The organism is Pseudorhodobacter sp. (genome assembly GCF_034675685.1).
Classification (GTDB): Bacteria; Pseudomonadota; Alphaproteobacteria; order Rhodobacterales; family Rhodobacteraceae; genus Pseudorhodobacter.
Genome location: NZ_JAUCDA010000003.1, coordinates 1 through 57,070 on the forward strand (window position 1 = coordinate 1; position 57,070 = coordinate 57,070).

Below are 57,070 nucleotides of genomic sequence, written 5' to 3' on the forward strand. Positions count from 1 at the left end.
TGTCATGGTGGCAACCATGGCCGGTGCCGTGGCGCATGGGATCGGCATCGGCGCGCATCCCGGCTTTGCCGATTTGCAGGGATTTGGTCGGCGTCGTCTTGTGCTTGCACATACCGAGTTGCGCCACCTTGTTGCCTATCAGCTTGGGGCGGCGCGCGCGATGGCGATGCTGGCGGGGGGCCAGGTGCGGCATCTTAAACTGCACGGGGCCCTTGCCAATATGGCCGCCGAAGATGTCCTTATGGCGCAGGCCTGTTATCAAGGCGCATTGGCCGTGGACCCTGATATCATCATCATGGTTCTGGCGGCCACCGCACAGCAACAGGCGGTGCAAGGGCTTGGCTGTAGATGGGCGGCCGAGATTTTCGCGGACCGCGCCTATAATGACGATGCCACGCTGCTTGATCGCAAGCAGCCCGGCGCTGTGATCCATGATGCAGACCTTGCCGCCAGACGTATGGTTGCAATGATCAAAGCCGGGGCGATCATCACCGCCAGTGGCAAATATATTCCCACGCCGATAGACACGATCTGCCTGCATGGTGATACCCCCCAAGCGGTTGGTATCGCCAAATCCATTCGCGCAGCCCTGCAGGCGGCGGGCATCAGCCTTGCGCAATTCAAAGGGCGCCGTTAGCGCAATTGCCAACACTTTGCGCGGTCAAAACGCTGCAGGTGGAATCTTGCAAAGCCCCCAAAGGCTGCGGTCTATCGCAGGCCCCATTTCGACTCGCGGGCCTCGATCGCGGCAATCCGTTCGGCGGTTTTGGGATGAGAGCGCAGCCATTGCGGCACCTCTTGCCCCGAGGCCCCGGTCAGGCGGTCCAGCTTTTGAAACAGGCTCTTTTGTGGCTTGACCCCAATTCCGGCCTTGACCAGCAAGGCGCTGGCATAGGCATCGGCCTCATTCTCATCCTTGCGCGACAGGCCAGCCCCCAAAGCCCTGGTGACATAAGAGGCGATGAAAAACCCGATGATCGGGATGAACCGGCCCAAAAGTGAGGCGATCAGCATGAAGGCCGCGTTTTGTCCGGTAACATCAATCATCCGGCGTTTGGTATGGCCAAGCGCCACATGCCCCAGCTCATGCGCCACGACTGCAGCGATTTCTTCGGCAGTGACAATGCCCTGGCGATAGCGGTCGATAAAGCCGCGGGTCAGGAATATGCGGCCATCGGGGGCAGCCAGCCCGTTCACCGGCTCTACATCATAGACATGCACCGCGATTTTCGGCACCTCAAGGGCAACAGCCATCCGCGCCATCACCCGCTCCAACTCGGGGTCGCGCAGGGGCTTGGAGGTTGCATCCAGATGCTTGCCGGTTTGCCACGCCGAAAAGCGGTACATCACATAGGCCATCACAAGGGGCAAAATCAGGGGGGCTAATAGCGTCATGGCGCTAATATGGGGCCAAAACCCCTGCTCGCAAAGGCCTGCGCGTAAAATCGGTTCATTTCGACGCTTTATGTTTGCGCCACAGCGCGCGCCCCAACAGCACGGTCACCACCCCGGCCGTCAATGCGCCGATGACCGAGCCGAGCATGTCCGACAGCTCCTCGATCTGGTTGCCAAAGGCATAGCCAAGACTTACATAGACCGCGACCCAGCTCATCGCGCCCAGCATATCTGCAATGACAAAGCGTGGCCACGCCATCGCCGTTGCCCCGGCAATCAGGTTCACATAGGGGCCCAAAGGCGCAAACAGCCAGCGGGTCAGATACACCGCCCAGCCACCATGCCGGGCAAGCAGATCCTCGGCCTGCGCCAAAAGCCCGACAGCCCCTTTGCGTTGCCGCAACCAGCGCCAAACCCGTGCGCCGCCGTGGTGACGCGAGATGTAATAGCTTATCTCGGCGCCGCTGAAGGCGCCGGCAAAGGCACCTACGCATAGCTGCCACAGTTCCAGATCGCCCGAGGCGGCAAAAGCACCGCCCGCCAGCATCATCAAGGATGAGGGCAGGGGCAGCGCAAAGCACGACAGCAATGTGGTCACTGAAATCACCAGCACCCCGTAATCCGAAACCCATAACAGCAGCAGATCAATCATTTTGTGCCGCGCTCGGCGATAACAGCCTCAAGTTCCGCGATCAGACCTTCCAGCGGGACGCCATGCGCCTCGGCCAGTTTTTTCAGGGGCATGCGGGGCGTTTCTTCGGGGCCCAGCTTCAAGATCCGCTGCAAATCAGCGCGTGGAATGTCATAGGTGTGCGCGATATAGCGCGGTGTCATCCAAGGCTCGACCGGGTGCAGCCCGCGTTCCGGGTCCATCCAGAACAGGGCAAACATCACTGCGCGCACCAGAAAAAACGCGGTCAAAACCGCCGCAACGGCAAAGCCTGCCAGCATGAGCTTGCGTTTCATCGGCTTAATCCTTTGGTGCCGCGTGAAATGCCATCCAGCGTCATCGGTACCATTTTAGCGCCAAAAACATCCCGGATCAGGCGGATCGAATGGCTGTGGGGCCAGAACCGTTCGGGGGTTGGATTGATCCACAGATGCGCGGGCCATTGCTGGCACAGCCGTTCCAGCCAAACCTGCCCCGATTCCGCGTTCCAATGTTCATTCGCGCCGCCGGGGTGCAGCACCTCATAGGGGCTCATGCTGGCATCGCCGACAAAGATGCATTTCCAATCCGGTCCGTAGGTGCGCAAAATATCCCAGGTCGGGGTTTGTGCATCCCAGCGGCGGCGGTTGTCGCGCCAAACGCCCTCATAGATGCAGTTGTGGAAATAGAAATGTTCAAGATGCCGAAATTCGGACCGCGCGGCGCTGAACAACTCCTCGACCACCTTGACATATGGGTCCATCGAGCCGCCAACATCGAGGAACAACAGCACCTTCACCGCATTGCGCCGCTCTGGCCGTGTTTGCACGTCAAGATAGCCATGCTCGGCGGTGGCGCGGATGGTGCCGTCAAGGTCCAATTCCTCGGCTGCGCCATCGCGGGCCCATTTGCGCAGGCGTTTCAAGGCTACCTTGATGTTGCGGGTGCCAAGTTCGACCGTATCGTCAAGGTTCTTGAACTCGCGCTTGTCCCAGACCTTGACGGCGCGGCCATGGCGGCCCTCTTTTTGGCCGATGCGCACCCCTTCGGGGTTATAGCCGTAAGCCCCAAAGGGCGAGGTGCCAGCGGTGCCAACCCATTTATTGCCGCCCTGATGCCGGCCCTTCTGTTCCTCCAGCCGCTGTTTCAGCGTCTCCATCAATTTGTCGAACCCACCCAGCGCCTCTACCGCCGCGCGTTCTTCTGCCGTCATGTGCTTTTCGGCCAGCTTGCGCAGCCAATCATCGGGCAGGTCCAGCGCGTCAATCACGGCTTCGGGCGTAACCGTTTCCAACCCTTTGAAACTGGCGGCAAAAGCCTGGTCAAAACGGTCCAGATGGCGCTCATCCTTGACCATGGTCAGGCGGGCCAGATAGTAAAACCCATCAACATCATAGGTTACCAACCCGGCAACCACCCCTTCCAGAAAGGACAGGTATTCGCGTAAACTGACGGGCACGCCATGTCGCCGCAAAGTGTCGAAGAAGGGCAGAAACATCGGCGCTACGCCATGCGCGCGACGATGATCGTCACAAACAGACCCAAAAGGCCACAGGCGATGGCAAACGCCGCCGCATATTGCAAGATATCCAACAGTTTGCCACCGCGTTTGCGCGCAAGGCTGGCCCCGAAGATGGCCCCTAACAACAATCCACCCAATACGATCATTCAATTGCCCCCGTCACGGCAGCGCGCAAGGCTTGACCGTCAAGTTTTGTTACTGCGCCACGCATGGGCCGAGATTTCGGCGGCCCGTGCCGTGATCCGCGCTTCTGAGCCAAAGCCATAACGCGACCAGCGGCGACTGTCTATCCGCAGCGCTGCGGCCACTTGCCTGCCCGCTTTGCCCGCCGCCCTGGTTGCGGGTTGCCCTCAGCGCTTGCCCCGCGCCATGAAGGCCAGCCGTTCAAACAAATGCACGTCTTGTTCATTCTTCAACAATGCCCCATGCAACCGCGGCAACGAAACCTGGTCCCGCGCCAGATCTTCTGGCCCCAGATCTTCGGCCAGCAGCAGCTTCAGCCAATCCAGAACCTCACTGGTAGAGGGTTTTTTCTTTAGCCCCGGCATGTCGCGCAATTCATAAAACTGGGTCAGGGCGGTGGTCAGCAACCCGTCTTTGATCCCTGGAAAATGCACCTCGACAATGCGGCGCAGGGTTTCCATTTCGGGGAATTGGATGAAGTGAAAGAAACAGCGGCGCAAGAAGGCATCGGGCAATTCCTTTTCATTATTGGATGTAATAATCACAATCGGCCGCTGCCGCGCCTTGATGACCTCGCCCGTCTCATAGACAAAGAATTCCATCCGGTCCAATTCCTGCAGCAGATCATTGGGGAATTCAATATCGGCCTTGTCGATTTCATCAATCAGCAAAACCACCCGTTCTTCGGCCTCGAACGCCTGCCACAGCTTGCCTTTGCGGATGTAATTCTTGACGTCATGCACCCGTTCTTCGCCCAACTGGCTGTCACGCAAACGACTGACCGCATCATATTCATACAGACCCTGTTGCGCTTTGGTGGTCGATTTAACATGCCATTCCAGCAAGGGCATTCCCAAGGCCTGTGCAACCTGGCGGGCAAGCTCGGTTTTGCCTGTTCCCGGCTCTCCCTTTACCAAAAGCGGGCGCTGCAAGACCACGGCGGCATTCACGGCGACGGTCAGATCTTCGGTGGCTATGTAGCTGTCTGTAGAAGCAAATTTCATTTTGTGCATGCGGCCCTGTTTTATGTTCCGCGCAGACCCTATCTGCGCCATGAAATTGTCGCAACCGCTAGTGACAATCGGATCAGCTTCCGCTAAGTGACCGCCTACAGGAGCGTGCGATAAATATAAGGCCCCCCGTGATGCCCAAAGCCCCCGTGTCGACCAAGTCCGACAAAATGGAGATTGATGAGATGAAGGTCCAAACCTTTGTTCCCGACGATTACCGCCCGGCTGAGAGTGAGCCGTTCATGAATGAACGGCAAGTGGAGTATTTTCGTCGCAAGCTATTGACGTGGAAGCAAGATATGCTGGAGCAATCGGCGGAAACCATCGAAGGCCTGCAGGGGTCGGCCCGTGCAGTGCCCGATATTGCCGACCGTGCTTCGGAAGAAACCGACCGCGCGCTGGAGTTGCGCACACGAGATCGGCAGCGCAAGCTTGTCGCCAAGATTGACGCCGCGCTGCGCCGTCTTGACAACAATGAGTTTGGCTATTGCGAAGCCTCTGGCGAGCCGATTTCCCTGAAGCGTCTTGATGCACGCCCCATCGCCACCATGACCCTGGAAGCCCAGGAAAAGCACGAACGCCGCGAACGGGTACACCGCGAGGATTGATCGACCGCTTGGAATAGGTGATTATCAAAGAAGCCGGGCCTGACAAAGGACCCGGCTTCGCGCTTTTGGAAGGCCAAAAGATGACTTTGAAGAATGTTGAATTTACGGTTTTGGGCGCGGGGGTTGCCGGGCTTGCCGTCAGCACGGCCCTGGCCCTGCGCGGCGCAAAGGTGACAGTGCTGGAGCAGGCCGATGCGATCCGCGAAGTTGGCGCCGGGCTGCAGATCAGCCCCAATGGGGCCGGGGTTTTGCAAGCCCTTGGGCTGGGCGCCGGGCTTGCACAATCTGCGATGCGCACCCAGGCTGTGCATCTGTTTGATGGCTATAGCGGTGCTTCGGTCTTGCGGCTGGATGTGGCCAAACTGCGCCCGCATCAGGCCTTTCATCTGATGCATCGCGCCGACCTGATTGCGCTGTTGAAACAGGGGGCCGAGGCGGCCGGGGTTGAGTTGCAGCTTTTGCAACGCATTGACGCGGTCAACCTGTCGGGCGGGCAACCCTGTCTGGTTTCCGCCCAGGGTGCCGCGCGCAACATCGGCTTTTTGATTGGCGCCGATGGCTTGCACTCGCGGGTGCGGGCGGCCTTGAATGGCGCGGTCGCGCCGTTTTTCACGCATCAGATTGCATGGCGCGCGCTTATTCCTGCCACCCCTGGCGATTCTGCGGTGGCCGAGGTGCATATGGGGGCCGGCCGGCATTTGGTCAGCTATCCGCTGCGCAACGGCACATTGCGCAATATCGTAGCGGTGGAGGAGCGGCGGCAATGGGTGGAGGAGGGGTGGAACCTGCGCGACGATCCGCTGGAAATGCGGTTGGCGTTCGAGCGATTCTCGCCCCGCGTGCAGGGCTGGCTGGAGTCGGTCGATGATGTCTGGCTTTGGGGGCTGTTTCGCCATCCGGTTGCCAAGCATTGGTATGGCAAGAATACAGCCATCCTGGGCGATGCCGCGCATCCTACGCTACCATTTTTGGCCCAGGGCGCGAATATGGCGTTGGAGGATGCATGGGTGTTGGCCGATTGCCTTGCGCGTTTCGGCCTGAGCGATGGCCTGCCCGCCTATCAGGCCGCGCGAAAACAACGCTGCGCCAAAATCGTGCAGGCCGCCAACAACAACGCCCGCGCCTATCATCTGCGCGCGCCTTTGCGCACGCTTGCGCATCTTGGGCTGAGGCTGGGCGGGGCGGTGGCACCGGGCATGGCGTTGCGCAAGTTTGACTGGATTTATGGCCATGATGTCACGGCCCCCCAGAGCGTTTCGCCTTTGCCTTGAAATAAGCCCTGTCGCATAACGCGTTGAAATCCTTTATTTCATGCAGCGATAAGTGAGGAAGGCTTCAAGGCAACCCGCCTTGGCATCGGCATGCAACGCGTTGTAGGGGGCGGACGGGGCGGCAAAACGACCGTCCAAAGGCCGGGCCATAAGCTGTCGGGGCCCGCGTTTGGTTGACGCCGGGTTCAGGCCGCCAGTTCAACCCAAACCGGCACATGGTCGGATGGCCTTTCCTCGGCCCGCACCTCGCGGTCTATCCGGCAGTCGCGCAGCAGGTCGGCGGCTTGCGGCGACAGCAGCAGATGATCAATCCGGATCCCGTTGTTCTTTTCCCAGGCACCCGCCTGATAATCCCAGAAACTATACTGGCCAGGGGCCTGATTGCGGGCGCGAAAGGCGTCGGTCAGGCCAAGGTTCACGATCCGGCGAAACGCGGCGCGGGTGGCGGGCAAAAACAGCGCATCCTCGGCCCAGGCCATTGGATTCGCAGCATCTTCAGGCTGAGGGATAACATTGTAATCGCCGGCAATCACCACTGGGTCTTCGGTTCTCAACAGCGCGGCAACCCGCGCCTCCATCCGTGCCATCCATGCCAGCTTGTAGTCATATTTTGGCCCCGGCACCGGGTTGCCGTTGGGTAAATACAGCCCGCACAGCCGCACGGGCCGCGCGCCCATCACCGTCGCCTCGATCCAGCGGGCCTGTTCGTCGCTATCGTCGCCCGGCAGGCCGCGCGTGATGTCTTCCAGCGGCAAGCGCGAGAGGATGGCAACGCCATTGAACCCCTTTTGCCCATGTGTTTCAACGCGGTACCCCATATCTTCAAAGATCTCGCGCGGGAAGGTTTCATCTACCGACTTGATCTCTTGCAGGGCCACAGCATCGGGTTTGGCCGCTTCCAACCAGCGCGGCAAGGCCTCAATCCGGGCCTTGATACCGTTGATATTGAATGTTGCCAGCTTCATGATCTGCCCCTGTCATTGCCTTGCGTCACGCCTGTTCTACGGGCGGGGGGGCAACAGGGCAAGCTTACATGGAAAAGGAAGTGCCGCAGCCGCAAGAGCTGCTTGCATTCGGGTTCTCAACCACAAAGCGCGCGCCGATCAATTCGTCCGAAAAGTCGATAACGGCATTGGCCAAAAACGGCAAAGACACGGTATCGACCAGCACTTTCATGCCGTCTTTTTCAAGAATCGTATCATCCTCGGCGGGGTCATCCAACCGGATATCATATTGAAAGCCTGAACATCCTCCGCCCTCGACCGATACGCGCAACGCCTTGGCATCGCCCGATGCTTCGGCAATTTCGGCCAGGCGCGCAAAGGCGCGGTCGGTCACACGGGGGGGCAGGGTCAGGTTCATTTCATGGCGCCTTTAACTGGAGGACACCTGTAATATAGGCGCGAAAGGGCGGTTGAACAAGACATGCGCGCAATGGGTGCCATCCGTCAAAGAATCACTTATAGATAAGGGTGATAGCCATGGCCCCCATGGCGCAAAAGGTCTGAATGATGTTTGCACCCTATGCCTGCCAGCCCGATGCCTCGCGTGGTCGTCTGCACGAGGAACGGATGTCGTCTTTCCGCTCACCCTTTCAACGCGACAGGGACCGGATCATTCATTCCAGCGCCTTTCGGCGCCTGAAGCACAAGACACAAGTGTTTGTGGAACATGAGGGCGATTATTACCGCACCCGCCTGACCCATTCCATAGAGGTGGCGCAGGTGGCGCGCACCATTTCTGGTGTTTTGGGCCTGAATACCGATCTGGCCGAGGCGATTGCGCTGGCCCATGACCTGGGGCACACGCCCTTTGGCCATACCGGCGAAGATGTATTGGCCGAGTTGATGGCCCCTTATGGCGGCTTTGACCACAACGCGCAGGCGCTGCGGATCGTAACCCGGCTGGAACGGCATTACGCCGATTTTGACGGCTTGAACCTGACCTGGGAAGCACTTGAAGGCATTGCAAAACATAACGGCCCCGTGGTCGCGGGGCCGGGCCAGACGCTGCCCTATGCGTTGACCGAGGCCAATGCCGAATGGGATCTGGAATTGCACAGTTTCGCCAGCGCCGAGGCGCAGGTGGCCGCGATTGCCGATGACATCGCCTATTCGCACCATGATTTGCATGACGGCTTGCGCTCGGGCCTGTTTGATGAGGCCGATTTGATGGATTTGCCCGTAACCGGTCCGGCCTTTGCCGAGGTGGATGCGCTTCATCCCGGGCTTGACCCGATGCGCCGGCGGCATGAGGCGCTGCGCCGGGTGTTTGGTCGGATGGTTGAAGATGTGATCAATGTCGCCAACATTCGGCTGGAGGCGGCAAAGCCGCAATCTGTTAGCGAAATCAGGGCGCTGAAGGCCACAGTTATCCGATTCTCCAAGCCGCTTTACCAAGAGCTGAAGGTGATCCGGTCCTTTCTGTTTACCCGCATGTACCGCGCACCCAGCGTGATGGAAGAGCGCGCGCGGGTCAGCGCGGTTGTTCGTGATCTGTTTCCCTTGTTCATGGACCAGCCCGCGTATTTGCCCGCCGAGTGGCGTGACGACGTGGCGCGCGCCGATACGCAGGTCTTGTTGGCCCGCATCGTGGCGGATTATGTAGCAGGCATGACCGATCGTTTCGCCTTGCAAGAGCATGCGCGCCTGTTTCAAACATCGCCAACACAACCGGAGTAGACCCAGATGACGACAGCAGGCCTTAGCCCCGTCGAAGCTTTTGCCCTTGTCGGGGTTATCGGCGTGGGCGCGCAATGGGTGGCGTGGCGGCTTCAGATGCCCGCAATTGTCCTGATGTTGTTGGCGGGGCTGATCATCGGCCCGCTGACCGGGGTCTTCATTCCCGCGCGCGATATCGGTGATCTTGTCGGGCCGATGATCTCGGTCGCGGTGGCGGTGATCTTGTTTGAAGGGGGCCTGACGTTAAGCCTGCATGCGCTGCAAGATGCGGCCAAGGGGGTGCGGCGTTTGGTGGTGATTGGTGCGCCGCTGGGCTGGCTTACCTCGGCGCTGGCGGTGTATTACGGTGCGGGGTTGGGCTGGGAAGCCTCGGCGGTGTTCGGAGGCATCATGATCGTGACCGGCCCGACGGTCATTGCCCCTTTGCTGCGTCAGGCGCGGCTGTCGCGCAGGCCCGCAGCGCTGCTGCAATGGGAAGCGATTGTGAACGACCCGGTGGGGGCGCTGGCGGCGGTGCTGGCCTTTGGGGCGGTGCAGGTGTTGGCGACCAGTGCGGATAAATCCGATGCGGCCACGCATTTCTTTATCGGCATTTTCTTTGCTACGCTGGTAGGGTTGCTGGCCGGCTATGGTATTTCCTATGCGTTTCGTCGCGCGGTGGTGCCGGAATACATGAAGATTCCGGTGCTGTTTGCCGTGCTTTTGGCGGCCTTTGCGCTGTCCGATCGCTTGTTGCATGAAAGCGGATTGCTGGCGGTAACGGTGATGGGGATTGTTATCGCCAATGCGCAATTGCCCAGTTACGAGGAATTGCGCCGTTTCAAGGAACATGCGACGACTTTGCTGGTGTCCGGGGTGTTCATTCTGCTGGCGGCAGGGTTGGATATGGACGCGCTTTTGGGGCTGGACCTGCGGGCGCTGCTGTTTGTGGCGCTGGTTGTGCTGGTAGCGCGGCCCTTGACGGTGATGGTGGCGTTGCTTGGCACCGATTTGCCGGTGCGAGAGCGGATTTTGGTGGCCTTTACCGGGCCGCGTGGCGTGGTGCTGATGGCGGTTGCGGGGCTGTTTGGCGAACGGCTGCTGTCGCTGGGAATTGCGGATGGCGCGACCATCGGCCCGCTGGCCTTTGCGCTGGTGGCCGCTACGGTTGTCATCAACGGCTTTGGCCTTACACCGCTGGCAAGCGTGCTGGGCCTGCGCGCGGCCGAAGTGCCGGGGGTGCTGCTGGTTGGCGGTACGCGGCTGACCACAGGGCTGGGTGCCGCGCTGCAAAAAGCCGAGATTCCGGTGTTGATCACGGATATGAACCTTGGCCACCTGCGCCACGCCCGCACGGCTGGTTTGCCGGTGTTTTATGGCGATATCCTGTCTGAAGCTGCCGAAACCAAGGTTGAGTTCATTGGTTTTTCAACCATTCTGGCGGCGACTGACAATGACAGCTATAATACGCTGGTTGCAACCGATCTGGCCCCCGAATTCGGCCGTGACAAGGTGTGGCAATTGCCGCGCGACAAAAGTGAAAGCCAACGCCACAGCTTGCCGGTCACGCTTGGTGGCCGTCGTCTTGGCGACGGGCGCACCTATTACGCCTATGAGGAGCTGATGGCCGAGGGCTGGACGGTACGCACGACCAAGCTGACCGAGGAATATGGCTTTGACGACTGGCGCAAGGACCGGCCAAACTCGGTCTTGCTTTGTGTTATTCCAGCCAAGGGCAATCTGCGCTTTGTGGCCATCGACAGCAAGAAAGTGCCAGAGGCGGGCGCAAAGCTGATTGCACTGTCGCCCCCCAAGGGGGATGTGATCTAATACCTGTTGCGCCCCGTTCACAGCGCGGGTTCAGCCGGTGCCCCAAAGCCGCGTTCGCGATGGTGGCTGACTGCGATTATGCGCCACCCGCTTCAGGTGCGCCTGGCTGCGGCCAACCACAAAATGACAAGCGCGACTGAAAGAATGCCATTCCAGGATGCCATCGACAGGCTGAACATTTCCCACGGGATCGCGTCGCAGCGCACAGGGGCGGCAATATTGGCACTGGGGTCCAGCAACTCGGCCATGCTGAGGCCCTTGATCGAGCCACCGCTGCAAGAGGCAAGCCCGTCCCACCAGCCACGCTCGACCCCGGTGTGAAACAACGCAACCCCGGCACTGGCCGCCGCCGCCAGCGCGCCCAGATAGGGCCAGAAACGCCCGCCAATCAGCAGCGCCGCCGCGCCGATCAGCGCCGCAGCCCCATGCGGCCAACGCTGCCAGATGCACAGCGTGCACGGGGCCATGCCACCGATATATTGAAAGGCAAAGGCCCCCAACAGCAGCGCAGCCGACCCCGCTGCAGCCAAGAAGATCAAAGAGTTACGCGTCATCATAGATACCTTACCGCAATAAATCCGCCGATCAGCAGCGCGACCGCCAGGGTGAACATAAGCCCAAGGCGGCGCTCGATGAAATCACGTATTGGTGCACCGAACTTCCACAAAAGGGCCGCGATCAGAAAGAAGCGCAAGGCGCGGGCCACCAGGCTTGCAGCCATGAACACCGGCAAGGAAAGGCCGGTCGCACCCGATAAAATCGTGATGACCTTGTAGGGGAAAGGCGTGACGCCTGCGATCAACACCGCCCAAGCGCCATATTCGTTATAGCGCTGTTGGAACCCGGCAAACTCGCCGGTCTTGCCATAGAATTCCAGCACCGGCAGGCCGATGCTTTCGTAAAACGCAGAGCCAATGAAATACCCGAACGCCCCACCGGAAACCGAGGCGAGTGTTGCCACCAAGGCGATCCAGAAGGCCTTGCGCGGGGCGGCGATGATCATCGGGATCATCAAGATATCGGGCGGAATCGGAAAAACCGAGCTTTCGATGAAGGCGACAAAGGCCAGCGCCCATATCGCGCGCGGCGATTGTGCCAACCCAAGCGTCCAATTGTACAATGCACGGATCATCACAGTCTCCTACAGGGCGTTGTGCCTTGCATCATGCAGGGCAGGGGGCGTCAAGGGGACAAAAGGGCTTCGTGATTTTGCGGTGCCGCGCTAAACTGGGGGCTTAGGGTCAAAGGGGCATCGGGATGAAGTGGCGGGGGCGGCGCGAAAGCCGAAACATCGAAGATCGCCGTGGGCGGTCGAAAACCCGTGCTGCGGGGGGTATTGGCGGGGTTGGTTTGGTTGCCGTGCTGGTGGTGGCCTATTTCCTGGGCATTGATGTGACGCCGCTGTTGCAAGATCAGGGCGACGGGCGGAATATGGCACCCGCACAGATGACGCAGGCCGACAAGGACGCCGGGCAGTTTGTGTCGGTCACGCTTGCCGATACCGAAGAGGTTTGGGCGCATGTGTTTCAAGACCAGCTTGGGCGGCCGTATTCGCCTGCGACCCTTGTTTTGTTCAAAGCTGCGACCAACTCGCCCTGCGGCGGTGCCTCGGGGGCGTCGGGGCCGTTTTACTGCCCTGCCGACAAAAAGGCCTATCTGGATACGGATTTCTTTGTAACGCTGGAACGGCACTTGGGGGCCAAAGGGGATTTTGCGGCTGCCTATGTCGTGGCGCACGAAATCGCGCATCATGTCCAAAATGAACTGGGCATATTGGCGCGGGCAAATGAAGTGCGCGCCCAGGTGTCACAGGCCGACAGCAATGCCGTGTCGGTGCGAGTCGAACTTCAGGCCGATTGTTTCGCGGGCATCTGGGCCGGCGCTGCGCAAGAAAAATTTGGGACGATCGAACGTGGTGATCTGGAAGAGGCGATAAACGCTGCCCGCAAAATCGGGGATGACACGTTGCAACGCAACGCAGGCCAGCGCCCCAATCCACACAGCTTTACCCATGGCACATCAGCCCAGCGGGCGCGCTGGTTTGTGACGGGATATCAATCGGGTTCGCTGGGATCTTGCGATACATTCTCGACAAATGATCTTTAAGCAAAAAAGCGCATGGGGGGTGATTGACGCGCCGCGCAAGGCGGGTTAAATCGCTGTCACTGGGCCCGAGTGGCGGAATGGTAGACGCAGGGGATTCAAAATCCCCCGCTTCACGGCGTGGGAGTTCGAGTCTCCCCTCGGGCACCAGTATTTTATTAACCTTTCCGTTACAGTTTCATGCAACATCTCTGCCCGATGTGATTCGTTTGATCTCGGTCAATTGTTTTCAATTTAGGCAATTTTGCTGCCAGACGGGCGCATTGACCCTGTTTCAGGAACGCGGCTGCGACAATAAAGACGTAGACAACCCAAATCAAATGGACGCAGTTGCCAAGCGAATCGTTTTCGGGATTGTTTCCACTTTCTTGATGTCTGGATTTGTTTTTGCATATTTTGTCACGTTTCCTATCAAAATTCGAACCAAACCTGTCTGTCTAGGCAAGTTGACGGATGGAATTTGGAAACAATGCTGGCGGCAGGCTGCAGCATTGCGCGCAGAAAGGGCTGTTCTTTCAGGAAAATTTGGGCCGCCATCGCGGTGGCTGGCGCGGATTTTACTTTCAAGCAGGCGTTAGCCGATGTATCTATTGGGGGTCCTTGTTGGAAAGGACTGGCCGTGGGGGCGGTCGATTTGAGTGATGCTTGTGCGGCGGTTCGCGGCACAGGAATTATGCTTGATGCTGCAAAGGTGGGGTTTGGCCTGCACTTGCAAATTGGCGTGTTGGTGCAGCTTTTCCCGACTGGCCTTTACGTCTTGCATTATCGCTCCGTCGGACTGGCTTCGTAGTGGCGTAGAGACCGGCATACCCGGTTCGCGTTGATCTTGTGGCGTTCTGCGCTGCGTTTGATGGGGCGTCCTTGGGTAATCCTTGGGTCTCTGCTGAAGTTAGGAACCTGGAAAATGCCGATATTTGCACTGTATAACTTTAACGACACGAATTTGGTGGCCGCGGATTCTGCTGTGGGTAACGGTGCCCAGAATGGCGCGTATTTTGACGGGGCGTTTCCGGTTGGGGGCCGCGTTGCTTTGGATGGTGTTGACGACAAGGTCAAAATTTACAGCAGCCCGGAATTTCAACTGCCGCGCGGCACGCTGGAGATCCAATTTTCGCAGACCGAGCATGTGGGCAGTCAGCCAAACACTGTGCTGTCGCGCGACTCGCGCGATGAAACACCGGGCGGTTACCGGATTGAGGTGATGCCCGACGGTTCTGTGCTTATTTCGCATGAATCGGCAGGCGATACTGCGACATTTCAGACCGACCCCGGTTTTGTGAATCCGGGCGATGAGGTGAATGTCGTGTATTCATGGGATGTCAGCAGCGGCGGATCGGTGCAGATCAGCAACCTGACGACAGATGCCAGTTTTGCCGATACGGTTCCGCCGGGCCTGACCATGGACCAAGGCCCGATGAGCCAGCCCTGGATGATCGGTGCGGGGCAATCCTTGTCTGATCCGGCGATCCTGAACAATCTGAACAATTATTTCGAGGGTTCGGTCGAGATGTTCTCGCTTTCGGACAGCGTTGACAATGCCTCCGCTGATCCGACCGCCAACCCCGACACAGCCGAAACGGATGAGGACACGTCGATTGATGTGATTCCGGTTCTGGTGAATGACACCGACCCAGATACCGACCCGTCCTTGCTGACCATCACCGGCACACCAAGCGCCGAGAATGGTACTGTTGGGGTGAATGCGGATGGTACGCTGAATTATACGCCGAACCCGGATTTCAACGGGACGGATACGATCACCTATACGATCACCGACCCCGAGGGGAACGAATCCACCAGCACCGTTACCGTTACGGTAAACCCGGTAAATGATGCGCCGGTTGCGGTGGATGATGCCGTGACAGGCCCTTACAACGCGCCTGTTGTGATTGATTTGATTGGCAATGATACGGATGTTGACAACCTGAATACGGATTTGCTGATCTTTGGCACGCCGACTTCGGCTGATGGATTGGTTGTGGTAAATGCCGATGGCCGTTCGGTTACCTTTACGCCGAATGATGGCTTTATCGGTACTGCCACGATCAATTATACCGTGACTGACCCCGATGGGCTGACAGCGGATGGTGTTGCAACGGTGGCAATCGACGATGATCCGGTCTCGCCTGGGCGTGACGGCGTTGTGCGTGGCACGGATGATGCCAACCTGATTGATGAAAATTATATCGACCCGTTTGATGCCGACCGGGTCGATGCCGGCGACGCTATTCTGGGCGATGATGGGCCGAATGATGACCGCATCCGGGCCGAAGGGGGCGACGATACCGTCTTTGCCGGGCTTGGCGATGATACGGTCTTTGCCGGAACCGGCGATGATTTGGTTTATGGCGGCGTTGGCAATGATGATCTGCGCGGCAATGAAGGCAATGACACGCTTTTTGGCGGTGATGGCCGCGATACGGTTTACGGTCAGGAAGGTGATGATCTGATTGATACATCTGGCTCGCGCCCGATGCCGGATATCAACTATCCCGGTTTTTACGGGGCCGATACCGACCCGGAAAATGACCGTGATCTGGTTTATGGTGGTCTGGGCAATGATACGATCCGGACTGGCGATGATGCCGATACGATTTATGGCGACGGCGGCAATGACCTGATTTTCTCGGGCATTGATGCGGATCTGGTTTATGGCGGCAACGGTGATGATACCATCGTGGGCAGCGAAGGGGCCGATACCATTTATGGTGAGCAGGGCAACGACCTGATCTATGGCGGGCTTGATGGCCTTATCGGCGATGCGCTTGATTTGCCGGACAGTCTTGATCTGCGCCCGTTGAACAACCGCGACATGCTCTATGGCGGGGCGGGCAATGACACGATCTATGGCCGGGATGACAATGACATCCTGGAGGGCGGCGACGGCGACGATTTGTTGTACGGCGGTGTCGATAATGACCTGCTGCGCGGTGATGCCGGCAATGACACGCTCTATGGTGAGCAGGGCAGTGACACGCTTCAGGGCGGTGACGGCGATGACCTGCTATATGGGGGCACCGGCAATGATTTGCTGCAAGGCGATGCGGGCAATGACACGCTGAACGGCGATCAGGGCAATGACACGCTTCAGGGTGGCGATGGCGATGACCTGTTGAACGGCGGCACCGGCAATGATTTGTTGCAAGGTGGTGCTGGCGATGACACGCTGAATGGCGATCAGGGCAATGATATTCTTCAGGGGGGCGACGGCAACGACCTGTTGAACGGCGGTCGGGGCAATGACTTCCTGCAGGGGGGGGCCGGGAATGACACGCTGAACGGTGATGAGGGTAATGACATCATCGAAGGCGGTGCTGGCAATGATCAAATCTCGGGCGGTGCTGGCGCTGATACGCTTTACGGCGGTGCGGATCGTGATGATTTTATCATCGGGGTAGGCGAGGGCGCTGGTGACCGGATATTCGGCGGTTCAGAGGGGGATGATTGGGATCGTCTGATTATCGAGGGGCCAAGATCAGGATACCGCATTGTCGATACCGTAACGGATAGTGACGGCAATGGCCTTGATGGCACGGTAGAGTTTCTTGATACGAACGGCAACGTCACCAGCTCGTTGCGGTTCGAAAATATCGAGAGCATTCCATGCTTTACCCCCGGCACCCTGATTGCCACCCCAAAGGGTGAAGTTCCGGTGGAAAGCCTGAAGGCGGGTGATCGGGTGATTACGCGTGACAACGGTATTCAGGAACTACGCTGGAGCGGGCAACGCAAGTTTGATTGGGCGCATTTGGCCGCCAATCCACACCTGCGCCCGATCATGTTGCGCCGTGGCAGTCTGGGCAATGGCCTGCCAGAACGGGACATGATGCTTAGCCCGAACCATCGTGTTCTGGTATCCAACGATCGCACGTCGCTGTATTTTGACGAGCATGAGGTTCTTGTCTCTGCCAAGCATTTGATCGGCGGCAAGGGGATATTTGAGGTTCAAAGCATCGGCACAGCCTATATTCACCTGTTGTTCGACCAGCACGAAGTTGTGCTGTCGGATGGGACATGGACAGAAAGCTTTCAGCCCGGAGACTACACGTTGAACGGCATGGGCAATGCACAACGCACTGAAATCTTTGAGATTTTTCCAGACTTGAAAACCAAGGAAGGCATTGAGGATTACACCGCAGCGCGCCGCACTTTGAAAAAGCATGAAGCCAGTCTTTTGATCCGCTGAAAGGCAATGTGCGAATGGCATGGGGCGGCAGTATTAAGGAAGGGGGCGTTTTGTCCTCTTCACCATTCCTATTGGCTTTGAAGTGGTTTTGAGACAATCAGGGCCGGTGGTATTGCAAGCCAAGCCCCGTTGATTTTGTGTTTGGGCTGTTGCGTCGGATAAAATGCAAAACGTTTTGGCGACTTTGGCCTGATCTATTACACGGCTTGGTCAGATGTTCTGGCTATTCTTGGCCCACATTGATCTGGCTGCACCGTTGAATGGTCACGCCCTTGCCTAATCTTTGCCGTGGTTCAAAGCCATAGCCATAACAAGAGCCAAGGTTTGAGTGGTTCAGATTTTTTGAGGCTGCGGAAAGTTTTTAGTGAGGGTGATATGTCATTTAACCTGATTTGGATGAATGCTGGCACCAACGGAACCTATACGCTTGCCGATGGGTCCGACAGTCTGGGTTTGACGATTGCGACAACCTCCAACGCCAGCGGCGCAACGGCAACAGCGGCGTCATCGGGGACGCCTTCGGCCTCGGGTCTTTGGGTCAGCGGCATTTCAGAACCAATCACCAGTACATTGACATTCACCGCGCCCGTTTCGAATTTCAGTTTTGAAATCTATGACATCGATTCCGATGCAGGGGTTTGGGATGATCGGCTGACGGTACTGGTCACCGATGCCCAAGGCACTGTAAAGGCGGTGAGTTATGGTGATTTGCTGGGCGATCCCTATCACAGCTCTACGGGCAACACCCTGAATGGCGATGGCTTTTTCAGCAGTGGCGTGGAAACCACGGGGGCCGCAGACAGCGTTGCGGTGACTATTGCCGGGCCAGTCTCCAAAATTCAATTCGTGTTCGACCATGGCGAGTCTGCGGTGCGCAGCGGCATGTTCGGCGTCGGCAATCTGACGTTTGAGCGGGCGACACTTGACCATATCGTTGATGGCACCGCCGATGATGACCTGATTGATGATGCCTATGCGCTGGACCCCGAGGGCGACCGTGTGAACGCAAATGATGCAGCGAACGGGTCGGATGATGATGCCATTCATGCCGGTGCGGGCAATGATACGGTTGTTGCGGGCGCAGGCAATGACAGTGTGGATGCGGGTCTGGGGGCCGATTCTGTGCTGGGCGGCGCGGGCAATGACACGCTGAACGGCGAAGATGGCGATGACAGCCTGGTTGGTGATTATGACTTCGATTCGCATTTCTCGGTGCGTGGCAATCCAATTGCGGGGCCGGGCGGCGATGATCTGTTGTATGGTGGTGCAGGCAATGACAGCCTTTATGGCGGCTCGGGGAATGACAGCCTGTACGGCGGCGATGGCGATGACAGCCTGTTGGGCGGCCATGGTGACGACTGGCTGGAAGGTGGCGCCGGCAATGATGAGATCGAAGGTCTGTACGGCGATGACACGATCTATGGTGGTGACGGCAATGACCATATTTTTGGCCGCGACGGCGCCGATCTGATCTATGGCGGTGATGGTGATGACAGCCTGATCGGGTCCATCGGGATTGATACGCTTTATGGCGGTGCAGGCAATGATCTTCTGGCAGGCAGTCAGGGCAGCGACCTGATCTATGGCGGCGATGGCAATGATCTGGTTTATATCGGCGCCCCTGCGCCGGGCGATATTGCCTATGACAGCGAAGGCACGATCTATCTGGACGCGGGCAATGACTATCTTGATGCCGGCGATGCCACGCTGAAGTTTGACGCCTATGGCGGCGATGGCAATGACACCATGAACGCCGGTCTTGGCGATGACACGCTGTTTGGCGGTGCTGATAATGACAAGATTTATGGCGGTGCGGGCAATGACATGCTGTCGGGCGATCAGGGCGATGATGCCTTGTTCGGCGGTAAGGGTGACGATGTTCTGTACGGCGGCAGGGGCGCCGACACGCTGACCGGCGGCGACGGCGCGGATCAGATGTTTGGCGGCGCTGACCGTGACCTGTTTTATGGCGGCATTGGCGATGTGATCGACGGTGGCAGCGGCGGCGATGATTTTGACACGCTCGATCTGTCCAACCTTGGCGGCGCGTCGATGACCAATGTCATCTATGGCGGCGGCGACAACACGGCGGGCCGGGTCGATGTGCTGGATGTCAGCGGCGGCGTGGTTGGCAGTTTTACCTTTTCAAATATCGAAAGCGTCATCCCCTGTTTTACGCCCGGCACCCTGATACTGACCAATCAGGGCGAAAAACCGGTTGAGGCGTTGTGCGTCGGTGACAAGATACTGACGCGCGACAATGGCTTTCAAACGCTGCGCTGGGCCGGGGCGCGGGTTTTGTCCAAGCGTGACCTGATCGTCCAGCCCAATTTCAACCCGATACGCATCCGGGCGGGCGCGCTGGGCACAGGTTTGCCCGAACGCGATATGACCGTTTCGCCGCAACACCGCATGCTGATCGTGGACCCGCGTGCCGAAATGTTGTTTGGCGAGGCCGAGGTTTTGGTTGCGGCAACCCATTTGATCAATGATCACAGCATTTTGCGCACCTGGCCGCAATCGGTCACCTATATTCACCTGCTGTTTGACCAGCATGAGATCATTTGCGGCGATGGTGCCTGGACAGAAAGTTTTCAGCCGGGCGACCAGAGCTTGAAGGGCATGCAAAGCCCGCAACGGGATGAATTGCTGGCGCTGTTTCCTGCGCTTGATCTGGCAGAGGCCTATCCGGCGGCCCGCCTGACCCTGAAACCCCATGAGGCAAGGGTGTTGATGGAACTGTAAAACCCAGCCATGCGAACGGGTTCGCTGTGTTTGGTTGTATCGCGCGGCGCTGGAACAGGTTTCGGGCAGGGGTGGCCTTGTTTTGTAGGCGGCACCAAGCGGCCCGATCTTTGGGTGTATCAAAATCGGTTGACGTATGGGTGGCCCAGCACTTGGACTCTGCTGCTTGCATGCGCCTGTTGGCATCCCGCCCAGCGACCGGCACCCCTTGCTTAATACGCATTCGTTGCAAATTTCCCATTGTCTTTCAAGGCGTCCTGCCATTATGTTCGGATAACGTGGGTCTGTCTTTCAAATTGGCAGCCCCGCGCGACAAATTCACGCCACAGCACCGTGGGCGGACCAGATGTTCGCAACGGCATGCCATCGGTGGATCACCGGCCGCAAGGTCTCTTTTCTGCCCGTCAAGTCTTTGACAATACGGGCCTTTCATATGGACGCAGCAATGCGTTCGGGATAAACCGCGATGCGCCGCGCAGAAAATTTTATCGAAGCTGACGGGGGGCCTTTGCGGCCGATCCCGCCGCTTTTGGTGCGCAGCCTCGCCCAGACAAGTCACCACTTCAGCGCAAATCGTTCGCCCGGACAGTCTCCGGCGCGATGGGCGCGGCTGGGTGCTATGGAACAAAATGGCCAAGAAAATGCTAATCGACGCCACACATGCCGAGGAAACTCGGGTTGTCGTGGTAGATGGGAACAAAGTTGAGGAATTTGATTTTGAAACCATCAACAAACGCCAGCTTGCTGGTAACATTTACCTCGCAAAAGTAACGCGGGTCGAACCTTCGCTTCAGGCGGCTTTCGTGGATTATGGCGGGAATCGCCATGGTTTTCTTGCCTTTGCGGAAATCCACCCCGATTATTACCAAATTCCGATGGCCGACCGCAAAGCGCTGCTAGAGGAAGAGCGGGCCTTGGCGCAAGCCGAGGATGAGGATGAGAAGGAAAAAGACCGGGATGGTGGCAAGGGCCGCCGTCGCCGCGCGCCGCGTGCGCAATCGGCCAGTTCCAATGATGCGGTGAAAACCGATGATATTGGCTCTATGGATGTTGTCGATCTTGATGATGGCGCGGATGAAGAGGATGCAGCCACACAGCTTGGCGCGCCCAAGGCCCCGCGCACCGCAGATCACAAGGCCGAGCAGCCCGGAACGGGGCTGCCCGATGCTGCGACCCACGGCGATGATAACGGCGATGACCATCATCACCATGGCGATGATGACAGCCACGAAGAACCCTTCCGCGCCGTCAACACCGCTTCAGAGACCGATTCCGATATTGAATCCATCGCGGATGAGGATGTAACCGAAGAAATCCGGGCGCCGCGCCGCCCGCGTGGACGCCGCTACAAAATCCAGGAAGTTGTCAAAGTCCGTCAGATCATGCTGATTCAGGTGGTCAAGGAAGAGCGTGGCAATAAAGGCGCGGCCCTTACCACTTACCTGTCGCTTGCAGGCCGCTACTGTGTGCTGATGCCGAATACTGCCCGCGGTGGTGGTATTTCACGCAAGATCACCCAAGCCAACGACCGCAAGAAGCTGAAAGAAATCGCGTCAGAAATCAAGGTGCCAGAAGGTGCGGGCCTGATTATTCGCACCGCAGGGGCCAAGCGCACCAAGCCAGAGATCCGGCGCGACTATGAATATCTGATGCGCCTGTGGGAACAAATCCGCGAATTGACGCTGAAATCCATTGCGCCCGCTGCGATCTATGAAGAAGGCAACCTGATCAAACGCTCGATCCGTGACCTTTACAGCCGCGAGATTGACGAAGTGCTGGTCGAGGGGGCCGAAGGCTACCGCGTCGCCAAGGACTTCATGCGCATGATCATGCCGTCGCATGCCAAGGCCGTGCAGCCCTATAACGACCAGACACCGCTGTTTGCCCGCTTTCAGGTTGAAAGCTATCTGGCCGGGATGTTCAACCCGACGGTGCAGCTGAAATCCGGCGGCTATATCGTGATCGGCATAACCGAGGCGCTGGTGGCGATCGACGTCAACTCTGGTCGCGCGACCAAGGAAGGCTCGATCGAGGATACCGCGACCAAGACCAACCTGGAGGCCGCCGATGAAGTGGCCCGCCAGTTGCGCCTGCGCGATCTGGCCGGGCTGATCGTGATCGACTTTATCGACATGGAAGATCGGCGTAACAATGCCGCGGTTGAGAAGCGGTTGAAAGACAAGCTGAAAACGGACCGCGCGCGGATTCAGGTAGGCCGGATTTCCGGCTTTGGCCTGCTGGAAATGAGCCGCCAGCGCCTGCGCCCCGGTATGCTGGAAAGCACAACCCAACCTTGCGCACATTGCCACGGAACCGGGTTGATCCGTTCGGATGACAGCATGGCGCTGACCATTCTGCGCTCGTTAGAGGAAGAAGGCACCCGTAAGCGGTCGCGCGAAGTGTTGCTGCGTGCGCCGATTGCCGTCGTCAACTTTTTGATGAACCAAAAGCGTGAACATGTCGCGATGATTGAGGCTCGCTACGGCATGTCGGTGCGCATCGAATGTGATCCGGTCATGATCAGCCCCGATTACACGATTGAGAAATTCAAGACGGCAACGCGTGTGGTGGCCGAGGTTTCTTCGGCGATATCGGGCAATTCCTCGCTTATGGGGGTTGCGGTCGCGGATGATATCACCGACCCGGACATTCCGACCGAAGAAGAGGAAAACGCCGAAGTTGCGGTGGCGGCAGCGCCCAATGAGGAAGAACCGAAGGATGGAAACGGTCGCAAAAAGCGCCGTCGCCGTCGTCGTCGTCGCGGCAATGGCGGATCGGATGACAACGGATCAGACAATACGGATCAAGACGGTTCCGATGATGATGATGAGTCCGACGATGGTGATACGGGCGATGGTGATACGGGCGAGTCTGATACAGGCGAGTCTGGCGCGGTCGTAGCACCGGCCGCCGAGAGCGAAGCGGCTGTCGATGGCGCGGCTGACTCTGGTTCAGAGGCTGCCGAGACCGGCGATGAGGCACCGAAAAAGCGCAGCCGTGCCCGCACACGCAAGCCGAAAGTGGTTTCTGAAGGTGGCGTTGATACGGGTGCTGCCAAAAAGACAAAAGCCGCAGCAAAGCCCAAGGCCGAGACGGCAGCAGATGACGGGACTGAAAAGCCAAAACCCCGCCGCACGCGCAAGCCCAAGGCCAAGCCAGAGTCGGAAGTCGAGACCAGTGCAGACCCTGCGCCCGAAGCAGTGGCCGCGGCCGAGGCGGTGGCACTTCAACCACAGCCTGCACCGGTAGCAGATTCTGCACCTGTGGCAGAGCCGGTGCCAGAGCGTGCGTCTGAACCTGCCGAAACGGTTGCAGAGACGGCAATTGATACCCCCAAAGCGGATGTGGCCGAGACCGAAGCTGTCGAGTCTGACAGCGAGGAAACCAAGCCAAAGCGGCGCGGCTGGTGGAACCTCGGGCGTTAATTGTACCGATAAGACAGTGTAAAGGGCGCAGGGGCACTGCCTGCGCCCTTTTGCATGGGCGGGCCTTGCCCTGAACGGGTGCGACGGGCCTTACCAAGCCACGCGAAAGTGACAAGATGTCGTCGTGACAACCGCGCCGGGAACGCGGTAAGACTGACAAGTGCAAGTAAAGGAACCAAAATGGTCGGAATTGATCTTATTGACGCGGCCCTGTTTCCGGCGATGTTTGTCGCCTTGGTCGCAGGTGTGTTGTCGTTCCTGTCGCCCTGCGTTCTGCCGATTGTGCCGCCCTATCTGGCCTATATGGGCGGTATCAGCATGGGCGAGATGCAGGGTGGAAAAGCCCGTCGTCGGGTCCTGCTTCCTGCGGTTTTCTTTGTTCTTGGCCTGTCTACGGTCTTCCTTCTGCTAGGCTTCACCGCGTCTGTTTTTGGTACGTTTTTCCTTCAATATCAGGATGTTTTATCAAAGGTTTCCGGTATCGTCGTGATCGTTTTTGGTTTGCACTTTCTGGGTGTTTACCGGATTGCCATCCTGGACCGTGAGGCGCGGCTGGATGCGGGCGACAGGGGCGGATCGGCCTTTGGCGCGTATTTGCTGGGCCTTGCTTTTGCCTTTGGCTGGACGCCTTGTATCGGCCCGCAACTTGGCGCGATCTTGTCGCTTGCGGCGTCAGAGGCAAGCCTGACACGCGGTACAGCCTTGCTGGGCGTCTACGCCTTGGGGTTGGGCGTGCCTTTCATTCTGGCGGCGATCTTCATCGAGCGCGCTGTTGGCGTCATGGCCCGCCTGAAACGCCACATGAAAACCATCGAACGCGCGATGGGCGTCTTGCTGATCGTTGTCGGTGTTGCCTTGCTGACGGGCGCGTTTTCGGCCTTTTCTTTCTGGTTGCTCGAAACCTTCCCCATTCTCAGCGTATTGGGATGATGCTGTGACCTGTCCCCATAGTTTTGCCCAATTCTACCGGCATATCATGAAGGGATTGTAAGGGACGCACCAATGCCAGATCACGCCATGAGACAAAAGCAAAAGGCGGCGGTGACGCGCCGCCGGGTGTTTTATATTCCGGGCTATGATCCGTTCCATCCCCGCCGCTACCGCGAATTGTATCGTAAAGAGGCGGCTGCGCAGGCGGCAATTTCTGGCTACAGCATTGGCATTTCAGCAAAAACAGCAGGCGGCAGCTATGGCTGGGATGTGGCCGCAACAATTGATGGGGCCGCAGTTCAGGCGCAGGTTGAGGTGTTGGTCTGGTCTGACATTGTAAAAAACTCGATGGAAACCGGCATTCTTGCTACCTATCTGCAAATGCTGCGCACCGCCTGGATCTATATCGGCTCGGGTGCCTTGTGGCGGTTGATGCGACTGCGCAAGGGGCCGGTGATCGCGGCGCTTTACCCGGTGGTGTTTTTACTGGTGCAGGCCGCGTTGGCGCTTTTGCTTGCGGGCGTGGTCGCTGTCGGCGCGGATTTCTTGCTGGCACCGCTGATCGGGCCTTGGGGCCTGGCGCTAGGATTGGCGGCGGGGCTTGGTTTGGGGGGGCTGTTGCTGCGCTGGTTCAGGCGGGTCGACAACAAGACCTTCGCCTATTACCTGATGCATGATTACGCCTATTCCGCCCAGTTCAACGGGGCCAACCCACCGCAGCTTGAGGCGCGAATGCTGGCGTTCTGTGATGCCATCGCGGCAGCCTTGACCGAGGACGTGGACGAGGTTTTGGTTGTCGGCCATTCTTCGGGGGCACATCTGGCGGTATCGGTGCTTAGTGATCTGATCCGGGCGGGGCGCGTGCCTGCCTCTGGGCCTGCGTTGTCGCTTCTTACCTTGGGGCAGGTGGTGCCGATGGTCTCATTTTTGCCCGCAGCCCAGCGTTTGCGGGCAGATCTGGCGTTTCTTTCGGCCAGCAACACGCTGGTCTGGGTTGATGTGACCGCCCCCGGCGATGGCTGCGCCTTTGCGCTTTGTGATCCGGTCTCTGTGTCTGGCGTTGCTCCACAGGGCAAACGCTGGCCTTTGGTTTTCTCGGCGGCATTCACACAAACGCTGTCTGATGAACGCTGGAAGGCATTGCGCTGGCGGTTTTTCAGGCTGCATTTTCAGTATATCTGTGCGTTTGATCGCCCGCGCGACTATGATTATTTTCAGATCACCGCCGGGCCAAAGACGCTGGGCGCGCGCTATCAGGGGCGGCCTGCCTCGCAGTCGCGGATAGAGGCGGCCGTCAATAAATTTACCTCGGTGGGCCCATGACCCCGCCAAAACCGCCTGCAAGGCCGGATAAGGTTTCGCTTTGGCGGTATCTGCGGCTTTTCCGGGAAGATATTCTGTCGGCCCAGCCTGCGCGGTTGTATCGGGCGTGGATGGCCGAATTTCGTACACCGTTCTTTCGCAGCTATCTTTGCAATGACCCGACCCTGGTGCGGCTGGTGTTGAATGAGCGCCCGGATGATTTCCCGAAATCCGACCGGATCCGTGAAGGGTTGCGCCCCTTGCTCGGGCATTCGGTTTTTGTGACCAATGGCGCGGCCTGGAAGCGCCAGCGCCGCATCATAGACCCCGCGTTTGAGGGGGGGGCGGCTTCGCGAGACATTTCCCTCGATGGTTGCGGCGGCGCAGGCGGCTGTGGCGCGGATGACGCCGGGGGTGCAAGAGATAGAGCCGGCCATGAGCCATGCGGCGGCGGATGTGATTTTCCGCACGCTGTTTTCCATCCCGATTGAGCATGCGATTGCGGCAGAGGTCTTTGATCAGTTCCGCGCCTATCAGCGGGAACAGCCGATTCTGAACCTTGCGGCGTTCCTGCCTTTGCCAGGCTGGTTTCCCCGGTTTCATTCCCGGCAAACCAAACAGACAGCGGCCCGCATCCGGGGGCTGATACGGCAGTTGACCGAGACGCGGGCGCGCGAGATTGAGGCGGGGGGGGCGCCGGATGATCTGGCAACCAAGATCATGCAGACGGCAGATCCGGTGACCGGACAGCGGTTTGAGCCAGACGAGATGGTCGATCAGGTCGCGATCTTTTTCTTGGCGGGGCATGAAACCAGCGCTTCGGCGCTGGGATGGGCGCTTTATCTGTTGGCGATGTATCCGCAGGTGCAGGACCGGGTCGCGGCAGAGGCGGTGGCGCTGGGGGAAAGCCCGGAATTTGCGGCGATGGGGCGGTTGAAATTCACGCGTGACGTGTTTCGAGAGACTTTGCGCCTCTATCCGCCGGTTCCGATGATGGTGCGCGAAAATAGCTGCCCAGAGAATTTTCGCGGACGCAAGGTGGCGCAAGGGGCGCAGGTGGTCTTGAGCCCATGGCATTTGCACCGGCACGAACGAATTTGGGAACGGCCGGATGCGTTTGACCCGGATCGCTGGCAGACAGAGGCCGGTCGGGCCTGTGCGCGCGAGGCGTTTATTCCCTTCTCATCAGGGCCGCGGGTTTGTACGGGGGCCGGGTTTGCGATGATCGAGGGGCCGCTTTTATTGGCGATGCTGGTCCGAAAGTTCCGGTTTGATATTCTGCCCGGAAAAGAGCCGATTCCGGTGGCTCATCTGACGGTTCGGGCCAAGGATGGTCTTTGGTTGAAAGTTAGCCTCAGGTAGGCGGCTTGCACGCGAAACCCGTTGCACGCAGCCCCATTCGGCCAATGGCATGGCCTGAACCCGCGCATCTGACGGGGCATGAAACGCCTTAGCCAGATGTCTTGCGGTAGTGATTGAGCACAAACACACGGATTGCAGAGGCGAGACCCGAATCTGCGCTGCGAGCGTTGTCAATTTCTATGGCAAGGGCGTTGATGGTTTTACCGTTGGTTTCGGCGATCTGGCGGAAGGCTTGCCAAAACTCGGCCTCCAATGACACTGACGTGCGGTGGCCGCGCAGCGTAAGAGAGTGTTTGACGGGGCGGGCCGTCATTCGTCTGGCCCGTTTGTGGCTGTGTCGTCGCGTTTATGCCCGTCAAGTGTTTGACTGGCCTTGTCGGCGCGGGCCGTTTCCACAGCCCGCTCTGCCTTGCTGCGGCCAAATCTGGCGGCGTTGGCATCGCCCTGCGCACGCAAGGCGGCCCGGATCCGGGCTTTCTTGACGCTGCGCAGGTTGATGATTTCAGCCATGTTTCAAATGATCCCGTTGCTCAGCCTTTCGGCCCGATCATATCTTCGGGGCGGACCACGCGATCAAAGGTTTCGCCATCGACAAGGCCGAGGGCAATCGCTTCCTCTCGCAAGGTCGTGCCGTTCTTATGGGCGGTTTTGGCAACTTTCGTAGCATTGTCATAGCCGATGGTGGGCGCCAAAGCCGTGACCAGCATCAGCGATTCCTTCATCAGCTTGTCAATGCGGGCCACGTTGGCCTGTGTGCCGACAACCATGTTATCAGTGAAACTGCCCGCTGCATCACCCAAAAGCTGCATGCTTTGCAACAGGTTATAGGACATCATCGGGTTGTAGACGTTCAGTTCGAAGTGGCCCTGACTGCCGGCAAAGCCAATTGCTGCGTCATTGCCCATTACATGCGCGCAAACCATGGTCAGCGCTTCGGCCTGGGTCGGGTTCACCTTGCCCGGCATGATCGAGGAGCCGGGTTCATTTTCCGGCAAGATCAACTCGCCAAGACCAGAGCGCGGGCCAGAGCCAAGCAGACGCAGGTCGTTGGCAATTTTGAACAGTGACCCGGCCACGGTTTTCAGCGCGCCCGACATCATTACCATGGCGTCATGCGCGGCCAGCGCCTCAAACTTGTTGGGGGCGGTAACGAAGGGCAAATTCGTGATGGCGGCGATTTCAGCGGCAACGCGCTTATCCCAGCCGACGCGCGTATTCAGGCCGGTGCCAACCGCGGTGCCGCCTTGGGCAAGTTCATAAATATCGGGCAGGCAGGATTTTACACGCTCGATCCCTTTGGCGACCTGATGGGCGTAGCCGGAAAACTCCTGCCCCAGGGTCAGGGGGGTGGCATCCTGGGTGTGGGTGCGGCCGATCTTGATGATGTCTTTGAATTCATTTTGCTTTGCGACCAGTGCCGCGTGCAGTTTCTCCAAACCCGGCAGCAAGACATCGCGGGCCATCATGCCGGTGGCAACATGCATCGCTGTGGGAAATGTGTCATTCGAGGATTGGCCCATATTGACATGATCGTTCGGATGGACCGGCTTTTTGCTGCCCATGACACCGCCCATCATCTCAATCGCACGGTTTGAGATCACCTCATTCGCGTTCATGTTGGATTGGGTGCCAGAGCCGGTCTGCCAGACGACCAGCGGAAAGTTATCGTCAAACTTGCCGTCAATCACCTCTTGCGCCGCTTCGGCGATGGTCTTGCCCAAATCGGCGGGCATATCACCCTGGATGACATTCACATTGGCGCAGGCTTTCTTGATGACACCCAAAGCGCGGATGATGGCAACCGGCTGGCGTTCCCAGCCGATGGGAAAGTTTTGAATGGAGCGTTGTGTCTGTGCGCCCCAGTATTTATCGGCGGGAACGTTTAGCGGGCCAAAGCTGTCAGTTTCGATACGGGTTGCGGACATCATGCTCTCCTGCAAAAATTTTGCCTTTCATAGGGCGGCAGGGGGCAGAAATCAATCGGTATACGGCGGCATACCGCAGCGGGGGCACTAGATTTGTGCGCGTTTCACAACATAGACCTGCGCCGGGGGGAAATTGCCCCAAACCTTTTTGGCCTTGCTGGCCTGCAGGCCCAATGTTGCCAGCCCTTCATCCGAGAGTGGAACCGTCTGGCCATAGGTGAATTGGATGAAAATACCGTCTGGGCGCATGACCTTGAAGGCAGCGCTGACGATTTCGCGCCGCAACGCGCGCGGCATCGACAGCAGGGGCAAGCCCGAGACAACTGCGCCAACGGTGGCTGGCATGAGGGTCGGCGCGTTCTGGGCGCCGGTGACATGCAGCGTCACGCCGGGAAAACGCGCGGCAAGGGCCCCCGCAAAGGCTGTGTTCATTTCAAACAGGGTCAGATTTTCGGGGGCAACGCCCTGTGCAAGAATCGCTTCGGTGATGATGCCGGTGCCGGGGCCAAATTCAACCACCTGCCCGGTCTGCGGCCCGACATGGGCGGCCATCGCATTCGCCAAAGCGCGTGAAGATGGCACCAGTGATGAGGTTTGCTTGGGTTGCAGAACGGCTTGTTTCAAGAAAAGCGCGAGATCAGAAAGCATGGATTGTCCCGGCTTGTGTGCCATCATTTGCGGAATTTATCGAGCGAGACGACCTCTGCCTCATGATGTGGTTTGTCGGGGGCCTCGGCGTTGTCCTCCTTACCCTCGGGCGCGTCTTCGTCGTCGTCGTCGTCCTCCTCCTCCTCATGGGTTTCGAAGCGAAGGCCAAACTCAACCGAGGGGTCAACAAACGTGCGCAGGGCATCGAAGGGAATGACCATCGGTTCGGGATTATTGCCGAAATTGAGCGTGATGGAAAACCCGGTATCGGTGACATCGAGGTTCTCGAACCAATTCTGAATGACGATGGTCATTTCGGTCGGATAGCGGTCGCGTAGCCAGTCGGCTATGGCAACATCGGGATGCGTGGTGTCAAAGGTGATGAAAAAATGGTGGTTTCCGGGCAATCCGCGCTGCGAAACATCGGTCAGCACAGACTGGATAAGCCCGCGCATCGCATTGTGCATGAGGTTGCCGTAGTCGATGCTGCGCGCCATGCGAGTGTCCTTTTTGCGATTCCGGCCAGCATAGGGGATTTGAGGTTGAAAGAAAGGGGGCGCGGGGGTGAAATCATGCATGCTGCCAAAGAATGTGGCGGCAACCCCGGCCTGCACCAAGCCAAACACAAAGCGGGCAAGCATGAGGGGACGCAAGGCGGTTTCATGCGGTTGTCGTAACAGTTCCAGATTGGAGATTGCGAGGATGACACGCAAACGCGCCCCTGACCGGAGCCCCCGAGATCAGTTAACCGCGCCCGGCCGCCCCAAAACCGCGCACCGAACCCAGCGGGTCTGGCTCTGGCAATGGATTGAGCAGGGCATTACCAGTGATGAGGCCGCAGTTCGGGTTGCTGCGTCTGCCCCTGTTTGCACTCTGGTATCGAGAGGCGAAAGGCATGATTTGCGTTTGATCTGATGCAACAGATCAAACGCAGTCATGCCCCCCGCTTTTTGTGACGGCACACAGGCTGGCTCAGGGTAGGGTGACCTCTGCCCGTTCGCCGGCGATCACCGTTGCTGACGCCTCTTTCATGGCGCCGTCAACCTCTGCCTCGATGATGTAGTCGCCCGCAAGGATCGTGGCTTGTGTGGTTTCGCCATAGTCATAACGCACGGATTTGCGGTCGCCCTGAATGCTCTTTTTGGCGTGAAATATCTGAATACCGCGCGCGCCGGGGGCCGAAACCGCCAAGACGCCGGCGTTCAAGACGATTGGCACGGCGATGCGTTCATTGGCTTTGACGGTAAAGGCAACCTCGGCTTCGGCCTCTTCCTTGTCACCGACGGCGATATAATCACCGGGGGGCAAGAGATATTCCTGCGCGGCCCCATAACCGCCGGCAACGCTTTTGCGGCTGCCGTCCAGCGCGGCCTTTGCTTCATAGATCGCGATGGATTGGCCCAGGTCTTCCATGATCATGTCGGCGGTGTAATAGGTGTCGATCACGGCAAGGCCGGTCGCAACAATGACATCAACCGTTGTGCTTTGCCCCGCCTCAACCACAGCCACAGCTTTGGCCGCGGCCTTGCCGATGGTCACTTCCGCCTCATATTCGCCGCTTGGCAAAAGCACCTTCTGTTCTCCGTAGTGATGGGCTTCAACGCCGCCTGCACCGCGCAAGGAGACTGCACTGTTTGCTTGGGGCTCGCCGTTTTGCGTGATCAAGGGGCGGATGGTCAGAAAGCCGGCATCCAGAATGATTTCGGGGGTGTTAAGGGTATCGGCTGCCACCTCTACCTCTTGCGTGATGGCGGCCTGATCTTTTTGAACGCTGACACTATAGCGGCCTGCTGGCAACATGATCGCTTCTGCGCCATAGCTGTGATGGACCCGCTCCCCCATGCTGCCGGAGCCTGTGAGCGCAAAAATTTCAACCGACGGCGAGATGTCATCACCAAGTTCGGGGCCATTCGGCGCCAGCCGCAAAATGGGCCGGAAATTCTCGGTCAAGGCGACTGGTTTTTCGGGCTCAGGCGCGGGTTCGGGTTCGGGCTCGGCTACCGGGGCGGGGGCCACCTCGGGTGCTGCGGCCACGGTCGCTTGCAGGGCAGAGGTCAGACTGCCCGCGTCCTTGGCCTCAATATATTGCCCGCCGGTGTTTTGGGCAAGGCAGGCGACTTTCTGGCCGTCTTCGGCGCTCAGGCCAAAACCTACAACATGGGCGGTAAAGTCGATGCCAGAGGCTTCAAGCTCGGCCCCCAAGGCGCAGGGGTCGGCCTCGCAGGTTTCAATGCCATCGGTGATCAGGATAACCGTTGCCTTTTCCTCGGTCGAGCGCAGCTCGGCCGCAGCGCGGCGCACGGCCTCGGTCAGCGGGGTTTTTCCCAGAAACTGCATCGCATTCGCGGCAGCGGCAATGGCGGGGCCACTGCCCGCAGCCGGGGCGACCATCAGTTCGATATCGCCGCAATTGCCCTTTTCGCGATGACCATAGGCCATCAGGCCCAGCTCGGTTTCCGGCGCCAGCCCGGACAGCACATTTGCCAGGGCTTCGCGTGCGATTTCCAGCTTTGCTCGCCCCTCTATCTGGCCCCACATAGAGCCGGAACCATCCAAGACAATGATGGATTTACCTTCTGCCGCAACAAGGCTGGCCGAACAAATCAATGCAACAGAAACCAAAGCTTTTAATTCACGCATTCTGTCGTCCTTTCAAAAGATATCGCTAAACATCAGAAATGCTAGAGCGCCGACCTTCAGGCTGCAAGCAAACAAATAAGAAAGCGGGGTTCCTTCAGCCAGACGCAGAGTGCCAGCAATGCGAGACAAGGCAGGTGACTACAGCGTTTCGTCTTTGACTTGAAACAAGGCCTATCACATAACGCGTTGAAATCTTTGACTTCAGGCAGCGATATGTGCGGAAGGCTTCATGGCGAACCGCTTTATCTGGATAGGATGCGCGTTGCGGCTGTATCATCCGCAACGCAAGATGCGTCAGCCCCCCCGGAATTTGCGCCGGGGGGGCTTTGGGTTCAGCGCACACAAAAAACATCACGGGTTACTTGCTGAACCCGATGGGGTGGGCGAGGGAAAGAGGCCCACCTCAACAGGGTTTACATGGCGGGCAGCATCACGGTGTCAATCACATGGATCACGCCGTTGGATTGCACCACATCGGCCACAGTCACCGTTGCAACATTGCCGTTCTCATCCGTCAGTTTCACCATATCGCCTTCATAGCTGGCCTGCAAAATGCAACCGCCCAGCGTCGGCACGGGGTGCTTGCCGCCATCATCGGCAATCATCTTGTTCAACGCCTCAGCCATCACGGCTTTGCCAACCACATGGCAGGTCAGGATCTTGGTCAGCTGATCCTTGTTTTCCGGCTTCAGCAGGGTTTCAACTGTGCCCTCGGGCAGCTTTGCAAAGGCATCATTGGTGGGGGCGAATACGGTGAACGGGCCGGCCCCTTGCAGGGTTTCAACCAGGCCAGCAGCGGTGACCGCAGCCACCAGTGTCGTGTGGTCGGCAGAGTTCACGGCATTTTCGACAATGTTCTTGGTTTCGAACATGGCCGCGCCGCCAACCATCGGATTTTCAGCCAGCGCCATACCCGAGGTCAGGGCCAAAGCTGCGGTAAAGGACGCGATACGTTTGATCAACATGGTGGTTCTCCGTTTCATCCAAGGGCCAATCCCTTTGGTATGCTTGGAGTTACGGAGGCAATTGTAAGAAAGTTTCAGGCGTATCGAAAAAACTTCAAAGTTTTTCGATAACGCCTGTCACAAGCACCGGGCCGGTGGGTGCGCCGGTCGGTGAGCCGCCCGTTGGCTCCAGGCTGATGGCAAGCACCATGCCGGGCGCCAGCCCGGTTGTGGCCAGTGTTGTCTCTTGCCCGGTGATCAGGCCCAGCGAGATCGGGGCCGCATTGCCCACGATCAGCCATAGTTCATGCACATGCGCGGCGTCAGCACCGGCGCCAGCGATATGGGCAATCCGCAAATCATCGCCACGCAGCCCCACCTCATAGCGCAGGTCTGAATTTTCGGCGGCCAGCGTTGTCAGCGGGCGAAAGGGTTGCGGTGTGGTCGGCAAATAAGCCAGCACCGCCAGCCCAAGCGCTGCGGCAACAGCAGCCCCACCAAACCAGCCCTTCCAGAATGCAGGCTTTCTGGATTGCCTTTGGGGGCCGCGCCAAACAGACGCGCCTCTATCTTTGGCAGCAGGTCTGGGGCTGGCACATCTTCATATCCCGCGTTCAGGGGGGCCAGGCGGTGTTCCCAGCGCGCCACGGCAAGCGCAAAATGCGCGTCGCGGCGTATCCGGGTTGCGGCGGCCTCGCGCGCCTCCAGCGGCAAGGTGCCAAGCACAAATTCCGCCGCAAGAATATCGGCGGCCTCATGGTCTGGAATATCGCGATCAGGGGGGGTCATTGATCCAAACACTCCCGCAGTTTCAACAGGCTTCGGCGCAGCCATGTCCGCATGGTGTTGATTGGCACCCCGAAACGCGCGGCCAGATCTTCATAGGAAAGCCCATCCAGATAGGCACCCTGCACAGCCGCGGATTTATTCGCCTCCAGCTCTCCAAAGCATTTCACGGCGCGGCGGGCCTCGCCTTTGGCGACCAGCCCGGCAAGAACCCCGCGCCCGCTATCGGCCACCTGTGCCAATGTCTCGCCGTCATCATTGTTGGACTGCACATTGCGGCTGCGCAAGCGGTCAATGGCATGGTTGCGGGCGATGGCAATCAGCCAGGTCATTCCCCGACCTTTCTCCGCATCAAAGCGGGCAGCGCGCAGCCAAACGCGGGTAAAAACTTCTTGCAACGCATCCTCCGCTTCTGCCCGGTTTCCCAAGATACGCAAAAGCACACCCAGTAGTTTCGAAGAGGCCGCAGAATATATCTCGCGAAACGCCGCACGATCTTGCGCGGCGATGCGCAGCAAAAGCGCTGCAATCGGGTCATCACCCATTATCGGCATGGCAAAGCACTGTCATGCGACAGGCGTAGCAGGCCAGGGGCTGCCGTCAAGCTTTCCGCCACAGCGTCATCCGCGTTTGCGCCGTCTGCTGCCCTCGGCATCGCCGCCACCGGTATTGAAGTTGATATCGGGCAGGGTGAGGATGGAAAACAGATTGGGAAAGCCCTCGACGGCGTTGGGGATATTGGAGGCATTGACGAAATGCTCTTGAAAGCGCGGTTCAATTGCGGTTTCAATCTTGTGGATCTGGTTGACGGTATGTTCCACCTCGGCCCGCGCCTTGCGGTTCAGCAGCGCAATGCGCGCCCCTGTGCCAGCTGCGTTGCCTGCCGATGTCACTTTTTCCAGCGGCACATCCGGGATCATGCCCAGAACCATTGCATGTTTCGGGCTGATATGCGCGCCAAAGGCCCCGGCCAAAACGATGCGGTCCACGGTATCCACCCCGAACTTGTCCATCAGCAACCGCGCACCAGAATAGAGCGCAGCCTTGGCCATCTGAATCTCGCGGATATCGCGGTTGGTGACGGTGATGCGCGGGCCACCGTCCTCGCTGCCATCGAACACCAGATAGGAATGGGTGCGGCCATCAAGGAAAACCCGGTCACTGCCGGTTTGCGCGGGCGAACCGATCAGCCCCGGCCCGTCCACAATCCCCGCCATCCGCATTTCCGCCACCATCTCGATGATGCCAGATCCGCAAATCCCGGTGATGCCGGTGGTCGCGACCTCAGCGTCAAAGCCCGGCTCATCCGACCACAGGTCCGACCCGATCACCTTGAAACGCGGTATTTTGGTAGCGGGGTCAATCTCTACCCGCTCAATCGCGCCGGGGGCGGCCCGCTGGCCTGAACTGATCTGCGCGCCTTCAAAGGCGGGGCCGGTTGGTGATGAACAGGCCAGAACCTTTTCCGTATTGCCCAGAAAAATCTCGGCATTGGTGCCGACATCGACGATCAGCACCAAGTCCTTGGATTTTTCCGGCGCTTCCGACAGGGCCACCGCTGCGGCATCTGCCCCCACATGCCCCGCGATACAGGGCAAAAGATAAACGCGCGCCGCCGGATGCAGTTGCAAATCCAACTCTCGTGCGGTCAGCCGCAAACTGCCTGATGTTGCCAACGCAAAGGGGGCCTGGCCCAGCTCATACGGGTCGATCCCAAGGAACAGATGGTGCATGACCGGGTTGCAGACAAACACCGCATCCATGATCAGCCCCTTGTCGATCCCCGCCTCATCACTGACCTGGGTAAACAAGGTGTTCATGCCCGCGCGCACAGCGGCGGTCATTTCGGCCGCCCCGGTCGGGTTCATCATCGAATAGCTGACCCGGCTCATCAAATCCTCACCAAAGCGGATTTGCGGATTCATCAACCCGGATGAGGCCAAAACCTCGCCCGAGCGCAGGTCGCACAAATGCCCCGCGATGGTGGTCGAACCAAGATCGACGGCCAGCCCGTACACAGTTCCCTCATAAAGCCCCGGCCACAGATGCATGATCTGCGGCACATCGCCGTCGCGTTCGTGGTGCAGCGCCACTGTCACCTTCCACGCGCCTTTGCGTAAAACTGTTTGCAGCCGGGTCAGAACCGAAAGATCGGCCTGCACGGTTTCAATCTGCCACTGGTCGCGCAGGGCCATTGAAACACGTTCAAAATCGCCCGAGGGGTCGTGCATGTCAGGTTCGGCCACCTCGATGTAATGCAGCGTCACCGATGGGTCGAGGGTGATCTGCCGGGCCTCGGCGCGTTTGCGGATCACTTGCTTGTGCAACTGGCTTTCGGGCGGCACGTCAATGACCACATCGCCCTGCACCTTGGCCTGGCAGCCCAGCCGCCGCCCGTCGATCAGCCCGCGCTTGGATTTATAGCGCTCCTCAACCGAATTCCACTCTGACAGCGCGCCTTCGGAAACGGTCACGCCATGCTTGGCAAATTCACCATAGCCGGGGGTGATCTGGCATTTGGAACAGATACCCCGCCCACCGCACACAGAGTCAAGATCAACGCCCAGCGACCGGGCCGCCGATAAAACCGGGGTGCCAAGCGCAAAACGGCCACGCTTGCCCGAAGGGGTGAAAATTACCAGTGCCTCCTCAACTGTTTCAGCAGATGGGGCGGTTTCAGCAGATGCAGCGGTTTCAGCAGACATGGCCAATCCTTAATCTAGTTGTCACCGTTTTAGGCCGTGGCAAAGCAGTTGCAATGCCATAAAGCGGCAATTCGGGTGTTGGTTTCGCCGCAATGTGGTGCAAAGACCGTATTCCCCCACCTGTTGCGATTCCAGTGGCCGCAGGCGCGGATTTTTCGTAGAAAAATCGAGGCTGGGGCGTGGTTAAAGCGGGCGGATTTTCATCGTGGCGATGCGGTTTTCCTTGCGCGATACCACCTCGAAGCGGAAGCCGTGAAAGCTGAATACCTGGCCTTCATTCGGGATCAGTTGCGCCTCGTGGATCACCAGCCCTGCCACCGTATTCGCCTCATCATCGGGCAGCCCCCAATCGGTGATCCGGTTCAGGTCGCGGATCGTCATCGCGCCTTCGATCACATAATCCCCGGTCTCGGTGCGCGCCAGCGCCGTGTCTTTTTCGATTACATCAAACTCATCGCGAATTTCGCCGACGATTTCTTCCAGAATATCCTCCAGCGTGATCAGCCCGCGTAATGCCCCATATTCATCGACCACCAATGCAAAATGCGTGCGTCGTTTCAAAAACTGCCGCATCTGTTCATCCAGTGGCGTGGTTTCGGGCACAAAATAAGGTTTCATCGCGACTTTGAGGATATCGAGATCGGTCAGCTTGGCGATCCGGCCTGACCCCATGCGCAGCAGTTTTTCCACCTCGCGTAGCAGGTCTTTGGCATGTACGACGCCCAGAATATTCTCATCATCGCCGCGGTAAACGGGCAGGCGCGTGTGCGGCGAGGCAAGAACCTGGCTTAAAATATCGCCCGGCGACTTTTCGGCGTCGATCATCTCGATTTCCCGGCGGTGGCGCATGATCTCTTCTACCGTGCGGTCATTCAGGTCGAGCGCGCCCAGCAGGCGGTCGCGATCTTCCTTTTCCACTGCGCCCTCGGAATGGCCAAGCGCGATGGCACCGGCAATTTCTTCGCGCAGCGCCAGAAATTTGCTGTTGGGGTCGGTGCGGACACCGAACAAATACAGGATTCCGCGCACCAAAGCCCGTACCAGATTCACCAGCGGCGAAAAGATCGGGATGATCACCGCGATAAACGGGGCCACGCGCACCGCTGCGGATTCGGCATTGGTGATCGCATAGGTTTTGGGCAGTACCTCGGCGAAAATCAGCACAAGCGCGGTCATCACCAGGGTCGCAATCGCAACACCGCTTTCGCCAAACAGCCGCGTCATCAGGGCGGTTGCCAAAGACGCCGACAGAATATTCACCACGTTATTGCCCAAAAGCAGCGCCCCGATCAGCTTTTCACTGTCATCGGTCACCTCAAGCGCCTTGTTCGCACCTTTGGAGCCGCGATCGGCCTGCCCGCGCAACTTTCCCCGTGACGCCGCCGTCAAAGCGGTTTCCGACCCTGAGAAAAACGCCGACATTATCAGCAAGGCCAGAATCGCGCCTGCGGTCAGCCAAAGCCCGGTGTCAAAAATCGTATCGCTCACGTCAAACCCTCATGCGTTCGTCTTGTTTCATATCACAGCCCGGCACAGATTTTTCTATGCCTTACGCGCCAGCGGATGATGGTTCAGCACCAGCGCCTTCAGATGCTCATCCAGCACATGTGTGTAAATCTCGGTCGAGGACAGGTCGGCATGGCCCAGCAAGGTCTGGATCACCCGCAAATCGGCCCCGCCCGCCAATAAATGCGTGGCAAAGGCATGGCGCAGCGTGTGGGGCGTGACCTGTGCCGGGTCAAGCCCCGCGTGCAGTGCAAAGGATTTGAGCAGCACAAAAAACTGTTGCCGCGTCATATGCCCCGCAGCGCCGCGCCCCGGAAACAAGAACCGCGACGGTTTTTTGCCCGCCGCCTGCGCCGCCTCATCGGCGGCGTCGCGCAGCACCAGCCAATCGGCCAGCGCCGCTCTGGCCGGAGAGGATAGTGGCACCATCCGTTCCTTGCCGCCTTTGCCGCGGACCAAAATCATTGCGGGCGCGCCCCGCGCGGCAGTCGCCGGCAGCTCTACCAATTCAGAAACCCGCATGCCGGTGGCATAGATCAGCTCTATCAGGCAGCGGTTGCGGGTGGTATCGGCGGGGCTGCGGCCACTTTCCCTGGCGGCGGCGATCAGCGCCTCGATCTGCGGCAGGTCCAGCGTTTTTGGCAGCTTGGCACTGCGCCCCGGCCCCTTGATCCGCATGCCGGGATTGTCCTTGCGCCAGCCTTCCTCAAACGCGAAACGATAGAGTTGACGGATGGCAGACAGCCTGCGGGCGCGGGTGGCCTTGGACAGCCCCTGCGCCTCGCAATAGATCAGATATTGTTCAACATCGCCCCGCTCCGCAAGGGCGAAGGATTTGCCCGCCCGCCCCAGCCATCCGCCAAAATCAACCAGATCGCGCCCGTAAGCCAGCCGGGTATTGCGTGCGGCCCCCAGTTCGGCGGCTTGCGCCTCAAGGAAGGTGGAAATCCAGCGATCCTGTTCGGCGCTCATCCGCGGCGCTCCAACAGCACCAGTTCAAGCGAGGTGCGCCGCGCAAGGTCTTCCAGCCCGACATGGCGAAACAGCGCCAAACCCTCGGTAACGCCGCGCAAATCGCCCTGCAGGCCGCGCTCGATCCGGTCAACTGCGTGCAAGATCGCCTCACCCAAGCGGTTCTCGGCCAAAAGCGCCATCAGGTCTGCGGGCGGGGTGGGGCGCACAAACGCCGGGGCAATGGCGCGAGACAGGCTGTCGGGCGGGGTAACCCCCTGAAGATTGCCGCGCGCCAGCCCAATCAGAAACGACTCGTTCATATCCGCAGGCGTGCGGGCATTCGCCGCCCTTTCATAGTGCTGCGACAACAAGGCGACCCTGAACGCCATAGCCCCGGCGGTTTCGGTCAAAGGCAGGCGCAGCAAAGGTTCGGCAAACAATTCGGAAAAAGGCACTTCCAGGCCCGCCGATGCCATCATTGCCCAGGCCCCCGGCAAGGCCGAGGCCACAGCACCGGGGTCAACCGCCGTCAGGGCGGTATCGAAATGTTGAAACGCCTCTACCCGGTCCCAAACCCCGCCCGAGGCCGCAGGCAGGCGCTCGGTGTAAATCCCAAGCAAGACATTGGGGTCCAGGACCGAGGCCCGGCTCAGCCGTTCCGCCGCCTCTATCTGCGCCTTCCAGCCTGCCGTTTCGCGCAATTCGGCATGCGAAAACGCAAGCGGCAGATGTGCGGTGGGCAGGCCTTCACCTATCGCCTCCAGCATCCGCCAGGCCAGCGGGGTCACGGGCGAGGGCGGAACCAGCGGGGGTTCACCCTCATAAAGATCAGGGTCGAGAAACCGCGACAGCAAGGCATCATCTGATGCATCCACATAGCCCAGGGCCTGTGCCATGCGCAGCGTCAAGGCGCCACCAGCCCAGTCGCCCGAGCGCGCAAGGCAAAAGATCCGCGCCGGATAGGTCGGGGCCAGATCGGGCGTCTGGCGCATATAGGCACAGGCGTCATCTTCTTTGCCGGTCAGCATGGCAATGTCGAAATACCGGCGAAACACCTCGGTCGTCATCTTGCCCGAGGTCATGATCAGCGCGTTCGCCTGTTCCAGCGCCCCCATTTCCAGCAGCTTGTCGATCCGCGCCCTCAGCAAAATTCCGCGCCCGCCCGCATCTGCCGGGGCTGCGGATTGGGCCAGCATGACGGTCATCAACACCCGCTGCAACGAGGGCAGGGAATCATCGCGCTTTTGCGAAATCAGTGCGGCGATCTTTTCGGTTTCGCCCAGGCCCCAAAGATCATTTGGCAAGCCCGTCACCCGCGATGGCAAAACCCCGGCGGAATCAGGCGACGGCCCGCCCAGAACCGACACAATCACATCTTGCGGCAGCGCCCCGCCAATATCTGCCACACCCGCCTCTGGCTTGGGCAAGGGGTTGGCTGGCGTGGAAACCGAACTTGACAGCCAATCAATCGCCGACATCGGCGCCTCTGCCCGTGCGGCGGCGGGGTTGAACCCGACCCCGAACGTCAAAGCGCACAGCGCAGCGACCCCAAGCCTGCGCTTATTGCCCATCCAGAACCACGGGTTTTGTTATCACTGTCTGCTGTGGCGACAAATCGCCAAGATAGGCGAACCCTACCAAGCCAATCCCGGCCAAGACCAGTAATATAGCCATACCCTTAACGATCAATTTCATGCCATTGCTCTCTTGCCCAAACCTCATCCGCCGAGTGTCCCGCCTTGGATCTGGGGACTTATCCGGCAAGATCAACAGCGTTTCGGTCTTTGTCTGCACCTATACACCGATTCATACCCGAGTTCACGCCCCTGCGCAAAGAATTGCACCGATAAAGGCAAGAGGTTGCCTGATTTCGCGGCGCGGGCATCGGCGCGGGGCTGGACAGAGGGCGCCAAGGGTCGTTATTGGAGGGGTGATGGAAGTCTTGAGCGGGGGTTGGTTTCGGGATGCGGCTTAAAAAGTCTGTCGTTTTGGTTGGGATGATGGGATCGGGTAAAACCGCCGTCGGTACCCAGCTTGCGCGGCTGCTTTCTGTTCCCTTCATTGATTCCGATGATGCCATTGTTGCCGCCGCAACCCGCAGTATCGCCGAGATATTCGAGCGCGACGGCGAGGCGTTTTTTCGCCAAAAGGAAACCCAGATCATCGGGCGTCTGCTTGAAGGGCCAAGCTGTGTGCTGTCTACCGGAGGCGGTGCGTTTATTGCGCCCCGAAACCGCGAGCTGATCGCAGCCAAGGGCGTATCGGTCTGGTTGCGGGCCGATCTGGAATTGCTGTGGCAGCGGGTTCGGCATAAATCCAGCCGGCCCTTGCTGCACACGCCCAACCCAAAGGCAACGCTGAAAGAAATCCATGCAAAGCGCGTGCCGATCTATGCGCTGGCTGATCTGACGGTTGATGCCGAGACGGATTTGTCGATTGACGCCATGGCCCACAGGGTGCTTGACGCCCTATCGACGCGGCCGGATGTTTTGGAAAGGTAAAGAGCCATGCAAACCGATACTGTCCGGGTAGAGCTTGGCCTGCGCAGCTATGATGTGCGGATTGGCGATGGGGTGATTGACCGGGCGGGGGCAGAAATCGCCCCGTTTTTGCGCCGCAAGCGGGCTGCAATCGTCACCGATGAAACGGTAGGCGCGCTTCACCTTGCGCGGCTGCGGGCGGCTTTGTCGGACTCTGGCATCGACAGTACAGCCCTTGCCTTGCCGCCGGGAGAGAGCACCAAGAACTGGCCGCAGTTTTCGCGATGTGTGGAATGGCTGCTGGATCAAAAGGTGGAACGCAAAGACCTTGTGATTGCCTTTGGCGGCGGGGTTATCGGTGATCTGGTCGGCTTTGCCGCGTCTGTCTTGCGCCGGGGGGTGGGGTTTGTGCAAATTCCGACCTCGCTTTTGGCGCAGGTTGACAGTTCGGTTGGCGGCAAAACCGGGATCAACGCGCCGCAGGGCAAGAACCTGATCGGGGCTTTTCATCAACCGACCTTGGTGCTGGCCGATATTGGCCTGCTTGGCACGCTCACGCCGCGCGACTTTCTGTCGGGTTATGGCGAGGTGGCGAAATACGGGTTGCTGGGCGATGAGGCGTTTTTTTCATGGCTGGAAGCGAATGGCCCGGCGCTTGCCGCTGGCGACCTGGCCGCGCGCCAATATGCTGTGCGCCGCTCGGTCGAAATGAAGGCCGAAATCGTGGCCCGCGATGAAACCGAAGAAGGCGACCGCGCGCTGTTGAACCTTGGCCACACCTTTTGTCACGCGCTTGAACACGCGACAGGGTTTGGCGACCGCTTGCTGCACGGCGAAGGGGTTGCGATTGGTTGCGCCTTGGCGTTTGAACTGAGCATGCGCCTTGGCCTGTGCAGTCAAGAGGCCCCAAGCCGGGTGCGCGCGCATCTGCGAACCATGGGGATGAAGGTTGATATCAGCGATATTTCGGGCGATCTGCCCTCGGCTGAGGCGCTGCTGGGCCTTATGGCGCAGGACAAAAAAGTAGTTGATGGCCAGTTGCGCTTCATTCTTGCGCAGGGGATCGGCAGAAGTTTCGTTGCCACCGATGTTCCGGGCGAGGCGGTGCTGGGCTTGCTGAACGACGCCTTGCGCGGGCGTTGAGGCATTGAATGGCGCATCGGTTCAAGCCGATGCTGCCAGCGGGCTTTGCAAACAGAAAAAAAAAGGGCGGGCACCTTGCGCAGCCCCGCTGCCCGACAACGGCCAAACCCTGCAAGATCAGGTTCCGGTCGTGGCGCAGATCAGCCAACAGGGCCCCCCCGCCAGCGCCAGACCATCGCGTAAAAAGCCGTCTACCGCATACCGCCAGATGGTCTGACAATTGCTGTCGTCAGATAATCGCCTTTTCAACATAAGGCGCGCCGCGCAGCACCCGGTCATAGCCCAGCGGTGACAAATCAAGGCTTTGATATGCGCCATGGATCAGCCATTCCGCCGTGCCGCGCCCCATCGCCGGCGATTGCTGCAAGCCATGGCCGGAAAATCCATTCAGAAACAGAAAATTCGTGATCTGATCATGCGGCCCGACAATCGCGTTTTGGTCAAGCGTATTCATATCATAATGCCCAACCCATTCGCGCATTACCTTGATCGCCTCAAACTGGGGAATGCGGGTGGCAATGGCGGGCCAGATGTGGTTTTCCCACAACCCGTGATCCATCGCAAAATCATCTTGCGCGACAGCCGGGTCATGCGCGGCATGCCCGCCCGCCATATAGCTGGTCTTGCCATCTTGCCGGAAATGCACGCCCGAGGGGTCGATGGTCAGGGGCAGGGGGCGGTCTAACGGCTGCTCGGCGGTGAAAACCCATGTGAACCGCTTGCGCGGTTCTATCGGTATCGCAATCCCAGCCATCGCGGCTGTTTTTGCCCCGCGCGTGCCAGAGGCGTTGACAAGCTGGCCACAGGCAATCACCTCGCCGGTTTTCAAGGTTACGCTTTCCACCCGTGTTCCGGCGGCGTTCTTGCCGATCGCAACCACCTCATTGGCGACATATTCGGCCCCGGCCTTGCGCGCTTCTCGGCGGAACATGTCAAACAGGGTGATCCCGTCAAAATAGCCCTCATCCACGGTATTGATGCTGCCAAGCACCAGATCATCGACGGCATAAAACGGATAGGCGGCCTTGATCTGTTCGGGCGTCAGCAAGCGCGTTGCCGCCCCCGCTGCCACCTGCACCTTGTGGCTGGCCCGCAAGACATCGGCAAAACGCTCTGAATCGGCCAGATACATATAGCCAAAATTCTGGATTTTCAGCTTTGGCGCATCAGCCCCCATGACACTGGGCAAATCTTGTACAAATGCGGCCCCGAATTGTGAAATCCTGACATTCAAATCCGTAGAGAATTGCTGCCGGATACAGGAGTTGGTGTGCGATGTCGCTGCATATTCATAGCTCTGGTCCCGTTCCACCACTAAAACCGTGCCGTCAAAATCCGGGTTGCTGGTCAAAAACCATGCTGCCGATGAACCCATCATCGCGCCGCCCACAATCACCACATCATAGGACGCGCGTTTTGGCGCCTCAGCCTTGACCATATTTGCCATTGAAAACTCCAGAGCAGACCTGCCGTTGTTACAGCGCCAGACGGGCATGTTTGCAAGACAATTATCACCATGCCGCCCAGTTTTTGCCACATCACAGCAAGCGCCGGACCAAAACGCAAGTCAGGCCGTGGCAGCCCCCCGACAACATGGTTGAAATGTTCTGCCTTGACGCCTTCCGCATATAAGACTGCCTGAAACCAAGGATTTCAACGCGTTATGCGGTTGACCTTGTTTCACATCAAAGGCGAAACGCTATAGGCATGGGGGTTCAAAAAAGCCCGCTCGATTGAGCGGGCTTTGTTTTCTTATGCCGAGCGCGATTGGCGTTTACGCTCATGCGGGTCAAGGAACCGCTTGCGCAGGCGAATGTTCTTGGGCGTAACCTCGACCAATTCATCATCTGCGATATAGGCGATGGATTCCTCCAGCGACATCCGAACCGGGGTTGTCAGCCGCACCGCTTCATCCGTACCAGAGGCCCGCACGTTGGTAAGCTGCTTGCCCTTCAACGGGTTGATTTCCAGATCATTGTCGCGCGAATGTTCGCCAAGGATCATGCCTTGATAAACCGCTTCCTGCGCGCCGATAAAGAACTTGCCGCGATCTTCCAGCTTCCACAGCGCATAGGAAACCGAAATCCCGTTTTCCATGGAGATCAGAACCCCCTGACGGCGGCCTTGAATCGGGCCCTTATGCGGTGTCCAGCCGTGGAACAGACGGTTCAAAACCCCGGTGCCGCGCGTGTCTGTCAGGAATTGGCCATGATAGCCGATCAACCCGCGCGACGGCACATGGGCGACGATGCGGGTTTTGCCCACGCCTGCAGGCTTCATCTCAACCAGATCGCCTTTGCGCTCGCCCGTCAGCTTTTCGATCACGGCGCCGGAATATTCATCATCGACGTCGATGGTGACCTCTTCAATCGGCTCCATCCGCACACCGTCTTCGTCCTTGAAGATCACGCGAGGGCGCGAGATTGACAGCTCAAACCCTTCGCGGCGCATGTTTTCAATCAACACACCCATCTGCAATTCGCCCCGGCCCGAAACCTCAAACGCCTCACCACCGGCGGTGTCAGCGATCTTGATCGCGACGTTGGTTTCCGCCTCATCCATCAAGCGCTTGCGGATGATGCGCGACTGAACCTTGGTGCCATCTTTGCCAGCCAGCGGGCTGTCGTTGATGCCGAAGGTGACAGTGATGGTTGGCGGGTCAATGGGCTGCGCTTCAATCGCATCCTCAACCGACAGATCGCAAAGCGTATCGGCCACGGTTGCCTTGGTCATGCCCGCGATGGTGACAATATCACCGGCAACGGCTTCTTCAATCGGCTGCTGGCCGATGCCGCGGAAGGCAAGAATTTTGGTGACGCGGAATTGTTCGACCCGATCGCCATCGCGGGTCAGGGCCTTGATCTGCGTTCCGACCCTGAGCGTGCCGGATTCGACGCGGCCGGTCAGGATGCGGCCGATGAACGGATCAGCCGAAAGTGTGGTGGCCAGCATCTTGAACGGCTCGGCGGCTTTGGCAACCTGTGCCGGGGCCGGCACATGCTTGACGATCAGTTCGAACAGCGCGGTCAGATCTTTGCGCGGGCCGTCAAGCTCGGTGTCGGCCCAGCCAGAGCGGCCCGACGCGTAGAGATGCGGGAAATCAAGCTGCTTGTCATCGGCACCAAGGTTGGCAAAAAGGTCGAAACATTCGTCCAGCGCGCGGTCAGGTTCGGCATCGGCCTTGTCAACCTTGTTCAGCACCACGATCGGGCGCAGGCCAAGCGCCAGCGCCTTGGAGGTCACGAATTTGGTTTGTGGCATCGGGCCTTCGGCGGCATCAACCAGCAAGACAACACCGTCAACCATATTCAGGATGCGCTCTACCTCACCGCCGAAATCGGCGTGACCGGGCGTATCGACGATGTTGATCCGCATCCCGCCCCATTCAACAGACGTGGCCTTGGCCAGAATCGTGATGCCGCGCTCGCGCTCGATGTCATTGCTGTCCATCACGCGTTCGGTCGTGGCCTGATTGTCGCGGTAAGTGCCGGATTGTTTCAGCAGCTCATCGACGAGGGTGGTTTTGCCATGGTCGACGTGGGCGATAATGGCAATGTTGCGAAGCTCCATCGGAGGTGTCTCTTTTTCAAATCATTTCGGGTTGCGGTCGCGTTACAGCAGCCGCGCTGCAAACACCACCCCCCATGACGAAAACGCTACGAAAACCGGGTAAAAACTGGTTGAAAGCCTGGCGGGCACAACCGAGAGCGCAACGGCTGGGGCGCTTTCAGGTGGCGATATAGCGGTCGCGGCGGTGGTTTATCGCGATGTTGAGATTGACGACCAAAGCCCCCAGCGCCGAGATGGCGACGGTCGGCAGGTCGCGAAGTGTCAGCGCGATGGCGAACAGGAAGACGTCAAAGATCAACTGGGTGTAGCCCGCACGAAAGCCGGTCTTTTCTTGCAAGATAAGGGCAACGATGCCAATGCCGCCAAGGCTGGCGCCGTGACGGAACAACACGATAAGCGCGACGCCTGACACCGAGCCAAACAGAATCGCGCCGAAAACCGGGTTGAGCGTGTCAAAGCTGATCCAATCCGGCATCAGGATGGTAAGCACCGAAAGCAGGCCAACCGCGATAAAGGTCTTGAGTGTGAACACCCAGCCCATGCGTTTGTAGCCGATCCAATAGAAGGGGATGTTGATCGCAAAGAATACGGCGCCAAAGCCCCAGCCCGTCGCGTAAGAAATCAGAACGGCCAAGCCTGCGGTCTGGCCCGTGACAAGGCCAAGATGGGTGAGAATGACGATGCCGAACGCCGCCATGCCGGACCCGAAAGCAATGCCCTGGATGTCTTCGATCAGGCTGTGGCGGTTTGGATCTGTCATCGGGGCGCTTTGGATTGGGGGTCAGGGGGCTTCCCACGCGAGAAGCTGCGGGAAAGTAGCTAGGTTTTTTATTGAAAAACCGCAAGCCCTGCCGCGCTATGCGCCCTTGGGACAGTGGCGATCAACGCTGTATCAAGTATTTTCCGAAACGCTTTAATAAAAAAAAACAAGCGCGGAGGGCATCAATGCCCCCCGCAGGTATTTGATCCAAGATGAAAGGTGTTAACCCTTCAAGGCTTTGCTCAGGTATTCATCGACCTTTTCCAGATAGCCGATGGTGGTCAGCCATTTCTGATCGGGCCCGACAAGCAGCGCCAGGTCTTTGGTCATAAAGCCATCTTCGACGCAATCGACGGTGACCTTTTCCAGGGTCGCCGCGAATTTCGCCAGCGCGTCGTTGTTGTCCAGCTTGGCGCGGTGCTTCAGGCCCCCGGTCCATGCGAAAATCGACGCGATGGAGTTGGTCGAGGTTTCCTTGCCGGCCTGATGCTGGCGGTAGTGGCGGGTGACGGTGCCGTGGGCGGCTTCTGCCTCCACCGTTTGGCCATCGGGGGTCATCAGCACTGACGTCATCAGGCCAAGCGAGCCAAAGCCCTGTGCCACGGTATCCGACTGCACGTCGCCGTCATAGTTTTTACAGGCCCAGACATAGCCGCCGGACCATTTCATCGCCGAGGCGACCATATCGTCGATCAGGCGATGCTCGTATGTGATGCCTGCGGCTTTGAACTTATCGGCGAACTCCTCATCAAACACCTGCTGGAACAGATCCTTGAAGCGGCCATCATAAGCCTTGAGGATGGTGTTTTTTGTTGACAGGTACACCGGCCAGCCTTTGACCAGACCGTAGTTCATCGACGCACGGGCAAAGTCGATGATCGACGAATCAAGGTTGTACATCGCCATGGTGACGCCCGAGGATGGCGCGTCGAACACTTCGCGTTCAATCACTTCGCCATCTTCGCCGACAAATTTGATTGTCAGCTTGCCGGGGCCCGGAAAGCGGAAATCGGTGGCGCGGTATTGGTCGCCGAAAGCGTGGCGGCCAACGACGATCGGCTGGGTCCAGCCCGGCACAAGGCGCGGCACGTTCTTGCAGATGATCGGCTCGCGGAAAATCACACCACCAAGGATGTTGCGGATGGTGCCGTTGGGGCTGCGCCACATTTGCTTCAGGCCGAACTCTTCGACGCGCTGCTCATCAGGGGTGATGGTCGCGCATTTGACGCCGACGCCATATTTCTGGATCGCGTGGGCCGCGTCAATGGTGACCTGATCATCGGTGCGGTCACGCTCTTCAATGCCAAGATCATAATATTTCAGATCAATATCAAGATAGGGCAGAATCAGCTTTTGCTTGATGAAATCCCAGATGATCCGGGTCATTTCATCGCCGTCAAGCTCGACAACGGGGTTTGCGACTTTGATCTTGGTCATGCGCCACGCCTTTTTGGTTAGGGGATTTGGATTGCCGACTGCTTAGCGCAAAAAAACGGCTTTGGCTAGGGCGGTATGCGATTGTATACCGCGCGCATCGCCAGTCATCGGACGTAAGGCAGGCAGAGCACGCGGATATAGGGCCAAAGCTGTGGGGCCCCATTTGCGACCTTGCGACCGACGCGGGTTTCCAACTGTGTGAGGGTGACATTATATGACGCCCATGTGCCGCCATGGCATTGGATATTCTGCATCACCGGCTGCACCCGGTCCAAAGATTTGGCGAAACGCGCGCTGGGGGTTTCATTGGCCTCAAACTCTTGCCACAACCCATGAAGATCGCGGCCCAACAAATTGGGAAGTAACCCAAAAATGCGCGCGGCGGCTGCTGCCTCGGCGGCTTGAACCTGGGCCGAGGCGTGGGCCGTGCCATTCGCGGAATGAATTGGCACATCCCCGACGTCAATCTCTACCAGATCATGCAGCAACAACATCTTGATGACCCGGGAAATATCAACGCCGGGCCCGGCCTGATCGGCAAGGATGAGGGCATAAAGCGCGATATGCCACGAATGTTCTGCCGTATTTTCACAGCGAGAGGCATCGCAAAGCGTGGTGGCGCGGGTAACGGCTTTCAGTTTGTCGGCCTCGGTCAAAAAGCCAAGACATTTTTCAAAATCAGAGGGTTGGAGGGGGTTGTTGCCAAGCCGCGCGCGGGCAGCGCTGTTGCAATCAGGCCAGCGTATCGGCATGTCTGCGGCGCGGCCTGTGGCAAGATTTTGGCGCACGATCGCGACATGATCGGGCCGAGGGGTTGCAGAACAAAGCACCTGAAACAGCGGTTGGGCATGGTCGATCTGCTTGGCAAAACGGGCGGTCGGGGTGATGCCTGCCTCAAATTCGGCCCAAAGCTGCGCCATGTCCGTGCCAAGGGGCGCGGGCAGAAGGCCAAACAGCCGCGTGGCGGCTTTCGCCTCGGCAAGGGCCTGGCCCGGATTGGGCAGATGAATTGGGTGGTCGCCTGCGTCGATCTCCACCAGATCATGCAGCAACAGCATAAAGATCGCGCGCGCAAGGTCGCAGCCTTCGGGTGCATATTCGGCAAAAACCAAAGCCCAAAGCGCCACATGCCAGGAATGTTCAGCGCTGTTTTCATCGCGCGACCCATCCAGCAGGCAATTTGCCCGCGTAACGGATTTCAGCCGATCGGCCTCATTCAGGAAAGCGAATTGCGCGTCCAGCGGGTTCAATGGTCACCCGCATTGGTAACGGTGGGCGCATCAGAGACTGCCGCGCCACTTTGCGCGGCTGCCAGGGCTTTGGCCACAAATTCGCGGCCCCGGCGTTCCGCAAGACGAACGCGAACCGCCGTCAGATACGCCTCTTGCAAGGTGGGCGATGAAGCCCCGATGACACGGCTTACCTTTTCGTAAAACCGGTCATCGTCAATCTGCTCCATCGCCTCCAATGTGGTTTGGGCAAGGGCATCGCCCAGGTCCTCGACCAGGCTCATCGGGTTTGCTCGGTTATGCGGCGTTTCACATAGCCGGTAACCGTGTCGATCATCGGGGTCATATGCAGCTCATCATCTTTGAAAAAGTGATCGGCCCCCTCAATCTGGGTATGGGTGATGGTGATGCCCTTTTGTTCGTGCAGCTTGCTGACAAGGTTGACGGTATCCTTGGGCGGTGCCACCTTGTCGGCCGTGCCGTTGATCACCAGACCAGACGCCGGGCAGGGTGCCAGAAAGCTGAAATCATACATGTTGGCGGGCGGGGCCACAGAAATGAAGCCCGTGATTTCGGGGCGGCGCATCAAAAGCTGCATGCCGATCCACGCACCGAACGAGAATCCCGCGACCCAGCAATGTTTGGAATTTTGATTTATGGATTGCAGGTAATCAAGGGCCGAGGCCGCATCCGACAGCTCGCCGATGCCCTGATCATATTCGCCCTGGCTGCGCCCCACGCCGCGGAAGTTGAAGCGCAGCACAGTGAAGCCCATTTTGTAAAAGGCATAATGCAGGTTATAGACAACCTTGTTGTTCATGGTGCCGCCAAACTGCGGATGTGGGTGCAACACGATGGCGATCGGCGCATCGCGTTCCTTTTGCGGATGGTAGCGGCCTTCGAGGCGGCCTTCGGGGCCGGCAAAAATTACTTCGGGCATGGGTTTCGCCTTGTCTCTTTCCTGCGGCGGCTTTGATGGACAAAGCGAACCGACATATCTAGAACGGGTCAAAACAGGCCAGTGACGGCCTGCGGTTGATGTTGAGTTAAGCGCCCCGTCAGTGCAGGTCAATGTGTTTGGTGGAACTCGGGCGCGAATTGCCGCAAGAACGGCACTGGATTGTCTGATTATGCGGTTAGGTGGGGGCTGAGGATGAAACTTTCGACAAAGGGGCGCTATGCGGTAGTGGCGCTGTGTGATCTGGCACTTGCCGCGCAGAAAGCTGGCGGGGATGAGGGGCTGGTATCGCTGTCTGAAATCTCTAAACGGCAAGATATTTCCTTGCCCTATCTGGAACAGCTTTTCGTCAAGCTGCGCCGGGCCGGGCTGGTCGAAGCGATGCGCGGGCCGGGAGGCGGTTATCGGCTTGCGCGTACCGCCTCGGACATCCGGATGAGTGAGATCATGGAAGCGGTAGAGGAAAACGTCAGCGCGATGCATCCGGGCGCGGGGGCCTCGGGGGCGATTTCGGGCAGTCGCGCGCAATCGCTCAGCAATCGGCTTTGGGAAGGACTTTCGGCGCAGGTTTATGTCTTCTTGCACCAGACGCGGTTGTCGGATGTGGTGCGCAATGAGATGCGACCGTGCCCGGCGGTACCAGCCCTTTTGGCGGTGGTTGATGACGAATAGGAAAATGGGGGGTAGCCCCCCTTTGCCAGGATGAATGGAGAGAGGCGTGTGACCTTGCGGGGGTATCTGGATTGGAATGCAACCACGCCGCTGCGGCCAGAAGCCCGCGCGGCGATGATTGCGGCGATGGATGTGGTGGGCAACCCCTCGTCGGTGCATGCCGAAGGGCGCGCGGCAAAGGCGCTGATTGAACGGGCGCGGGGGCAGGTTGCGGCGGCGCTTGGGGCCGAGGGGGCGAATATTGTGTTTGTCGGCTCGGCCACCGAGGGGGCCGCGCTGGTTTGTGCGGGGCGTGGCCTGCGCTGTGCAGAGATAGAGCATGACGCGGTGACAAGCTGGTGTGTGCCGGATTTGGCTGTGGATGGGGCGGGGCAGGCAAGCGTGCCTGATCCGGGCCGGGTCGCGCTGCAAATGGCCAATTCGGAAACCGGGGTGATGCAAGATTTGCCACAAGGTCTGGCGATGAGCGACCTGACGCAAGCCTTTGGCAAAGTGCCGCTGGCCTTCAACTGGCTGGGCTGCGATGCGGGCCTGGTTTCGGCACATAAGCTGGGGGGGCCGAAAGGTGTGGGGGCTGTGGCGCTGCGGCAAGGGTTTGAGGTTGCAGCGCACATCAAGGGCGGCGGTCAGGAAATGGGCTTTCGCGCGGGTACTGAAAATATTATCGGCATCGCTGGATTTGGCGCTGCAGCCGAAGCGGCGGCGCGCGATTTGGCGGATGGAATATGGGAAGAAATTGCCCAGTTTAGAAATATTCTAATAAGGGCATTGTCAGCGCTGGCAAAAGATACTATTTTTGTCGGGAATGAAGCGACGCGCCTTCCCAATACGCTTTGCCTGATCGCGCCCGGTTGGAAAGGCGAGACGCAGGTGATGCAGATGGATCTTGCCGGTTTTGCCGTTTCGGCGGGGTCGGCTTGCTCTTCGGGCAAGGTGCGGGCCAGCCGCGTTTTGCGCGCAATGGGCTATGATGAGGCACTGGCCGCTTCGGCGATCCGCGTCTCTATCGGGCCGGGGGTAAGTGAAGGGACGGTTCTGCGCTTTGCAGAAACCTGGGCCAGACAGTATGACAGGCACCGCGCAAGGCGGGGCTGAGGAATGAACCGGGCAGAGGCCTGGCAAGGAGAGATCGAAATGACCGCGATGCCAAAACTTGAGATCGAAGTGCGCGACGGTGTGGACCGTGAGACGATTGAAACCGTCGCTGCCATGTCGGGCAAGTACAAGCACGGCTGGGAAACCGATGTTGAAATGGAATTCGCGCCCAAGGGCCTGAATGAGGATATCATCCGCCTGATTTCGGCCAAGAACGGCGAGCCGGAATGGATGACCGACTGGCGGCTGGAGGCCTATCGGCGCTGGCAGCAAATGGAAGAACCGACCTGGGCGATGCTGAGCTATCCAACCATCGACTATCAGGATATCTACTATTATGCCGAACCCAAAAGCATGCAGAACAAGCCGAAATCCCTGGATGAGGTGGACCCCAAGCTGCTGGCAACCTATAAAAAGCTGGGTATCCCGCTGCAAGAACAGATGATCCTTGCGGGGGTTGAGGGCGCAGATGCCACGCCCGCCGATGCGCGCAAGGTGGCGGTGGATGCGGTGTTCGACTCTGTATCGCTGGGCACCACGTTTCAGGCAGAGCTGGCGAAGGCGGGCGTGATTTTCTGCTCGATCACCGAGGCGATCAAGACGCATCCTGAGCTTGTGAAGAAGTATCTTGGCTCGGTTGTGCCGCAATCGGATAACTTTTTTGCGACGCTGAATTCGGCAGTTTTCAGCGCCGGGTCGTTTGTTTACATTCCGCCGGGGGTGCGCTGCCCGATGGAGCTTTCGACATATTTCCGGATCAATGCCGAGAATACGGGGCAGTTTGAACGCACGTTGATCATCTGCGACAAAGGCGCCTATGTAAGCTATCTTGAGGGCTGCACCGCACCGAAACGCGACACAAATCAGTTGCACGCGGCTGTTGTCGAGATCGTGATTCTCGACGATGCCGAGGTGAAATACTCTACCGTGCAAAACTGGTATCCGGGCGATGAGAATGGCGTGGGCGGGATCTACAACTTTGTGACCAAACGTGCCGATTGTCGCGGTGACCGGGCCAAGGTGATGTGGACGCAGGTTGAAACCGGCTCGGCGATCACCTGGAAATACCCGTCTTGTATCTTGCGTGGCGACGACTCGCAGGGGGAATTTTATTCAATCGCGATTGCGAATAACGCGCAGCAGGCCGATACTGGGACAAAGATGATCCATCTGGGCAAGCGCACGAAAAGCCGGATCGTGTCTAAGGGAATTTCGGCTGGCCGCGCGCAAAACACTTACCGCGGTTTGGTAACAATGCATCCCAAGGCCAAGGAATCACGCAATTATACCCAATGCGACAGTCTGTTGATCGGGTCGGATTGCGGGGCGCATACGGTGCCTTATATCGAGGTCAAGAACAACTCCAGCCGGGTTGAGCATGAGGCGACGACCTCGAAGGTTGATGATGACCAACTGTTCTATTGCCGTTCTCGCGGGATGGATGAAGAGGAAGCCGTGGCGCTGGTCGTGAACGGGTTTGTGAAAGATGTTCTGCAAACCTTGCCGATGGAATTTGCCATGGAGGCGCAGGCACTGGTCGCGATTTCGCTGGAAGGGTCGGTGGGATGACACCCTATGTCGCGCCGGTGGTTCTGCTGGTCGCGTCAAATGTGTTCATGACATTTGCTTGGTATGGTCATCTGAAGTTTCCGGCAAAGGCACTTTGGGTCGTCGTTCTGATCAGCTGGGGGATCGCTTTTTTCGAATATTGGCTGGCAGTTCCGGCAAATCGGATCGGACATTCCGTCTATTCGGCCGCGCAACTGAAGACGATACAAGAGGTCATCACACTGGTCGTTTTTGCTGCGTTTTCAGTCTTTTGGCTGAAGGAAAGTATAAGTTGGATGACGCTGGCGGGGTTCGTGCTGATTGCATGTGGTGCCGCGCTGGTGTTCAAAGGATAGAAGAAGGACAGAAAAATGCTGGAAATCAAGAACCTGCACGTCGAACTTGAAGAAGAAGATAAGGCGATCCTGAAGGGCGTGAACCTGTCGATCAAGCCGGGTTCCGTTCATGCGATCATGGGGCCGAATGGCTCGGGCAAATCAACCTTGTCCTATGTCTTGTCGGGCAAGGGCGGCTATGAGGTTACGCAAGGCTCTGCCATGCTGGAAGGGGTCGAATTGCTGGAGATGGAGCCGGAAGCGCGTGCGGCCGCGGGGCTGTTTCTGGCGTTTCAATACCCCGTTGAAATTCCGGGCGTGGGCAACATGACCTTTTTGCGCACAGCCATGAACGCGCAGCGCAAGGCGCGGGGCGAGGCTGAGCTTTCGGCCGGTGAGTTTTTGAAGATTGTGCGCGAAAAGGCAAAGGCGTTGAAGATTGACGCCGAGATGCTGAAGCGCCCGGTCAACGTCGGCTTTTCAGGCGGTGAAAAAAAGCGCAATGAGATCCTGCAAATGGCGATGCTGGAACCCAAGATGTGCATCCTGGATGAAACCGATTTGGGGTTGGATGTCGATGCGATGAAGCTGGTGTCCGAAGGGGTGAACGCGCTGCGCGCTGCAGGGCGGTCTTTCCTTGTTATCACGCATTATCAGCGGCTTCTGGACCATATCAAACCTGATTTCGTGCATATCATGGCCGATGGCCGCATCGTCAAGTCTGGCGGGCCGGAATTGGCATTGGAAGTGGAACAGAACGGCTACGCGGATATTTTGGCCGAGGTGGCGTAATGGCACAGGTTCAGAAAAAAACCGACGCGCTGGATGCGCGCTTGGCGGCATTGGCCATGCCCAAGGGCGGCTTTTCGCAGGCTGCGCGCGAAGCGGCACTGGCCCGGCTTACACAGATGGGGCTGCCGGGGCGGCGCGATGAATACTGGCGCTATACCGATCCTGCGCTGCTGAACGCCGATACCGCGACAGAATCTGAGGCGTTGCGTGTGCAAACGCCGATTTTCGCGGGCCGGGACAAGGTTCATCTGATTTTTGTCGACGGTGTTTTCGATGCCGCCGCGTCGGATGACCTGGAACTGGCAGGCGTGGAAATTTCGCTGCTGTCACAGGCCGATCTGCAAGATATTCATTGGGCAAGCGGGCTTTATGGGGTTTTGGAAACGGCAGGCCAAACCCCGGTGGCGCGCCCGTTTGCCGCCTTGAATACCATGGCCGCGACCGAGGGGCTTTTGATTTGGGTAACGGGCGCTGCCCCGCGTCCTTTGCACATTGCTTATCGCCAGAAATCAAAGACTTCTGATGCGATCTTGCACCATTGCATCAAGGTCGAAGAAGGCGCTGAACTGACCATGCTTGAAACCGGCATCACGGGGGCGCGCAGCAATATCGTGATGGAGGCGCAGATAGAGCGCGGCGGCAAGCTGCACCACATCCGCCCCCAGGGCCGATCCGAGGGCAAGCAATTGCTGACCCATATCTTTGCGCGCTTGTCAGAAGACTCTGTGTTCAAAAGCTTCACCCTTTCCATGAATGGCAGGTTGACCCGAAACGAGGCTGTGATTGAATTCTCGGGTGATGATGCGACGGCCCATATTGCCGGGGCTGCGGTTGGCGATGGCGCGTTTCACCACGATGATACGGTGTTTGTGACCCATGACGCCGAGCGTTGCGAAAGCCGCCAGGTGTTCAAGAAAGTGTTGAAAAACGGGGCAGTCGGTGTTTTTCAGGGGAAGATTTTGGTTAAACCCGGTGCGCAGAAAACCGATGGCTATCAGATCAGCCAGGCGTTGATGCTGGATGACGACAGCCAGTTTCTTGCGAAACCCGAGTTGGAAATCTACGCCGATGATGTGCAATGCAGCCACGGCTCTACCTCGGGGGCGATTGATGAGGGGGCGCTGTTCTACCTGCGGTCGCGGGGCGTGCCCGAGCGCGCCGCGCAAAGCTTGCTGGTGCTGGCCTTCCTTGCAGAAGCTATTTCCGAGATCGAGGATGACGTCTTGGCGGATGACATCCGCGACCGCATGGAAGAGTGGCTGACCCAGCACGAAGGGAAATAGGCAAGCATGCCCGTTACCACAGATATCGTCCAATCCTGGCGCCGTCCCCGCAGTGTGATGCAGTCGCATCTGGCCCGGGGGCGGTCTGAGCCGTGGGCATTCTCTTTGCTGGTGGCGTTTATGGTTGTGGCCTTTGTGGCGCAATGGCCGGGCGCCAGCCGGAACGCCTTTTATACCCCCGAGATGCCGATTTCTGCGCAGATGTTTGCCATCGGCATGGGGATTCTGGCCTTCATACCTGTGTGGTATTTACTGGCCGCGATGGGCCATTGGCTTGCACGCGCGATGGGCGGGCGGGGCGACCATTACCGCGCAAGGCTGGCGCTGTTTTGGGCGCTGGTCACCGTCAGCCCGCTGATGCTGCTGGTTGGGTTGGTCAAAGGAATGATCGGGCCAGGGCCGGGGCTTACGGCGGTGACCGTGGTGACGGGCGTGGCATTTCTGGGTTTTTGGATCCTCAACCTGATTGAGGCGGAACG

53 protein-coding genes, 1 tRNA gene and 1 pseudogene (1 of these 55 cut by a window edge) are annotated in these 57,070 nt (G+C 58.7%); 23 read left to right on the forward strand and 32 right to left on the reverse strand.

The annotated features are described in order from the left end of the window. A partial coding sequence (locus VDP61_RS03020; protein ID WP_323005481.1) for a 5-oxoprolinase subunit PxpA occupies window positions 1–637 on the forward strand: 637 nt, incomplete at its 5' end. A 71-nt stretch (window positions 638–708) separates the two neighbouring features. On the opposite strand, the gene VDP61_RS03025 is transcribed toward VDP61_RS03020, so the two are convergent. The 6 genes from VDP61_RS03025 to VDP61_RS03050 form a co-directional block, all read right to left on the reverse strand. After that, window positions 709–1,395, reverse strand: a complete 687-nt coding sequence (locus VDP61_RS03025) for a M48 family metallopeptidase (protein WP_323005482.1) — start codon at window positions 1,393–1,395, stop codon at window positions 709–711. Between the two features lie 55 nt (window positions 1,396–1,450). Next, the gene (locus VDP61_RS03030) at window positions 1,451–2,047 is read right to left on the reverse strand and encodes a DedA family protein (RefSeq protein ID WP_323005483.1); all 597 of its coding nucleotides are present in this window, start codon (window positions 2,045–2,047) and stop codon (window positions 1,451–1,453) included. Continuing rightward, window positions 2,044–2,361 carry a hypothetical protein gene (locus tag VDP61_RS03035; RefSeq protein WP_323005484.1) on the reverse strand — a complete coding sequence of 106 codons (318 nt, stop codon included), beginning with the start codon at window positions 2,359–2,361 and terminating at the stop codon, window positions 2,044–2,046. The genes VDP61_RS03030 and VDP61_RS03035 overlap by 4 nt, the downstream gene beginning before the upstream one ends. Next, on the reverse strand, window positions 2,358–3,542 hold the full coding sequence (locus VDP61_RS03040; RefSeq protein ID WP_323005485.1) for a VWA domain-containing protein: 1,185 nt from the start codon (window positions 3,540–3,542) through the stop codon (window positions 2,358–2,360). Before VDP61_RS03040 ends, VDP61_RS03035 begins: the two co-directional genes overlap by 4 nt. A 5-nt stretch (window positions 3,543–3,547) precedes the next feature. Continuing rightward, a complete protein-coding gene (locus VDP61_RS03045) occupies window positions 3,548–3,712 on the reverse strand; it encodes a hypothetical protein (RefSeq protein ID WP_323005486.1) in 165 nt (54 codons plus the stop codon). A gap of 204 nt (window positions 3,713–3,916) precedes the next feature. Beyond that, the gene (locus VDP61_RS03050) at window positions 3,917–4,753 is read right to left on the reverse strand and encodes a MoxR family ATPase (RefSeq protein ID WP_323005487.1); all 837 of its coding nucleotides are present in this window, start codon (window positions 4,751–4,753) and stop codon (window positions 3,917–3,919) included. A gap of 191 nt (window positions 4,754–4,944) precedes the next feature. Between VDP61_RS03050 and dksA the strand changes: the two genes are divergently transcribed. Together dksA and VDP61_RS03060 are read left to right on the forward strand one after the other, a co-directional pair. Further along, the gene (dksA, locus tag VDP61_RS03055; RefSeq protein WP_323005666.1) at window positions 4,945–5,367 is read left to right on the forward strand and encodes an RNA polymerase-binding protein DksA; all 423 of its coding nucleotides are present in this window, start codon (window positions 4,945–4,947) and stop codon (window positions 5,365–5,367) included. 80 nt (window positions 5,368–5,447) lie between these two features. Continuing rightward, window positions 5,448–6,638 carry an FAD-dependent monooxygenase gene (locus VDP61_RS03060; protein WP_323005488.1) on the forward strand — a complete coding sequence of 397 codons (1,191 nt, stop codon included), beginning with the start codon at window positions 5,448–5,450 and terminating at the stop codon, window positions 6,636–6,638. Between the two features lie 185 nt (window positions 6,639–6,823). Here VDP61_RS03060 and xth read toward each other — a convergent pair whose 3' ends face one another. Next, window positions 6,824–7,603, reverse strand: coding sequence for an exodeoxyribonuclease III (xth, locus tag VDP61_RS03065; RefSeq protein ID WP_323005489.1), 780 nt, complete (start codon window positions 7,601–7,603; stop codon window positions 6,824–6,826). Between the two features lie 64 nt (window positions 7,604–7,667). Further along, complete coding sequence (locus tag VDP61_RS03070; protein ID WP_323005667.1) at window positions 7,668–7,994, reverse strand: iron-sulfur cluster assembly accessory protein; 327 nt, start codon at window positions 7,992–7,994, stop codon at window positions 7,668–7,670. A gap of 155 nt (window positions 7,995–8,149) precedes the next feature. On the opposite strand from VDP61_RS03070, the gene VDP61_RS03075 reads away from it, so the two are divergent. Beyond that, the gene (locus VDP61_RS03075; protein WP_323005668.1) at window positions 8,150–9,319 is read left to right on the forward strand and encodes a deoxyguanosinetriphosphate triphosphohydrolase; all 1,170 of its coding nucleotides are present in this window, start codon (window positions 8,150–8,152) and stop codon (window positions 9,317–9,319) included. Window positions 9,320–9,325: 6 nt separating this feature from the next. Then, window positions 9,326–11,128 (forward strand): sodium:proton antiporter, encoded by a 1,803-nt coding sequence (locus VDP61_RS03080; protein WP_323005490.1) that lies wholly within the window; start codon window positions 9,326–9,328, stop codon window positions 11,126–11,128. A gap of 92 nt (window positions 11,129–11,220) precedes the next feature. On the opposite strand, the gene VDP61_RS03085 is transcribed toward VDP61_RS03080, so the two are convergent. Further along, window positions 11,221–11,682, reverse strand: coding sequence for a disulfide bond formation protein B (locus VDP61_RS03085; RefSeq protein WP_323005491.1), 462 nt, complete (start codon window positions 11,680–11,682; stop codon window positions 11,221–11,223). Continuing rightward, window positions 11,682–12,260 (reverse strand): YqaA family protein, encoded by a 579-nt coding sequence (locus VDP61_RS03090; RefSeq protein WP_323005492.1) that lies wholly within the window; start codon window positions 12,258–12,260, stop codon window positions 11,682–11,684. Before VDP61_RS03090 ends, VDP61_RS03085 begins: the two co-directional genes overlap by 1 nt. Before the next feature lie 125 nt (window positions 12,261–12,385). On the opposite strand from VDP61_RS03090, the gene VDP61_RS03095 reads away from it, so the two are divergent. From VDP61_RS03095 to VDP61_RS03135, 9 genes and pseudogenes are all read left to right on the forward strand, one after another. Further along, complete coding sequence (locus VDP61_RS03095) at window positions 12,386–13,234, forward strand: neutral zinc metallopeptidase (RefSeq protein ID WP_323005493.1); 849 nt, start codon at window positions 12,386–12,388, stop codon at window positions 13,232–13,234. Window positions 13,235–13,297: 63 nt separating this feature from the next. Continuing rightward, window positions 13,298–13,381, forward strand: a tRNA-Leu gene (locus tag VDP61_RS03100). A gap of 310 nt (window positions 13,382–13,691) precedes the next feature. Further along, a complete protein-coding gene (locus VDP61_RS03105) occupies window positions 13,692–14,021 on the forward strand; it encodes a hypothetical protein (protein WP_323005494.1) in 330 nt (109 codons plus the stop codon). Between the two features lie 114 nt (window positions 14,022–14,135). Beyond that, window positions 14,136–17,417: a Hint domain-containing protein gene (locus tag VDP61_RS03110; protein ID WP_323005495.1), complete on the forward strand. Its 3,282-nt coding sequence runs from the start codon at window positions 14,136–14,138 to the stop codon at window positions 17,415–17,417. A gap of 375 nt (window positions 17,418–17,792) precedes the next feature. Next, on the forward strand, window positions 17,793–20,162 hold the full coding sequence (locus tag VDP61_RS03115; RefSeq protein WP_323005496.1) for a Hint domain-containing protein: 2,370 nt from the start codon (window positions 17,793–17,795) through the stop codon (window positions 20,160–20,162). 629 nt (window positions 20,163–20,791) lie between these two features. Then, entirely contained in the window at window positions 20,792–23,587 is a 2,796-nt protein-coding gene (locus VDP61_RS03120) for an Rne/Rng family ribonuclease (protein ID WP_323005497.1), read from the forward strand. Window positions 23,588–23,767: 180 nt separating this feature from the next. Continuing rightward, on the forward strand, window positions 23,768–24,517 hold the full coding sequence (locus VDP61_RS03125; protein WP_323005498.1) for a cytochrome c biogenesis protein CcdA: 750 nt from the start codon (window positions 23,768–23,770) through the stop codon (window positions 24,515–24,517). Window positions 24,518–24,604: 87 nt separating this feature from the next. Beyond that, window positions 24,605–25,840, forward strand: a complete 1,236-nt coding sequence (locus VDP61_RS03130) for a hypothetical protein (protein WP_323005499.1) — start codon at window positions 24,605–24,607, stop codon at window positions 25,838–25,840. Further along, window positions 25,837–27,181, forward strand: a pseudogene (locus VDP61_RS03135) (cytochrome P450). Before VDP61_RS03130 ends, VDP61_RS03135 begins: the two are co-directional and overlap by 4 nt. 88 nt (window positions 27,182–27,269) lie before the next feature. Here the strand turns inward: VDP61_RS03135 and VDP61_RS03140 are convergent. The 15 genes from VDP61_RS03140 to VDP61_RS03210 form a co-directional block, all read right to left on the reverse strand. Further along, window positions 27,270–27,494 carry a ribbon-helix-helix domain-containing protein gene (locus VDP61_RS03140; protein ID WP_323005500.1) on the reverse strand — a complete coding sequence of 75 codons (225 nt, stop codon included), beginning with the start codon at window positions 27,492–27,494 and terminating at the stop codon, window positions 27,270–27,272. Further along, the gene (locus tag VDP61_RS03145) at window positions 27,491–27,691 is read right to left on the reverse strand and encodes a DUF4169 family protein (RefSeq protein ID WP_323005501.1); all 201 of its coding nucleotides are present in this window, start codon (window positions 27,689–27,691) and stop codon (window positions 27,491–27,493) included. Before VDP61_RS03145 ends, VDP61_RS03140 begins: the two co-directional genes overlap by 4 nt. 20 nt (window positions 27,692–27,711) lie before the next feature. Then, on the reverse strand, window positions 27,712–29,106 hold the full coding sequence (gene fumC, locus VDP61_RS03150; RefSeq protein ID WP_323005502.1) for a class II fumarate hydratase: 1,395 nt from the start codon (window positions 29,104–29,106) through the stop codon (window positions 27,712–27,714). A gap of 87 nt (window positions 29,107–29,193) precedes the next feature. Further along, a complete protein-coding gene (locus tag VDP61_RS03155; RefSeq protein ID WP_323005503.1) occupies window positions 29,194–29,754 on the reverse strand; it encodes a methyltransferase type 12 in 561 nt (186 codons plus the stop codon). Window positions 29,755–29,777: 23 nt separating this feature from the next. Beyond that, the gene (locus tag VDP61_RS03160) at window positions 29,778–30,251 is read right to left on the reverse strand and encodes an SspB family protein (RefSeq protein ID WP_323005504.1); all 474 of its coding nucleotides are present in this window, start codon (window positions 30,249–30,251) and stop codon (window positions 29,778–29,780) included. Window positions 30,252–30,726: 475 nt separating this feature from the next. Beyond that, on the reverse strand, window positions 30,727–32,394 hold the full coding sequence (locus VDP61_RS03165; RefSeq protein WP_323005505.1) for a vWA domain-containing protein: 1,668 nt from the start codon (window positions 32,392–32,394) through the stop codon (window positions 30,727–30,729). A gap of 413 nt (window positions 32,395–32,807) precedes the next feature. Then, window positions 32,808–33,359 (reverse strand): fasciclin domain-containing protein, encoded by a 552-nt coding sequence (locus tag VDP61_RS03170; RefSeq protein WP_323005506.1) that lies wholly within the window; start codon window positions 33,357–33,359, stop codon window positions 32,808–32,810. Window positions 33,360–33,453: 94 nt separating this feature from the next. After that, the gene (locus VDP61_RS03175; protein WP_416236480.1) at window positions 33,454–33,789 is read right to left on the reverse strand and encodes an anti-sigma factor domain-containing protein; all 336 of its coding nucleotides are present in this window, start codon (window positions 33,787–33,789) and stop codon (window positions 33,454–33,456) included. Then, the gene (locus tag VDP61_RS03180; protein WP_323005507.1) at window positions 33,756–34,127 is read right to left on the reverse strand and encodes a hypothetical protein; all 372 of its coding nucleotides are present in this window, start codon (window positions 34,125–34,127) and stop codon (window positions 33,756–33,758) included. Before VDP61_RS03180 ends, VDP61_RS03175 begins: the two co-directional genes overlap by 34 nt. Continuing rightward, entirely contained in the window at window positions 34,124–34,678 is a 555-nt protein-coding gene (locus VDP61_RS03185) for a sigma-70 family RNA polymerase sigma factor (protein ID WP_323005508.1), read from the reverse strand. The genes VDP61_RS03180 and VDP61_RS03185 overlap by 4 nt, the downstream gene beginning before the upstream one ends. Window positions 34,679–34,744: 66 nt before the next feature. Beyond that, window positions 34,745–36,829, reverse strand: a complete 2,085-nt coding sequence (locus tag VDP61_RS03190) for an ASKHA domain-containing protein (RefSeq protein WP_323005509.1) — start codon at window positions 36,827–36,829, stop codon at window positions 34,745–34,747. Between the two features lie 183 nt (window positions 36,830–37,012). Then, the gene (locus VDP61_RS03195) at window positions 37,013–38,317 is read right to left on the reverse strand and encodes an HlyC/CorC family transporter (RefSeq protein ID WP_323005510.1); all 1,305 of its coding nucleotides are present in this window, start codon (window positions 38,315–38,317) and stop codon (window positions 37,013–37,015) included. Window positions 38,318–38,371: 54 nt separating this feature from the next. Further along, window positions 38,372–39,307: a site-specific tyrosine recombinase XerD gene (locus VDP61_RS03200; RefSeq protein WP_323005511.1), complete on the reverse strand. Its 936-nt coding sequence runs from the start codon at window positions 39,305–39,307 to the stop codon at window positions 38,372–38,374. Continuing rightward, complete coding sequence (locus VDP61_RS03205; RefSeq protein WP_323005512.1) at window positions 39,304–40,860, reverse strand: hypothetical protein; 1,557 nt, start codon at window positions 40,858–40,860, stop codon at window positions 39,304–39,306. The genes VDP61_RS03200 and VDP61_RS03205 overlap by 4 nt, the downstream gene beginning before the upstream one ends. Next, entirely contained in the window at window positions 40,850–40,984 is a 135-nt protein-coding gene (locus VDP61_RS03210) for a hypothetical protein (RefSeq protein WP_323005513.1), read from the reverse strand. The genes VDP61_RS03205 and VDP61_RS03210 overlap by 11 nt, the downstream gene beginning before the upstream one ends. 269 nt (window positions 40,985–41,253) lie before the next feature. Here VDP61_RS03210 and VDP61_RS03215 point away from each other — a divergent pair, with 269 nt between their 5' ends. Both VDP61_RS03215 and aroB read left to right on the forward strand, forming a co-directional pair. Further along, window positions 41,254–41,790 (forward strand): shikimate kinase, encoded by a 537-nt coding sequence (locus VDP61_RS03215; RefSeq protein ID WP_323005514.1) that lies wholly within the window; start codon window positions 41,254–41,256, stop codon window positions 41,788–41,790. Window positions 41,791–41,796: 6 nt separating this feature from the next. Further along, the gene (gene aroB, locus VDP61_RS03220; RefSeq protein ID WP_323005515.1) at window positions 41,797–42,912 is read left to right on the forward strand and encodes a 3-dehydroquinate synthase; all 1,116 of its coding nucleotides are present in this window, start codon (window positions 41,797–41,799) and stop codon (window positions 42,910–42,912) included. 229 nt (window positions 42,913–43,141) lie between these two features. Here aroB and VDP61_RS03225 read toward each other — a convergent pair whose 3' ends face one another. The 7 genes from VDP61_RS03225 to VDP61_RS03255 form a co-directional block, all read right to left on the reverse strand. Then, window positions 43,142–44,359, reverse strand: coding sequence for an FAD-binding oxidoreductase (locus VDP61_RS03225; RefSeq protein ID WP_323005516.1), 1,218 nt, complete (start codon window positions 44,357–44,359; stop codon window positions 43,142–43,144). Between the two features lie 305 nt (window positions 44,360–44,664). Then, window positions 44,665–46,482, reverse strand: coding sequence for a translational GTPase TypA (gene typA / locus VDP61_RS03230; RefSeq protein WP_323005517.1), 1,818 nt, complete (start codon window positions 46,480–46,482; stop codon window positions 44,665–44,667). Window positions 46,483–46,639: 157 nt separating this feature from the next. Then, window positions 46,640–47,242 carry a YitT family protein gene (locus VDP61_RS03235; protein WP_323005518.1) on the reverse strand — a complete coding sequence of 201 codons (603 nt, stop codon included), beginning with the start codon at window positions 47,240–47,242 and terminating at the stop codon, window positions 46,640–46,642. A gap of 222 nt (window positions 47,243–47,464) precedes the next feature. Further along, window positions 47,465–48,679: an NADP-dependent isocitrate dehydrogenase gene (locus tag VDP61_RS03240; protein WP_323005519.1), complete on the reverse strand. Its 1,215-nt coding sequence runs from the start codon at window positions 48,677–48,679 to the stop codon at window positions 47,465–47,467. 104 nt (window positions 48,680–48,783) lie between these two features. After that, on the reverse strand, window positions 48,784–49,929 hold the full coding sequence (locus VDP61_RS03245) for an HD domain-containing protein (RefSeq protein ID WP_323005520.1): 1,146 nt from the start codon (window positions 49,927–49,929) through the stop codon (window positions 48,784–48,786). Further along, entirely contained in the window at window positions 49,926–50,192 is a 267-nt protein-coding gene (locus VDP61_RS03250) for a hypothetical protein (RefSeq protein ID WP_323005521.1), read from the reverse strand. Before VDP61_RS03250 ends, VDP61_RS03245 begins: the two co-directional genes overlap by 4 nt. After that, window positions 50,189–50,848, reverse strand: coding sequence for an alpha/beta hydrolase (locus VDP61_RS03255; RefSeq protein WP_323005522.1), 660 nt, complete (start codon window positions 50,846–50,848; stop codon window positions 50,189–50,191). Before VDP61_RS03255 ends, VDP61_RS03250 begins: the two co-directional genes overlap by 4 nt. 213 nt (window positions 50,849–51,061) lie before the next feature. On the opposite strand from VDP61_RS03255, the gene VDP61_RS03260 reads away from it, so the two are divergent. The 7 genes in view from VDP61_RS03260 to VDP61_RS03290 are tightly spaced (at most 48 nt apart) and all read left to right on the forward strand, a layout consistent with a single transcriptional unit that may run on beyond the window. Further along, window positions 51,062–51,538, forward strand: coding sequence for an Rrf2 family transcriptional regulator (locus VDP61_RS03260; protein WP_323005523.1), 477 nt, complete (start codon window positions 51,062–51,064; stop codon window positions 51,536–51,538). 30 nt (window positions 51,539–51,568) lie between these two features. Beyond that, window positions 51,569–52,633 (forward strand): cysteine desulfurase family protein, encoded by a 1,065-nt coding sequence (locus tag VDP61_RS03265; protein WP_416236481.1) that lies wholly within the window; start codon window positions 51,569–51,571, stop codon window positions 52,631–52,633. A 48-nt stretch (window positions 52,634–52,681) separates the two neighbouring features. After that, on the forward strand, window positions 52,682–54,202 hold the full coding sequence (gene sufB / locus VDP61_RS03270; RefSeq protein WP_415233396.1) for a Fe-S cluster assembly protein SufB: 1,521 nt from the start codon (window positions 52,682–52,684) through the stop codon (window positions 54,200–54,202). Continuing rightward, window positions 54,199–54,537, forward strand: coding sequence for a DMT family protein (locus VDP61_RS03275; protein WP_323005525.1), 339 nt, complete (start codon window positions 54,199–54,201; stop codon window positions 54,535–54,537). Before sufB ends, VDP61_RS03275 begins: the two co-directional genes overlap by 4 nt. Before the next feature lie 15 nt (window positions 54,538–54,552). Further along, the gene (gene sufC / locus VDP61_RS03280) at window positions 54,553–55,308 is read left to right on the forward strand and encodes a Fe-S cluster assembly ATPase SufC (protein ID WP_323005526.1); all 756 of its coding nucleotides are present in this window, start codon (window positions 54,553–54,555) and stop codon (window positions 55,306–55,308) included. Further along, on the forward strand, window positions 55,308–56,591 hold the full coding sequence (gene sufD, locus VDP61_RS03285; RefSeq protein WP_323005527.1) for a Fe-S cluster assembly protein SufD: 1,284 nt from the start codon (window positions 55,308–55,310) through the stop codon (window positions 56,589–56,591). The genes sufC and sufD overlap by 1 nt, the downstream gene beginning before the upstream one ends. Window positions 56,592–56,597: 6 nt before the next feature. Next, window positions 56,598–57,070 carry the 5' portion of a Yip1 family protein gene (locus VDP61_RS03290; protein WP_323005528.1) on the forward strand. Its footprint extends 4 nt past the window's final position, so only the first 473 of its 477 coding nucleotides appear in the window; it begins with the start codon at window positions 56,598–56,600; the stop codon falls past the right edge of the window.

What these genes read in the sequence shown, in the direction of transcription:
- VDP61_RS03025 (WP_323005482.1), bottom strand. Translation starts at nt 1,395, where the DNA reads ATGACGCTATTAGCCCCCCTGATTTTGCCCCTTGTGATGGCCTATGTG.
- VDP61_RS03030 (WP_323005483.1), bottom strand. Translation starts at nt 2,047, where the DNA reads ATGATTGATCTGCTGCTGTTATGGGTTTCGGATTACGGGGTGCTGGTG.
- VDP61_RS03035 (WP_323005484.1), bottom strand. Translation starts at nt 2,361, where the DNA reads ATGAAACGCAAGCTCATGCTGGCAGGCTTTGCCGTTGCGGCGGTTTTG.
- VDP61_RS03040 (WP_323005485.1), bottom strand. Translation starts at nt 3,542, where the DNA reads ATGTTTCTGCCCTTCTTCGACACTTTGCGGCGACATGGCGTGCCCGTC.
- VDP61_RS03045 (WP_323005486.1), bottom strand. Translation starts at nt 3,712, where the DNA reads ATGATCGTATTGGGTGGATTGTTGTTAGGGGCCATCTTCGGGGCCAGC.
- VDP61_RS03050 (WP_323005487.1), bottom strand. Translation starts at nt 4,753, where the DNA reads ATGAAATTTGCTTCTACAGACAGCTACATAGCCACCGAAGATCTGACC.
- dksA (WP_323005666.1), top strand. Translation starts at nt 4,945, where the DNA reads ATGAAGGTCCAAACCTTTGTTCCCGACGATTACCGCCCGGCTGAGAGT.
- VDP61_RS03060 (WP_323005488.1), top strand. Translation starts at nt 5,448, where the DNA reads ATGACTTTGAAGAATGTTGAATTTACGGTTTTGGGCGCGGGGGTTGCC.
- xth (WP_323005489.1), bottom strand. Translation starts at nt 7,603, where the DNA reads ATGAAGCTGGCAACATTCAATATCAACGGTATCAAGGCCCGGATTGAG.
- VDP61_RS03075 (WP_323005668.1), top strand. Translation starts at nt 8,150, where the DNA reads ATGTTTGCACCCTATGCCTGCCAGCCCGATGCCTCGCGTGGTCGTCTG.
- VDP61_RS03080 (WP_323005490.1), top strand. Translation starts at nt 9,326, where the DNA reads ATGACGACAGCAGGCCTTAGCCCCGTCGAAGCTTTTGCCCTTGTCGGG.
- VDP61_RS03085 (WP_323005491.1), bottom strand. Translation starts at nt 11,682, where the DNA reads ATGACGCGTAACTCTTTGATCTTCTTGGCTGCAGCGGGGTCGGCTGCG.
- VDP61_RS03090 (WP_323005492.1), bottom strand. Translation starts at nt 12,260, where the DNA reads ATGATCCGTGCATTGTACAATTGGACGCTTGGGTTGGCACAATCGCCG.
- VDP61_RS03095 (WP_323005493.1), top strand. Translation starts at nt 12,386, where the DNA reads ATGAAGTGGCGGGGGCGGCGCGAAAGCCGAAACATCGAAGATCGCCGT.
- VDP61_RS03110 (WP_323005495.1), top strand. Translation starts at nt 14,136, where the DNA reads ATGCCGATATTTGCACTGTATAACTTTAACGACACGAATTTGGTGGCC.
- VDP61_RS03115 (WP_323005496.1), top strand. Translation starts at nt 17,793, where the DNA reads ATGTCATTTAACCTGATTTGGATGAATGCTGGCACCAACGGAACCTAT.
- VDP61_RS03120 (WP_323005497.1), top strand. Translation starts at nt 20,792, where the DNA reads ATGGCCAAGAAAATGCTAATCGACGCCACACATGCCGAGGAAACTCGG.
- VDP61_RS03125 (WP_323005498.1), top strand. Translation starts at nt 23,768, where the DNA reads ATGGTCGGAATTGATCTTATTGACGCGGCCCTGTTTCCGGCGATGTTT.
- VDP61_RS03130 (WP_323005499.1), top strand. Translation starts at nt 24,605, where the DNA reads ATGAGACAAAAGCAAAAGGCGGCGGTGACGCGCCGCCGGGTGTTTTAT.
- VDP61_RS03140 (WP_323005500.1), bottom strand. Translation starts at nt 27,494, where the DNA reads ATGACGGCCCGCCCCGTCAAACACTCTCTTACGCTGCGCGGCCACCGC.
- VDP61_RS03145 (WP_323005501.1), bottom strand. Translation starts at nt 27,691, where the DNA reads ATGGCTGAAATCATCAACCTGCGCAGCGTCAAGAAAGCCCGGATCCGG.
- fumC (WP_323005502.1), bottom strand. Translation starts at nt 29,106, where the DNA reads ATGTCCGCAACCCGTATCGAAACTGACAGCTTTGGCCCGCTAAACGTT.
- VDP61_RS03155 (WP_323005503.1), bottom strand. Translation starts at nt 29,754, where the DNA reads ATGCTTTCTGATCTCGCGCTTTTCTTGAAACAAGCCGTTCTGCAACCC.
- VDP61_RS03160 (WP_323005504.1), bottom strand. Translation starts at nt 30,251, where the DNA reads ATGGCGCGCAGCATCGACTACGGCAACCTCATGCACAATGCGATGCGC.
- VDP61_RS03165 (WP_323005505.1), bottom strand. Translation starts at nt 32,394, where the DNA reads ATGCGTGAATTAAAAGCTTTGGTTTCTGTTGCATTGATTTGTTCGGCC.
- VDP61_RS03170 (WP_323005506.1), bottom strand. Translation starts at nt 33,359, where the DNA reads ATGTTGATCAAACGTATCGCGTCCTTTACCGCAGCTTTGGCCCTGACC.
- VDP61_RS03180 (WP_323005507.1), bottom strand. Translation starts at nt 34,127, where the DNA reads ATGACCCCCCCTGATCGCGATATTCCAGACCATGAGGCCGCCGATATT.
- VDP61_RS03185 (WP_323005508.1), bottom strand. Translation starts at nt 34,678, where the DNA reads ATGCCGATAATGGGTGATGACCCGATTGCAGCGCTTTTGCTGCGCATC.
- VDP61_RS03190 (WP_323005509.1), bottom strand. Translation starts at nt 36,829, where the DNA reads ATGTCTGCTGAAACCGCTGCATCTGCTGAAACCGCCCCATCTGCTGAA.
- VDP61_RS03200 (WP_323005511.1), bottom strand. Translation starts at nt 39,307, where the DNA reads ATGAGCGCCGAACAGGATCGCTGGATTTCCACCTTCCTTGAGGCGCAA.
- VDP61_RS03205 (WP_323005512.1), bottom strand. Translation starts at nt 40,860, where the DNA reads ATGGGCAATAAGCGCAGGCTTGGGGTCGCTGCGCTGTGCGCTTTGACG.
- VDP61_RS03210 (WP_323005513.1), bottom strand. Translation starts at nt 40,984, where the DNA reads ATGAAATTGATCGTTAAGGGTATGGCTATATTACTGGTCTTGGCCGGG.
- VDP61_RS03215 (WP_323005514.1), top strand. Translation starts at nt 41,254, where the DNA reads ATGCGGCTTAAAAAGTCTGTCGTTTTGGTTGGGATGATGGGATCGGGT.
- aroB (WP_323005515.1), top strand. Translation starts at nt 41,797, where the DNA reads ATGCAAACCGATACTGTCCGGGTAGAGCTTGGCCTGCGCAGCTATGAT.
- VDP61_RS03225 (WP_323005516.1), bottom strand. Translation starts at nt 44,359, where the DNA reads ATGGCAAATATGGTCAAGGCTGAGGCGCCAAAACGCGCGTCCTATGAT.
- typA (WP_323005517.1), bottom strand. Translation starts at nt 46,482, where the DNA reads ATGGAGCTTCGCAACATTGCCATTATCGCCCACGTCGACCATGGCAAA.
- VDP61_RS03235 (WP_323005518.1), bottom strand. Translation starts at nt 47,242, where the DNA reads ATGACAGATCCAAACCGCCACAGCCTGATCGAAGACATCCAGGGCATT.
- VDP61_RS03240 (WP_323005519.1), bottom strand. Translation starts at nt 48,679, where the DNA reads ATGACCAAGATCAAAGTCGCAAACCCCGTTGTCGAGCTTGACGGCGAT.
- VDP61_RS03250 (WP_323005521.1), bottom strand. Translation starts at nt 50,192, where the DNA reads ATGAGCCTGGTCGAGGACCTGGGCGATGCCCTTGCCCAAACCACATTG.
- VDP61_RS03255 (WP_323005522.1), bottom strand. Translation starts at nt 50,848, where the DNA reads ATGCCCGAAGTAATTTTTGCCGGCCCCGAAGGCCGCCTCGAAGGCCGC.
- VDP61_RS03260 (WP_323005523.1), top strand. Translation starts at nt 51,062, where the DNA reads ATGAAACTTTCGACAAAGGGGCGCTATGCGGTAGTGGCGCTGTGTGAT.
- VDP61_RS03265 (WP_416236481.1), top strand. Translation starts at nt 51,569, where the DNA reads ATGAATGGAGAGAGGCGTGTGACCTTGCGGGGGTATCTGGATTGGAAT.
- sufB (WP_415233396.1), top strand. Translation starts at nt 52,682, where the DNA reads ATGCCAAAACTTGAGATCGAAGTGCGCGACGGTGTGGACCGTGAGACG.
- VDP61_RS03275 (WP_323005525.1), top strand. Translation starts at nt 54,199, where the DNA reads ATGACACCCTATGTCGCGCCGGTGGTTCTGCTGGTCGCGTCAAATGTG.
- sufC (WP_323005526.1), top strand. Translation starts at nt 54,553, where the DNA reads ATGCTGGAAATCAAGAACCTGCACGTCGAACTTGAAGAAGAAGATAAG.
- sufD (WP_323005527.1), top strand. Translation starts at nt 55,308, where the DNA reads ATGGCACAGGTTCAGAAAAAAACCGACGCGCTGGATGCGCGCTTGGCG.